The sequence below is a fragment of the Paenibacillus planticolens genome (assembly GCF_013141725.1).
GTDB lineage: Bacteria > Bacillota > Bacilli > Paenibacillales > NBRC-103111 > Paenibacillus_E > Paenibacillus_E planticolens.
The window spans coordinates 285899-343569 of sequence record NZ_WHNZ01000015.1 but is presented as its reverse complement, the minus strand read 5'-3'; the positions used below and the strand labels follow the sequence as shown (position 1 = coordinate 343569).

54 protein-coding genes and 1 riboswitch (1 of these 55 cut by a window edge) are annotated in these 57671 nt (G+C 47.0%); of the genes, 13 read left to right on the top strand and 41 right to left on the bottom strand.

Annotation, left to right across the window (positions count from 1 at the left end):
* Positions 1–139: 139 nt before the first annotated feature.
* The gene (locus GC097_RS07685) at positions 140–1741 is read right to left on the bottom strand and encodes a bifunctional metallophosphatase/5'-nucleotidase (RefSeq protein WP_281364252.1); all 1602 of its coding nucleotides are present in this window, start codon (positions 1739–1741) and stop codon (positions 140–142) included.
* A 152-nt stretch (positions 1742–1893) separates the two neighbouring features.
* Here GC097_RS07685 and GC097_RS07680 point away from each other — a divergent pair, with 152 nt between their 5' ends.
* Entirely contained in the window at positions 1894–2859 is a 966-nt protein-coding gene (locus GC097_RS07680) for a phosphate/phosphite/phosphonate ABC transporter substrate-binding protein (RefSeq protein ID WP_171682720.1), read from the top strand.
* 194 nt (positions 2860–3053) lie between these two features.
* Positions 3054–3305, top strand: coding sequence for a hypothetical protein (locus GC097_RS07675; RefSeq protein WP_171682719.1), 252 nt, complete (start codon positions 3054–3056; stop codon positions 3303–3305).
* A gap of 48 nt (positions 3306–3353) precedes the next feature.
* Here the strand turns inward: GC097_RS07675 and phnE are convergent, their stop codons facing one another.
* The 3 genes from phnE to GC097_RS07655 form a co-directional block, all read right to left on the bottom strand.
* Complete coding sequence (gene phnE / locus GC097_RS35225; RefSeq protein ID WP_376768369.1) at positions 3354–4928, bottom strand: phosphonate ABC transporter, permease protein PhnE; 1575 nt, start codon at positions 4926–4928, stop codon at positions 3354–3356.
* Entirely contained in the window at positions 4925–5698 is a 774-nt protein-coding gene (phnC, locus tag GC097_RS07660) for a phosphonate ABC transporter ATP-binding protein (protein ID WP_167062076.1), read from the bottom strand. Before phnC ends, phnE begins: the two co-directional genes overlap by 4 nt.
* Before the next feature lie 170 nt (positions 5699–5868).
* Positions 5869–6894 carry a HoxN/HupN/NixA family nickel/cobalt transporter gene (locus GC097_RS07655; RefSeq protein WP_171682718.1) on the bottom strand — a complete coding sequence of 342 codons (1026 nt, stop codon included), beginning with the start codon at positions 6892–6894 and terminating at the stop codon, positions 5869–5871.
* A gap of 170 nt (positions 6895–7064) precedes the next feature.
* On the opposite strand from GC097_RS07655, the gene GC097_RS07650 reads away from it, so the two are divergent.
* The 3 genes from GC097_RS07650 to GC097_RS07640 all read left to right on the top strand — a co-directional run bounded on the left by GC097_RS07650 (position 7065) and on the right by GC097_RS07640 (position 9294).
* Positions 7065–7910 (top strand): sensor histidine kinase, encoded by an 846-nt coding sequence (locus GC097_RS07650; protein WP_171682717.1) that lies wholly within the window; start codon positions 7065–7067, stop codon positions 7908–7910.
* 5 nt (positions 7911–7915) lie between these two features.
* Positions 7916–8578 carry a response regulator gene (locus GC097_RS07645; RefSeq protein WP_171682885.1) on the top strand — a complete coding sequence of 221 codons (663 nt, stop codon included), beginning with the start codon at positions 7916–7918 and terminating at the stop codon, positions 8576–8578.
* A 95-nt stretch (positions 8579–8673) separates the two neighbouring features.
* A complete protein-coding gene (locus tag GC097_RS07640; RefSeq protein WP_171682716.1) occupies positions 8674–9294 on the top strand; it encodes a YcnI family copper-binding membrane protein in 621 nt (206 codons plus the stop codon).
* 63 nt (positions 9295–9357) lie between these two features.
* Here GC097_RS07640 and GC097_RS07635 read toward each other — a convergent pair whose 3' ends face one another.
* On the bottom strand, positions 9358–9846 hold the full coding sequence (locus tag GC097_RS07635) for a dihydrofolate reductase (RefSeq protein ID WP_171682715.1): 489 nt from the start codon (positions 9844–9846) through the stop codon (positions 9358–9360).
* 28 nt (positions 9847–9874) lie between these two features.
* Positions 9875–10840 (bottom strand): thymidylate synthase, encoded by a 966-nt coding sequence (locus GC097_RS07630; protein ID WP_171682714.1) that lies wholly within the window; start codon positions 10838–10840, stop codon positions 9875–9877.
* Positions 10841–10970: 130 nt separating this feature from the next.
* Positions 10971–11014, top strand: a riboswitch (PreQ1 riboswitch).
* A 13-nt stretch (positions 11015–11027) separates the two neighbouring features.
* Between GC097_RS07630 and queF the strand changes: the two genes are divergently transcribed.
* Entirely contained in the window at positions 11028–11525 is a 498-nt protein-coding gene (queF, locus tag GC097_RS07625) for a preQ(1) synthase (RefSeq protein WP_171682713.1), read from the top strand.
* Here queF and GC097_RS07620 read toward each other — a convergent pair.
* The 5 genes from GC097_RS07620 to GC097_RS07600 all read right to left on the bottom strand — a co-directional run bounded on the left by GC097_RS07620 (position 11522) and on the right by GC097_RS07600 (position 17508).
* On the bottom strand, positions 11522–12769 hold the full coding sequence (locus GC097_RS07620; protein ID WP_171682712.1) for an ATP-binding protein: 1248 nt from the start codon (positions 12767–12769) through the stop codon (positions 11522–11524). The genes queF and GC097_RS07620 overlap by 4 nt on opposite strands.
* A 170-nt stretch (positions 12770–12939) precedes the next feature.
* A complete protein-coding gene (locus GC097_RS07615; protein ID WP_171682711.1) occupies positions 12940–13647 on the bottom strand; it encodes a DNA alkylation repair protein in 708 nt (235 codons plus the stop codon).
* Between the two features lie 384 nt (positions 13648–14031).
* Positions 14032–14274: a hypothetical protein gene (locus GC097_RS07610; RefSeq protein WP_171682710.1), complete on the bottom strand. Its 243-nt coding sequence runs from the start codon at positions 14272–14274 to the stop codon at positions 14032–14034.
* A gap of 111 nt (positions 14275–14385) precedes the next feature.
* Entirely contained in the window at positions 14386–16440 is a 2055-nt protein-coding gene (locus GC097_RS07605) for a molybdopterin-containing oxidoreductase family protein (RefSeq protein ID WP_171682709.1), read from the bottom strand.
* Positions 16441–16527: 87 nt separating this feature from the next.
* A complete protein-coding gene (locus GC097_RS07600; RefSeq protein WP_171682708.1) occupies positions 16528–17508 on the bottom strand; it encodes a helix-turn-helix domain-containing protein in 981 nt (326 codons plus the stop codon).
* Between the two features lie 163 nt (positions 17509–17671).
* Between GC097_RS07600 and GC097_RS07595 the strand changes: the two genes are divergently transcribed.
* Genes GC097_RS07595 through GC097_RS07575 form a run of 5 tightly spaced genes read left to right on the top strand, consistent with a single transcriptional unit; the run spans position 17672 to position 22772 of the window.
* The gene (locus tag GC097_RS07595; protein ID WP_376768368.1) at positions 17672–18709 is read left to right on the top strand and encodes an ABC transporter substrate-binding protein; all 1038 of its coding nucleotides are present in this window, start codon (positions 17672–17674) and stop codon (positions 18707–18709) included.
* A gap of 24 nt (positions 18710–18733) precedes the next feature.
* Positions 18734–19612 carry an ABC transporter ATP-binding protein gene (locus GC097_RS07590; RefSeq protein WP_171682706.1) on the top strand — a complete coding sequence of 293 codons (879 nt, stop codon included), beginning with the start codon at positions 18734–18736 and terminating at the stop codon, positions 19610–19612.
* Positions 19605–20441, top strand: a complete 837-nt coding sequence (locus tag GC097_RS07585) for an ABC transporter permease (protein WP_171682705.1) — start codon at positions 19605–19607, stop codon at positions 20439–20441. The genes GC097_RS07590 and GC097_RS07585 overlap by 8 nt, the downstream gene beginning before the upstream one ends.
* 29 nt (positions 20442–20470) lie before the next feature.
* A complete protein-coding gene (locus GC097_RS07580) occupies positions 20471–21820 on the top strand; it encodes an LLM class flavin-dependent oxidoreductase (protein WP_171682704.1) in 1350 nt (449 codons plus the stop codon).
* A gap of 19 nt (positions 21821–21839) precedes the next feature.
* Positions 21840–22772 carry a TauD/TfdA dioxygenase family protein gene (locus tag GC097_RS07575; RefSeq protein ID WP_171682703.1) on the top strand — a complete coding sequence of 311 codons (933 nt, stop codon included), beginning with the start codon at positions 21840–21842 and terminating at the stop codon, positions 22770–22772.
* Positions 22773–23753: 981 nt separating this feature from the next.
* Here GC097_RS07575 and GC097_RS07570 read toward each other — a convergent pair.
* The 5 genes from GC097_RS07570 to GC097_RS07550 form a co-directional block, all read right to left on the bottom strand.
* Positions 23754–24335 (bottom strand): hypothetical protein, encoded by a 582-nt coding sequence (locus GC097_RS07570; RefSeq protein WP_171682702.1) that lies wholly within the window; start codon positions 24333–24335, stop codon positions 23754–23756.
* Positions 24336–24551, bottom strand: a complete 216-nt coding sequence (locus GC097_RS07565; protein ID WP_171682701.1) for a hypothetical protein — start codon at positions 24549–24551, stop codon at positions 24336–24338.
* 768 nt (positions 24552–25319) lie between these two features.
* Positions 25320–26204, bottom strand: a complete 885-nt coding sequence (sdaAA, locus tag GC097_RS07560) for an L-serine ammonia-lyase, iron-sulfur-dependent, subunit alpha (RefSeq protein ID WP_171682700.1) — start codon at positions 26202–26204, stop codon at positions 25320–25322.
* A gap of 2 nt (positions 26205–26206) precedes the next feature.
* Positions 26207–26884 (bottom strand): L-serine ammonia-lyase, iron-sulfur-dependent subunit beta, encoded by a 678-nt coding sequence (sdaAB, locus tag GC097_RS07555; protein WP_171682699.1) that lies wholly within the window; start codon positions 26882–26884, stop codon positions 26207–26209.
* Between the two features lie 201 nt (positions 26885–27085).
* The gene (locus GC097_RS07550; protein WP_171682698.1) at positions 27086–27928 is read right to left on the bottom strand and encodes an ABC transporter ATP-binding protein; all 843 of its coding nucleotides are present in this window, start codon (positions 27926–27928) and stop codon (positions 27086–27088) included.
* Between the two features lie 867 nt (positions 27929–28795).
* Between GC097_RS07550 and GC097_RS07545 the strand changes: the two genes are divergently transcribed.
* Both GC097_RS07545 and GC097_RS07540 read left to right on the top strand, forming a co-directional pair.
* Complete coding sequence (locus tag GC097_RS07545) at positions 28796–29155, top strand: glutaredoxin family protein (protein ID WP_171682697.1); 360 nt, start codon at positions 28796–28798, stop codon at positions 29153–29155.
* On the top strand, positions 29156–29770 hold the full coding sequence (locus GC097_RS07540; RefSeq protein WP_171682696.1) for a hypothetical protein: 615 nt from the start codon (positions 29156–29158) through the stop codon (positions 29768–29770).
* Between the two features lie 31 nt (positions 29771–29801).
* Here GC097_RS07540 and GC097_RS07535 read toward each other — a convergent pair whose 3' ends face one another.
* From GC097_RS07535 to GC097_RS07415, 25 genes are all read right to left on the bottom strand, one after another.
* On the bottom strand, positions 29802–30425 hold the full coding sequence (locus GC097_RS07535) for a hypothetical protein (protein ID WP_171682695.1): 624 nt from the start codon (positions 30423–30425) through the stop codon (positions 29802–29804).
* A 1002-nt stretch (positions 30426–31427) separates the two neighbouring features.
* Positions 31428–32084, bottom strand: a complete 657-nt coding sequence (gene deoC / locus GC097_RS07530) for a deoxyribose-phosphate aldolase (RefSeq protein ID WP_312875632.1) — start codon at positions 32082–32084, stop codon at positions 31428–31430.
* 187 nt (positions 32085–32271) lie between these two features.
* Complete coding sequence (locus tag GC097_RS07525; protein ID WP_171682693.1) at positions 32272–32538, bottom strand: EutN/CcmL family microcompartment protein; 267 nt, start codon at positions 32536–32538, stop codon at positions 32272–32274.
* 3 nt (positions 32539–32541) lie between these two features.
* The gene (locus GC097_RS07520; protein ID WP_171682692.1) at positions 32542–32820 is read right to left on the bottom strand and encodes a BMC domain-containing protein; all 279 of its coding nucleotides are present in this window, start codon (positions 32818–32820) and stop codon (positions 32542–32544) included.
* Entirely contained in the window at positions 32817–33107 is a 291-nt protein-coding gene (locus GC097_RS07515; protein ID WP_171682691.1) for a EutN/CcmL family microcompartment protein, read from the bottom strand. Before GC097_RS07515 ends, GC097_RS07520 begins: the two co-directional genes overlap by 4 nt.
* Positions 33108–33117: 10 nt before the next feature.
* Positions 33118–33579: a ribose 5-phosphate isomerase B gene (gene rpiB, locus GC097_RS07510; protein WP_171682690.1), complete on the bottom strand. Its 462-nt coding sequence runs from the start codon at positions 33577–33579 to the stop codon at positions 33118–33120.
* A 14-nt stretch (positions 33580–33593) separates the two neighbouring features.
* Positions 33594–34433 (bottom strand): triose-phosphate isomerase, encoded by an 840-nt coding sequence (gene tpiA, locus GC097_RS07505; RefSeq protein WP_171682689.1) that lies wholly within the window; start codon positions 34431–34433, stop codon positions 33594–33596.
* 9 nt (positions 34434–34442) lie between these two features.
* Positions 34443–34724, bottom strand: a complete 282-nt coding sequence (locus GC097_RS07500; protein ID WP_171682688.1) for a BMC domain-containing protein — start codon at positions 34722–34724, stop codon at positions 34443–34445.
* 114 nt (positions 34725–34838) lie between these two features.
* The gene (locus GC097_RS07495; protein ID WP_446686394.1) at positions 34839–36269 is read right to left on the bottom strand and encodes an aldehyde dehydrogenase family protein; all 1431 of its coding nucleotides are present in this window, start codon (positions 36267–36269) and stop codon (positions 34839–34841) included.
* The gene (locus GC097_RS07490; RefSeq protein WP_171682686.1) at positions 36266–36568 is read right to left on the bottom strand and encodes a EutN/CcmL family microcompartment protein; all 303 of its coding nucleotides are present in this window, start codon (positions 36566–36568) and stop codon (positions 36266–36268) included. Before GC097_RS07490 ends, GC097_RS07495 begins: the two co-directional genes overlap by 4 nt.
* Positions 36565–37320, bottom strand: coding sequence for a hypothetical protein (locus tag GC097_RS07485; protein ID WP_171682685.1), 756 nt, complete (start codon positions 37318–37320; stop codon positions 36565–36567). The genes GC097_RS07490 and GC097_RS07485 overlap by 4 nt, the downstream gene beginning before the upstream one ends.
* 19 nt (positions 37321–37339) lie before the next feature.
* Positions 37340–37978 carry a phosphate propanoyltransferase gene (gene pduL / locus GC097_RS07480; protein WP_171682684.1) on the bottom strand — a complete coding sequence of 213 codons (639 nt, stop codon included), beginning with the start codon at positions 37976–37978 and terminating at the stop codon, positions 37340–37342.
* 14 nt (positions 37979–37992) lie between these two features.
* Positions 37993–38937: a DNA-binding transcriptional repressor DeoR gene (gene deoR / locus GC097_RS07475; RefSeq protein ID WP_171682683.1), complete on the bottom strand. Its 945-nt coding sequence runs from the start codon at positions 38935–38937 to the stop codon at positions 37993–37995.
* A gap of 98 nt (positions 38938–39035) precedes the next feature.
* A complete protein-coding gene (locus GC097_RS07470; protein ID WP_147950771.1) occupies positions 39036–39203 on the bottom strand; it encodes a XapX domain-containing protein in 168 nt (55 codons plus the stop codon).
* Between the two features lie 27 nt (positions 39204–39230).
* Positions 39231–39620: a cytidine deaminase gene (locus tag GC097_RS07465; protein WP_171682682.1), complete on the bottom strand. Its 390-nt coding sequence runs from the start codon at positions 39618–39620 to the stop codon at positions 39231–39233.
* Between the two features lie 8 nt (positions 39621–39628).
* Complete coding sequence (locus tag GC097_RS07460) at positions 39629–40594, bottom strand: ABC transporter permease (protein WP_171682681.1); 966 nt, start codon at positions 40592–40594, stop codon at positions 39629–39631.
* On the bottom strand, positions 40569–41666 hold the full coding sequence (locus tag GC097_RS07455) for an ABC transporter permease (RefSeq protein ID WP_171682680.1): 1098 nt from the start codon (positions 41664–41666) through the stop codon (positions 40569–40571). Before GC097_RS07455 ends, GC097_RS07460 begins: the two co-directional genes overlap by 26 nt.
* The gene (locus tag GC097_RS07450; protein WP_171682679.1) at positions 41663–43198 is read right to left on the bottom strand and encodes an ABC transporter ATP-binding protein; all 1536 of its coding nucleotides are present in this window, start codon (positions 43196–43198) and stop codon (positions 41663–41665) included. The genes GC097_RS07455 and GC097_RS07450 overlap by 4 nt, the downstream gene beginning before the upstream one ends.
* Before the next feature lie 91 nt (positions 43199–43289).
* Positions 43290–44357, bottom strand: coding sequence for a BMP family lipoprotein (locus tag GC097_RS07445; protein WP_171682884.1), 1068 nt, complete (start codon positions 44355–44357; stop codon positions 43290–43292).
* Positions 44358–45467: 1110 nt separating this feature from the next.
* Positions 45468–46346 (bottom strand): hypothetical protein, encoded by an 879-nt coding sequence (locus tag GC097_RS07440; protein WP_171682678.1) that lies wholly within the window; start codon positions 46344–46346, stop codon positions 45468–45470.
* A gap of 30 nt (positions 46347–46376) precedes the next feature.
* Positions 46377–47291: a TIGR03943 family putative permease subunit gene (locus GC097_RS07435; RefSeq protein ID WP_171682677.1), complete on the bottom strand. Its 915-nt coding sequence runs from the start codon at positions 47289–47291 to the stop codon at positions 46377–46379.
* Between the two features lie 41 nt (positions 47292–47332).
* Positions 47333–48436 carry a permease gene (locus tag GC097_RS07430; protein WP_246294033.1) on the bottom strand — a complete coding sequence of 368 codons (1104 nt, stop codon included), beginning with the start codon at positions 48434–48436 and terminating at the stop codon, positions 47333–47335.
* Between the two features lie 45 nt (positions 48437–48481).
* The gene (locus tag GC097_RS07425) at positions 48482–49666 is read right to left on the bottom strand and encodes a HupE/UreJ family protein (protein ID WP_171682676.1); all 1185 of its coding nucleotides are present in this window, start codon (positions 49664–49666) and stop codon (positions 48482–48484) included.
* Positions 49667–49757: 91 nt separating this feature from the next.
* Positions 49758–51407, bottom strand: a complete 1650-nt coding sequence (locus GC097_RS07420; RefSeq protein WP_171682675.1) for an S-layer homology domain-containing protein — start codon at positions 51405–51407, stop codon at positions 49758–49760.
* Between the two features lie 75 nt (positions 51408–51482).
* A protein-coding gene (locus GC097_RS07415; protein WP_171682674.1) for a DUF4073 domain-containing protein crosses the window boundary here: on the bottom strand, positions 51483–57671 show its 3' portion. It continues 1263 nt past the right edge of the window; only the last 6189 of its 7452 coding nucleotides appear in the window; the start codon falls outside the window, past its right edge; its stop codon occupies positions 51483–51485.

Genomic DNA, 57671 nt, shown 5'->3' with positions numbered 1-57671 from the left:
GCGATTAAAGAAAGCGACCGTAGACGCAAAAAGGCAAAGGAGTTAAGCAGATGCACGCATGCAAGCCGCTTAATTCCTTTGCCTGATTATTGGCTATGTCCATAGCCTATAGACATCCTCATTCTTTCATCATTTCAGCTTATTGTGAGTCCCAGATAACTTCCCAATTCCCATTCACGGTAGCTTCGATCGTGCCCCGCTCCATAATGTATCCGGCAAGAAGCTCCGCTACGTCTGTCGGAATATCCTTTATTACCGGCTTGTCCTGGAACATGGCGTAATTGCCGCCGCCCGCCGCCCGGTAATTGTTCATCACTACGTCGTAGGACGCGTTAAGGTCTAGCGGCTTCCCATCGTAGTCGAGTTGAACGACGCGTTCGCCGATCGGACGGGAGATGTTCAGTTTATACGTTATGCCTTCCCACATATCATAGTTGTAATGCTGTGGCTTCGGCTCGCTAAACTTGCTGCTGACCTGAACTTCGCCGTCAGGCGTAAGCTCAAAATATTCCGCAGACTGCTCCAACGCATCCTTGATGTCTTGTCCGGAAATGCGAATTACTTTGAGTGTATTCGGATAAATGTAGTTGGATACGATATCCCGCATCGTAATATCCGAAGGAAAGCCCGGCGATACGTTATCGAACAGCGCCGTATTCGAGATGGACGCTCCGGACAGATCCATTTGCACGCGGTTGATGAACTCAATGAGCGCACTGTCTTTTAGACGAGTCTGCATAGGGTCTTTCACCAGCATATCCCCGGTGAGCTTGCCGATAGGCTGATCCAGCCACTCTTGTGTTTTTGCTTCGTATGCACTGACAAGCTCTACGAGCTTCTTGTCCGCTTCCACTCCGGAAACCGGGAGCAGCTCCGATGTTTTAGCGTCTATTCGCCATTTGCCATCCAACATCGACAGCTCCAGCTTCACTTTCCCAAGGGTAACTCCTGCCGTTCCAGGCTGGACAACGGTGACGCCGTTAATGGCTTGGCCTGCAATGCTCCGGTGCTGATGCCCTGTAAGCAGCACATCCATCCCTTCGATTTCCATACAAAGCTGATAGCCTTGGTTTTCTCCCGTCAATGGTTCTGTCGGTTCGCCTGTCTCCAGATGTCTTTCGAAGCCGCCATGATAAGAGAGCACAACGACGTCCACCTGCTCCTCTTCCTTGAGCACTTTCACCCATTTCCGGGCTGTTTCCACGGCATCCATGAACTTCAAGCCTGCAATGTGAGCGGGACTCTCCCAATTCGGAATATAAGGCGTCGTCAATCCCAGAATGCCGATGCGTGCGCCTTCAGGGAGCTGTTTAACGATGTAAGGCTTCCCTAAGAACGGCTCTCCGGTCTCCTCATTGAGAATGCTTGCGCATAACCAAGGAAACTCGGATTCTTTGACGGCTTTACCGAGCACGTCAAGCCCATAATTGAATTCATGATTCCCGATAACCGCCGCATCGTAGCCGATATAGTTGAGACCAAGCACCATCGGATCCATCGGCTCGTTATCCAATCTGGCATGATGGTAGGCAAGCGGAGTGCCCTGAATGAGATCGCCGTTGTCGATCACAATGACATTGGCTTCCTTCTTCCGCTCTTCGGCAATCAATGCCGCCACTTTGGCTAAACCCACATCGTTTGGCTTATTATTCGCATAATGCAAAGGCAGCATATTACCATGCAAATCGCTTGTTTCCAGTATGACTACTGTACTTTTCTGAACCTTATCAGGTTGAGTCAAGTTCCCCACTCCGCAACATTTTATTTTGTAAAGCGATACATATCAATTGTCAGTTTAACAAATACTTCACACTATCTTCCATATCTTTTATGATAATGTTATATTACATCTTAGATAAATAGCAAATTAAATTAAACGGAGGTCAAAAAGAAATGAAAAAATTAACAGTTATCTCGTTGTCCATGGTTGTGGCGGCAAGCATGCTTGCAGGCTGCGCCAAAAAAGAAACTCCGGCTCCATCTGCTTCCGCTGGTGCAGCGGCGACTGCTACTCCAGCAGCAGCGGCAGGTTTTATTCCGAAAGAACTTAAAGTCCAGTTCGTTCCTTCCCAAAATGCTGAGACGCTTGAAGCGAAAGCAAAACCACTTGAAAAACTTCTCGGGGACAAGCTGGGTATCCCGGTTAAAGTTTCCGTTTCAACTGACTATAACGTTGTTATCGAAGCAATGGCTTCCAAACAAGTTGACGTAGGCTTCCTTCCTCCGAGCAACTACGTTGTTGCCCATGACAACCGCAAAGCCGCTGACCTGGTTGCTCAAGCAACACGTCTTGGCGTTGACGATGCAACAGGCCAACCAACGAAAGATCTCGTAAATTTCTATAAATCCGAAATCCTTGTTAAAGCAGACTCCCCAATCAAATCCGTTGCTGATTTGAAAGGCAAAAAAATGGGCTGGCAAGGTGTTACATCCGCAGCTGGTTATGTGTACCCAGGCCTCTTATTGAAAAAAGCTGGCGTTGATCCGGTGAAAGACGTAACAGGCGTACAATTCCAAGGGCATGACAAAGCGGTTATCGCGCTTCTGAACGGTCAGGTTGACGCTGTTGGCGTGTTCCAAGATATTCGTACGAACATGACCAAAGATTACCCGGACATCTTTAAACAAACCAAAGTTCTAGCTTTTTCCGATAAAATCCCTAACGATACAATCGCTGTCCGCTCCGATATGGATGCAGCTTGGAAAAAGAAAATCCAAGACGCTTTCATCGCGATTGGTAATGACCCTGAAGGTCAAAAAGTAATTTTTGAAGTTTACACACATAAAGGTTATGTTGTTGCCAATGATGCAGATTTCAATATCGTTCGCGACGCTAACAAAGAAATGGGCTTGAAATAAGCCATCGGGCTTCTCTTATCCAAACAAAAACCTCTACATGGACTCTTCCGGGATCATGTGGAGGTTTTTTTCAATTCTACGCCGTTTTACTCTTGCATACTATGAGTGTGGCACGTCCGTGCAAATTTTTTTTTACTTTTGCATGACAACTGTTTACCTGGACTTGTCCTATATCATAGTGGGGTGAAAATTGGATGTTCGAAAAGCTAATCAGCTGTAAAAATGAAGTCTCCATCCGGTGCGGCAAAGATGAGATTAAAGGAGTTATTACGAATTACTATTCAGCTTTTCGACTTGTGAAAATACGCAACGTTTTGATTCCAATTGAACTGATCGAACAAATTGAAGTTTTGGAACCGCCTAGCAGTTCATCGGGATTAGCACCCATTAGCCGCGGATCGCTTCGTTTGGTGGTGCACGAGAGGCTTTCCGGCCAGGTGAAATAGATAAACCTACATAACAAAACAGACGCCGCAGATGCGGCGTCTATTGCTTTAAACGATACGTTTGCGAAGCGACCCTGAGATGTAATCAATGATAGAGACGGTAATGATAATCCCGATGAGGATAATGCCCACACGAGGCCACTGCCTTGCATTGAGCGCGAAAATCAGCGGCGTACCAATCCCTCCGGCACCAATGATACCGAGCAGGGTAGCGGAACGAACATTAATTTCAAAACGATATAAGGTGTACGAAATGAAATCAGGGATGACTTGCGGCACTACGGCATAGGCCATCCGCTGCCATATGTTCGCACCGACGGCATTCATTGCTTCTGTAGGTCCCATATCCATGTTTTCGATAGCTTCCGCATACAGCTTTCCGAGCATCCCTACGGAGTGCAATCCTAGTGCCATTACCCCGGCATAAGCATTAGGTCCTACGGCTTTGATAAAGATTAAAGCCATAATAATTTCGGGTATCGTTCGAACAACGCTCAAAAAGAATTTCCCCGTACCCGAAACAGCACGGTACCGGCTCATATTTGCTGCAGCCCAGAAGGCAAACGGCAAACATACGACTGCCGAAACGAAGTTGCCTAAATAGGAAATCGACAACGTTTCAAGCAGGGAGCGAAGCAAATCTTCGCCTTCCGGAATATAGACATACGCCCAATCCGGGTGGAACAAGCCTGAAATCATTGCTTTTGTCAAAATCCAAGTCGTTGGCTGGAAGCCCGTTAGCTCCAAACCTGTCAACGACCAGATGAACAATGCGATAACCGCACCCCAGCCTACGATTTTGTACGTACGTGAGCGGGTCTCCGACATCGGCTTTGCGCTGCCTTTCAGCAGGTAAGAACGGAACCGTGTACTTACCAGATCGATGATGACAACAACCAGCAAGGTGTAAATAACAATCGCGCAGGACTGATCGTAGCGGAACAGATCCAGCGTGTTTTTGAGCAGCAAGCCGATACCGCCGGCTCCAACCAAACCGAGGATGGCGGACGCGCGGATACTAACTTCAAACGTGTACAGGAAATGAGCCAAATAGGTAGGCGCAACCTGTGGGAGAACACCGAAACGAATCAGCTTCAGCTTGTTGGCGCCAACAGCTGTCATCGCCTCCAGCGGACCCGGGTCGATCGCTTCCGTCGATTCATAGGAAAGCTTGGACAAAATACCGAACGTGAAGAAAACCAGGGCAAGCGTACCTGCTGTCGGGCCAAAGCCCACCAGCACCGCAAAAAGCGCAGCGTACAGCAAATCCGGAATCGTACGGAGCAAGTTCATGATCAGCCTCGCCGGATAGAATAGCCATGGCGATGTCGTTACGTTACGCGCTGCCAGCAGCGCAAAAGGATAAGCGAAGATCGCTCCAACGGTCGTACCAATAATGGACATTTGGAGAGTTTGCGCCATCGGCTTCCAAATGTCGGCGAAGAACGCCCAATCCGGGGGAAACATTTCCCCGATGAATTTGAAAATTTCCGGCGTGCCTGTAGCCAGCTTCGTGAGCGTCGCGTCTGTCTGGTAAATACTTCCGACCAGGAAAAGCACCATGATCAGAGCTGTGAGATAAAGCTTCGTACGAGGAGGTCTTTTGACGGTCGTCACACTCATCCCTCCTGCACCCCCAACAACTCATCTTTCTTAATGGCACGGCCATAAATTTCGGAAAACACTTCATCCGTCGCTTCAGCAACAGGCCCGTCATAGACGACTTTACCGGCGCGAAGTCCAATGATACGGGTTGCATACTCGCGTGCCAAATCAATAAAGTGAAGGTTAACAACCGTTGTGATGCCTAATTCTGTATTAATGCGTTTAAGATCATCCATAACCTGTCTCGTTGTTAACGGATCCAGGGAGGCTACCGGTTCATCCGCCAAAATAATTTTAGCTTCTTGGGCAAGCGCTCTGGCGATGGAAACACGTTGCTGTTGACCGCCGGACAATTCATCAGCGCGTGAATAAGCTTTCTCCCGAATATTCACTCTTTCCAGTGCTTTCAGAGAAAGCTCGATATCATGTTTTGGAAACAAGCCGAGAACAGTACGCAGTGTGGAGTGATAGCCTACACGGCCTGATAAAACGTTGCGCAGCACGGTCGAACGCTTAACTAAATTAAACGTTTGAAAAATCATGCCGATATCTCTGCGCATTCGACGCAATTCGGCACCATTCGCCTTGGTGATGGATTTGCCATCTATCAAAATTTCTCCGTCAGTCGTCTCATGCAAGCGATTGATGGAACGCAGCAAGGTCGACTTTCCAGCGCCTGAGAGACCAACGATTACAACGAACTCCCCCGGTTTAATTGTCAAATTAATGTCGTTAAGACCCACAGTTCCATTGGGATATACCTTGGAAATATGTTTAAACTCAATCATATAAATCCTACTTTCTATCGAATAATGTTATCAAATATCAGACCAACTAAATTCAACGAAATTCGGCAAATTCCTTCTTTCTAGCTTAACCTTAATAAAAAATTCATATTCCATTGTTCGCCAAAACAAAAGGTGGCCCAGAAACTAGTTCTAAGGCCACTCCCAATGACTTATACTTTTGCAGACCAGCGTTCCTCGATTTTCATCCCTTTCCAGACCGCAACGGAGACGATCCACGCGACGACGAACAGGGCAACGAGGATGAAGCCTAAGGTTCCGAAGTCGATGTCCTGCAGCCAAGTCCAGAAAGTTCCTTCCATGCCGAACTCCTCCGAGAGAACTTGACCAAGCTCAATGACGCCGATAATTAGAGCGGCAATAACAGCCAATGCGGTTACCGTCAAATTGTAGTACAGCTTCCGGACCGGCGTATGGAAAGCCCACTTGTACGCTTTGGTCATGAACATCCCGTCTGCTGTGTCAAACAGACTCATCCCCGCTGCAAATAGCAGCGGCAGTGAAATGACGCCGATGAACGGGATGGCGTCCTTGGCCGCATGGGCGGAAATCGCTAACAGCGCAATTTCGCTGGCGGTATCAAAGCCTAGGCCGAAGAGAAAACCTAACGGATACACATGCCAGCTTTTGCTGATAAAAGAGAAAAGCGGTTTGATCATACGAGCGATAAACCCGCGGGATTCCAGAAGTTCCTCAAACTCGTTGTCATCGTGCTTGCCGCCGCGAAATTTCACGAACATTTTATACAAGCTTATTAGAATGAGCAAGTTGATGATTCCGATGATCACAAGGAAAAGCCCGGATACCGAAGCGCCGATAACGCCTCCGAAACGCTGCATCCAAGGAAGTTCCCTCTCCGCCCATTGCACGGAAAAAGCAGTGACAATCGCCATCAGGAAAACGACGGAGGAATGTCCCAGGGAGAAATAAAAGCCGACGCCCAAAGGATTGCGCTTCTGCTGAACAAGCTTGCGCACCGTATTGTCAATGGCCGCAATATGATCGACGTCAAAAGCATGCCTCATGCCTAGCGTATAAGCAAGCAGCCCGATCCCCCAAAAGGCAGGTGACGATTTGGCTACCGTATAAAGTCCAATTAATCCCAATACGTGGAGAAGCAGGATAAAGCCGATGTATCCTCCCCAGCTTTTTCGCTGCTGCAACAATGATTTCCACATGCGGTAACCACACACCCTCTCATTCGTGCTACGATTCACTTACAATGTAGCACACGTGTGCATAACTTGAGAAGCCTTTTGTCCATATTTTTGTGAAGGTATCCAACATTTATTTGTTATAATAGTATCCGTTCCAAACTTTAAGTCTTCGTAAGGAGTGTACTAATCTCATGTCTCTGCGTATTTATAAGCTTTTTACTATTTTCGTACCTGTAATTATCATTGGCGGCTTTGAATATATACGCCATGAATTTCTGCTAAATTATTTAACGATGGAAGCCGGCAACTTCGCCATTACCGTCATTACGCTGCTGCTTTCCTATTTATTCGCTTCGTGGATGTTCCAGAGCATTGAACGCAGCAACGAGCAGCTTACGATCGGGGAAGCCCGCAGAGCTGTCTATGAAGAGCGGGAACGTCTGGCCAGAGAGCTGCATGACGACTTGGCTCAGACGCTTTTTTTCCTCAACGTCAAGCTGAAACAGGGCGATTTGGAGGAAGCCAAAGCCGCCGTTTCTGAAATCGACAACTCGCTCCGGCAGGCCATATTCAATCTTCGTACGCCGCCGGAGGAAGGAACCGGCCTCGATCAGCGTATCCATAAATTTCTACGGGAATGGCGTCTGGTGACCGGCATTGAGCTGCAGGAGAAGCTGACGATTGATGAGACCAGCTTCTCTCCTTCCGAGGAAGTTCAACTTTTCGGCATCGTACAAGAAGCTTTTACGAACATCCGCAAGCACTCCATGGCCACGGAGGCAGAGATCGTCCTGGAAGCTCAGCCCCATGCCTGGATGCTGAAAATTACCGACAACGGCCGGGGACTTCAGCACGCAGAAGCCAAAGGCAAGAAGTACGGCATCGAGCTGATGCATAAACGGGCTGCTGAGTTAGGCGCAGTTTTCGAGCTTCATGGAAGGGGCTCCGGCACGGCCGGAGCGGAAACCGAAGCCGAGGCGGCCGGAACCGGCACCGAGCTTACGGTACGAGCCGTAGATCGGAGGAACCGGCCATGACAAACATTCAACCGTACCGCGTTCTTATTGTCGATGACCATCCCTTGGCGAGAAAAGCGATTCGAAGCATGCTGGAGCCTATCGTCGACTTCGAAATTGTAGGCGAAGCCAGCAGCGGTGAAGAAGCCATCCTTCTTTGCGGCGAAGTCGCTCCGGATGTGGTGCTAATGGATATTCACATGTCGCCGATGGATGGGCTCGAAGCAACGCGCCGTATCAAACAAGCATATGGGACGATCCGAATCGTTATGCTTACGGTTTCCGACGATGTTGCCGACCTTTTCACCGCGCTGCAATTCGGAGCCCAAGGCTATTTGCTCAAAAATATGGATCCCGATGAATGGCTCACATATTTGCGCGCCCTACTCGATGACAACTCCGAGGTCGCCCGGGGGATGGCGGACAAGCTTTTTCAAAGGTTCCGCGCACCTGTAGGCGCCTATGCGGAAGGTCCGACACCAAGCATGTTAACCTCGCGCGAGCAAGAAATTACCGCCTATGTCGCCCAGGGAGACAACAATCGGCAGATTGCCGAGAAGCTGTTGATATCCGAGCATACGGTAAAAAATCATATGAAAAATATATTGGTCAAGCTCGGGCTTGAGAACCGTGTCCAGCTTACAGGATTCGCCATCAAACACGGACTGACACGAAAAGGACAAAACTAGTCGAAAAAATAGCCCACTCGAGTCATACTCAGCTGCTTATCAAACAGGTAACATGGACAACATGAGAAGAGTTGATTTGAGAGGGGAAAAGAAAGATGTTTAAAAAATTCATGTTAAATGCAGGTATTATGCTGATCGGTTCGATGCTGTTGGCGGGGGTTGCCAGCGCTCACGTAACGGTTTATCCAAAAGAAGCTACACAGGGCAGCTACGAGAAGTTCACCGTACGTGTTCCATCCGAGAAAGATATTCCTACGGTGAAAGTGGAAGTCAAATTCCCGATGGACTCCGTTGCCGTTTCCCGCTTTGAACCGAAAGCAGGCTGGACTTACGAGCTCGCCAAAGATTCCGCCGGTAAAATTACAGGGGTAACCTGGACAGCCAGTGGGGACGGACTTGGCAGCACCGAATTCGGTGAGTTCAACATGCAGGGCAAAGTAGCGGATGCAGCGACCCAAATTGTTTGGAAAGCTTATCAAACCTACAAAGACGGCAGCGTCGTGGAATGGGTCGGCGCAGAAGGCTCAGACAAGCCTGCTTCCGTAACGACGGTGAAAGCCAAATCCGGCGCTGTCACGGACAGCCACGGCAATGTCACAGCCGCTCAACCTGCCGCAGGCAGTTCAGAATCCAAAACGCCGCTTTACCTCTCCATTGCGGCCGTTGTGCTTGGGGCATTATCACTGCTCGTATCGCTAACCAGAAAACGCAGCTAACGCAGCGAAAAGAAAAAGGCCTTGAGTTCTCCGTCATGCATGACGTTGAGCTCAGGGCCTTTGTTATTCTTGCTTTCTTTGGTAAATCCGGAAGTAATACTCGTACGGATTTTTCTCGTTCCGCTCCCCTTGCTCGCTGGAGATCAAGGTCCAATCCGACAAGTCCAGCTCCGTCATGAACGTGTCCGCTTCAAACTCATGCTCGATGAACGTGATGTACATCCGATCGGCCTCATCTGCGAACAGCCGGAATATTTCCGCCCCGCCGATGACGAAAAGCTCCTGATCCCGGAACGCCTCGGCAGCTTCGTGAACCGAGTGAATGACTTCGCAGCCCTCCGCCTGAAATGCGGGATTTTGGGTAAGAACGACGTTGCGTCTGCCCGGCAGCGGCTTCCCGATGGATTCGTACGTCTTGCGTCCCATCAGAATCGGGTGCCCCATCGTCACGGATTTGAAAAACTTCAGGTCGCCCGGCAAGTGCCACGGCAGCTTATTGTTTACACCGATGGCACGGTTGCGGTCCATGGCAAAAATAAATGAAATACTCATGACTGTAGCCTCCCTTTCATCAATTCAACTATACAGCTACCGGCGCTTTAATGGTTGGATGGGGATTGTACCCGACCAATTCAATGTCGCTTACGTCGAAATCGAAAAGCGAAGCGACATTCTGATTCAACTTAAGCGTTGGCAGTTCTTTCGGTTCACGGCTTAGCAGCGTGTGAATCTGGTCGATATGATTCGTATAAATATGCGCATCCCCCAGCGTATGCACGAACTCTCCTACGCCTAACCCGCACTCCTGGGCGATCAAGTGAGTGAGCAGCGCGTAGCCTGCAATGTTAAAAGGCACGCCAAGGAACGTATCCGCACTGCGCTGATATAACTGGCAGGAGAGCTTGCCTTCCGCCACATAGAATTGAAACATGGTATGACAAGGCGGAAGCGCCATGCTCGGCACATCTTCCGGATTCCAGGCGGAGACGATGAGCCTGCGGGAATCCGGGTTCGTTTTGATCATATGAATAACTTCTTTGAGCTGATCGATAGCATCGCCCTGCGTCGTCGTCCAATCCCGCCACTGTTTCCCATATACATCCCCGAGCTCGCCGTACTGCTTCGCAAACGACTCGTCATTCAACACTTTCTCGACGAAAATCGCCATTTGCTCATCATATTGCAGTTTGAACGCTTCATCCTGCTGGGAGCGCAGACCAAAATTACGCATATCCGGTCCTGAATAATCTGTGCTTTCCACCCATTTTTTAAAAGCCCATTCGTTCCAAATATGGTTGTTATGCTGAAGCAGATACCGAATATTCGTATCTCCTTTAATAAACCAGAGCATTTCGCTGGCGATTAACCGAAAAGGCACCCTTTTCGTTGTCACTAACGGAAATCCCTCCGAAAGGTCAAAACGCATTTGCCTGCCGAATACGGACAGCGTCCCCGTTCCCGTTCGGTCTTCCTTCTTGATCCCATTTGTAAGAATATCCTGCAATAAATCCTGATAGGCTTTCAAACTAACGTACCTCCATTCCATGTTCGACAAATATTCATCTATTCTACCATTCCCATTCGTTCTATGGTATCTACAATCTGCCGACAATTTTCTCCACGAAATTCCATGACGGCAGTGATGCATTTTCGCGGCATATATGGTACATTTGCTTTTGGAAGAGGTTCGCAAACTCCCTCTATAAAAAACTATGAAATGAGGATTTTCAACTATGGCAGGTAGAAGCAACGAAGATTTACAAGAGATCACTCTACTCGGTAATCAAGGAACGAAGTACGTGTTTAACTATGATCCTTCGGTGTTGGAGGCGTTCGATAACAAGCATCCGAACAGGGATTATTTTGTGAAATTCAATTTCCCTGAATTCACAAGCTTGTGTCCCGTAACCGGACAACCGGATTTCGCGACCCTCTACATCTCCTATATTCCGAATATCAAAATGGTCGAGAGCAAATCCCTTAAACTGTATTTGTTCAGCTTCCGCAATCACGGCGATTTCCATGAAGACTGCGTCAACATTATTATGAATGATTTGATCAAGCTTATGGAGCCTCGTTACATCGAAGTTTGGGGTAAATTCACACCTCGCGGCGGCATTTCGATCGATCCTTACTGCAATTGGGGCCAGCCGGGCACAAAGTTCGAAGCGATGGCTGAACACCGATTGATGAACCATGATCTTTACCCGGAAAAAATCGATAATCGCTAATTTTGCATCAAAGGCAGGGTGAGGGTCACTGTCGTTCCGACACCCTCCTCGCTTTCGTAAATGATTTTGCCGTTCATCGATTCAATAATACGAATGGTTACAGCTGTCCCGAGTCCCGTCCCGACATCCTTCGTGGAATAAAACAGATGGCCGATGCGGGACAGCTGCTCTTTGCTCATTCCTTTGCCGTTATCGCTGATCATAATTTGAACCTCGCCAATCAACCTCTTCGAGCTCACCTTTACTTCGCCATTTGCCTGCGTAGCTTCAATCGCATTTTTAATAACATTCACCAGCGCTTGCTGCAATTGTCCCCTATCGGAATAAATATAAATGTTGTCTTCGAGTCGGCAAGTAAGTTCCACGGCATTTTTCATCGCCATCGGCGTTAGAAGAATCATAATATTCGTTAGCACGTCAGAAAACGAGAACGATTCCAGCTTCGTTAATTTAGGCTTGGAGAAATTTAAGTAATCGCTAATGATCGTCTCTGCCCGCTCCAGCTCTTCCATGGCAATCGTCAGGTACTGTTGATTTTTGCCCTGCTCGCTCGGACGCATGAGTTGAAGAAATCCTTTCACAACGGTTAGCGGATTGCGAACTTCATGGGCGATCGAAGCGGCGAGTTCGCCTAACGTTTTCATTTTTTCCGCTTTTTGAATTTGCACTTTCATTTTGGCATGTTCTTCATTAATCTCTTGCAGCATGGCGGAAAACCAAGTTCCCAGAACGAGGAGAATGCAGAATGCAATAACGGCTGGAATTAAATTTAGATGGAGCGGCTCGTCCGCATAGATTGAGTAACTCAATAATATCGCAAGCATAACGAGCAGCGGGCCTAAGGAAACTACAACCGTTGCTTTTATTCGCGCGTTTCCTGTCAACGTTTTGATTTTATACGAAGCAAGAAATGGAATTAGAAATGAGAGCGTCATGCTGAGATATCCGAACCAAAGCGTATTTCCGCCAAGATAAGTACGCGTCAAAATAATCATAACAAAATTAATGATCACTGCGGTTGGCCCCACATAAATGGCTGAGATGACCGTAGGAACATAGCGTAAATCCCAATATAAATTAAAATCTTTATAGGAAAATAACAGACAAAGAGTTGAAGTGAAACCATACAGCAAGCCCATGGCAACAGGGGACTTCGCATAACGCCAGCGCTCTCCAAATACACTTTGCAGTAAAACGGGAGCGAGGACGATAAGGAGGTTCAGAAATAATTTTTCCAGCAACATAGCTCCTATTATCGCCCTCTCTTTCAAAAAATTAACTTCTTGTATCTTTTCTGCAAATAATAGATTTTTCCTTTATTTGACCAATGGATTTATCTGACATGCACGTAAACAAAAAAAACTATGGCGGAACCACCTCTCTCGAAGTCATCCAGTCATAGTCTCATCATCATTTAACAAATACACGTCTTCTTCTTAGTCCCTATCCGCCCCATCGCTTCCACTTTATGAATATAGTCCGTGGCAAGCGGTACTTTGCACGCCGTTTGGCCCACGTCGACATGCACCTTGCCAATCTCCTTCGCCACATCCACGGCTGTATCAAATAACGGGTGGCAGTATGTTCCGACAGTCAGGACAAAGGTGTTCATCGTATACTTAACGCGATTGCGCTCCTCATGAATCGTTGTTCTTACTTGTTCCAGCAGCCCGGCAATCTCCTGCAGATCGAGCTTCTCGTCCGGGGTAATGCTGATATAATTCGCATACGTGCTCCATCCGCAAGCCGTCAGCATCTCATCAGGGGAATGCAGCCATACCCGCGCCATCTCAAGGGCAAAACCGCTCTCAGCAGCCACTCCCGCCACCGTATACTCGGCCAGCATGTACCAATAAGCCTTCTGCGCCCAGTTCTGAAGCTCTTCTTTCGTCATCGTTTTGGGATTGATCGAAAGACCCGCCAAGTACATAGCATCCGTGTTCCCTGAATCATAAAGTGCAAGCGCCAAGTCGCGGTCTTTCTTAACATTTTTGACCAGCTTCTTCAGATCCCCGACTTTCACGCCGAAAAATGGCTCTTGAGCGCCATGACGAAGAAACGTTTTCTTCGTTTGCTCGCTCCCCAGCTCCTCCAAATGTCCCATTACCTCATCAAAAGTCATCGTTTCACCAACTTGGCCTCATTTTTCCGTATTGTAACATACTGTGAACGGGATGCGAAGCTGATCTTGTGCAAGCCCGGATTAAGTGCCTCCTTATCAGGGGGGGGGACCACTCCCTTTGCGGCTTACGCCCACTATAGTCCGCTATTTTGGTGAAAAACGTAAATGTTGGGGCTGGAGGGGAACTACAGGGTCTTATTTACCTTGGTATAGCATCTTTTTAGCCAATAGTGACTGAATAACGGATCGTAGTTCCCTCTCTTTTACTCAAAGGTCTTTTTCCGGGAAAATAGCGGCCTGTAGTTCCCCTCTAAACGTATAAACACTATAACAACCAAAAAACCGACCCACTGGGGATCGGCTTTCTTCACCTATATCAATTACTTAATACAACGGTTTCGTTTGGTACAGCGCCTGCGGCTGCGGGCAGTGTGGAAACGGGAGAATGTCCCGTATTTGGCTGAACGCATAATGTTTTGTGGCAAATTGAGTATGGTATAAGTATTCGATCACATAAATCGACCCGCCTTGTATACTGCACAGAATTCCCGAAGCACCGGTGCCGTCCAATAGGGATACACCTACCGGACTGCCGATCAGAGCATACGCTTTATGCTGTAAGGACATCGGCCATCACCTCCTGCATTACTTTATGCGGGGAAGCGCCCATGGGTTCAGTGCAGCTCAACTCAGTTTTGCTCAGTTTGCTCAGATCAGATCAGTGCAGCTCAACTCCGCTCAGTAAACGTCGCTTTTCTCCAGCTTTCCCACCCTTACACGGCCGGAAAAGAAAGTCGCGCCTCCGCCCATATCCGCTACACGATCCGGCGTAAGCGCGTTGACCAAAGCTCTGCTCCCGTTCTTCGGCAAATCCGCCCACAGTCCTTGGCTCACAACGACGCCCGGCAGCACGTCCGAACCCGTCGCCGCGGTTAATTCACACTCGCCGCGGTCATTCCACACGCGAACCAATTCCCCATTCGCTATCCCTAATGCTGCTGCATCCGCCTCGTTCATGTGCAGCTTCGGCATTTTCTCCATGCGGGCATGCTTCTCATTATGAGCAAACGTCGAATTCAGGAAATTATGATTCGGCGCGGGAATGAAGAGGAAAGGCAGGTCTCCTTCCTCTTGGAGCGGTACGTAGGTCGGCAGAGCCGGATAACCTTTCTCCTCCATCTCACGGGAGAACAGCTCGATTTTGCCGCTCGGCGTCCGCAATTTCCCCGGAAATAGCGGCTGCACCTCCGCCTTCAGGAACTGATTCTCCAGCAAGCTTTCGTAAGTGATGTTCGCCAACGCCGGATTGCCGGGATGATTCAAGGCTTGGCGCACCAGATCTTCGTCGGTATCCTGCAAAGCTTCATCCTCATAGCCCATCCCCGACGCAAGCAGGCGGAACACATCGACATTCGCTTTGCTTACACCGTGAGGCCGGACGACAGGAAGCTGAATCTGCACGTACCGATGCCAATAGGAGCGGTAGAAGTCCGTATTTTCAAAAGAAGACGTAGCCGGAAGCACGATATCCGCATACTTCGCTGTCTCCGTCAGAAACAGATCATGCACAACCGTGAACAAATCCTCCCGCTGAAGCCCTTCCCTCACTTTATTCGCATGGGGAGCGACTAACGCCGGGTTGGAATTGTATACGTACAGCGAACGAATAGGCGGGTCCAGCTCCAGCAATGCGCTGCCGAGCAAGTTCATATTGATCTGCCGCGCTTCCTTCGTACGTAGATCAGGCCGCTGCAAGGCCGGGATGTTATGCTCCAAATAGCCGCCATTCCCTTTGATGGCGCCGCCTCCACGCTGCAGCCACTGCCCCGTCAAGCCCGGCAGGCAAGCAATTGTCCGCACGCACATTCCGCCGTTATCGTGATGCTGAATCCCGTTTCCGATTCGAATGAACGAAGGCGAAGTTTGGCCGTACAGTCGAGCTAATCGGTAGAGGTCCTCGGCCGGAACTCCTGTTATTGCAGATACCACAGAAGGTTCATACTGCCGGACATGCTCCCTCAGCTCCTCATGGCCAACCGTATATTGCTGCAGGAAAGCTTCGTCCACCATATTTTCGGCGAATAAAATATGCATAATGCCCAGCGCCAAAGCGGCATCCGTTCCAGGCATAATCGGAATGAACCAGTCCGCCCAGCGGCCGGTTTGGTTCTTATGGGCATCAATGACGACGATTTGCGCTCCGTTCTTGCGTGCCTTCTCAGCCAACATCACCTGATGCATATTCGTGCTGACGGCATTGATGCCCCACATGATGATGAGCTTCGCATGCACCGTATCCTCCGGATCGGTTCCAAAGCTGCCGCCCATCGTATACTTGTAGCCTTCGGTTCCTGCCGCCTCGCAAATCGAATACAGCAGCCGGCTTGCGCCCATCCGGTTAAAAAAGCGACGATCCATCCCTTCCGTCCCAATCCGCCCCATATTGCCATAGAAGCTGTATGGCAGAATCGATTCAGCGCCTTCCTCGGCAATCAGCTTTTTCCAACGACTTGTGATGGTTGCGATCGCTTCCTCCCAGGAAATTCGTTCAAATCTGCTGCCCTCTCCTTTCGGACCTATGCGCTTCATCGGGTACTGCAGCCTTTTCTCATCATAAAGACGTGCCGTCATGTTGCGGACTTTATTGCAAATCGCCCCTTGTGTCACCGGGTGGTTGGGGTCTCCCTCTATTTTAACGATCTTGCCGGCTTCTTTATGAAGCAGCAGACCACATTGATCCGGACAATCCAGTGAGCATACTGCAGGGAAAATGCCGTTTTCTTTTTCGATCATAGATGTTTGCATCTGTTATAGCTCCCCTTCCATCACTTCAACTCCTTTACTATATACCGAATTGCAGCCAAGGGAAACATTTTCGCGTTAGTACAACTGCTCATCTGCCCATTCTCCTTCTAATAAATCACTGCTCAAACGAGGCAGCTTTAGCGCCTTAACCGCTTCTTGTAAATAATGGCTCTCATAAAGGACTTCATTGGAAAAAGGGGGTGCTGTCACAGTCGCGTTTGCATACTTATTCCCCTGTTCCAGCAGTTGTAAAGCTCTCATATCCTTCTCATAAAATGCTGCATCCCATCTGATTTCAGCGAGGATACGAGCCGTTATTTCTGTGGGAATTCCTTTGGCACGAGCAATGCGTTCAGCAGCAGCTAAAGGATGATTCCGCATATACGCATGCACCCGCACATGTGCTTTTAAATAAGCCACCGTATCCTCTTGATGCCGTTTCACCCAGTTCTCTTCAGCCATAATGCCGGTTAAATCATCCTCCCCCATTCCCTTTTGAAAATACACTTGACCAGTTTCCTGGCTGCAGACCGATGCTTTACCGTCAAATGCTAGCAGTATAGGGCGAAACGCCGGCAGCATCCGCCTAAGCGATTGACTTAGTACGATCGGATACTCGCCTAAGGAAGCAATTTGGATGCTTCCCCCGACCAAGCCCTGCAGAAGTACAGTGCCGCTCGCGGCATCGAACCAGTCGACACGAACGGTGCGCCCAGGCATCGAAGAAGCAAGTTCATCTTCAAACCAACCGAGCTCCTTCATGAGGAGCGATGTCCACATGTGAGCCGTCCCGCTCTGATAGCCGACGGTGATTGCCTGGTGGTCCTGCGGTGCGCGAATCGATGCCGTATCTGCTGCGAATGCCGCTTTCTTCGAGCCTGATGCGTGATCGCGAACCCATTTTTCCAGCTCAGCCTTATCAATCAAGATTTCTTTTCCTATTTTCACATAAGGAAGCTGCTTCAATTTCCGCCATCTATCGAAGGTTGAGCGGCTTATACCGAGTAAATCGACCGCTTCATGCAAAGAAATGAGATTGAATCGCTGTAAGGACATGTTTTCGCGCCTCCTGCCTAGATACGATATGGTCATACATTGTCATTCATGTTCATGTGTTTCCAATTTATTGACAGTTTTCCGGGCCGAGATTATATTTCATTATAGAAACATATTCATACTAAGTCTATAGGAATTATGCGATTATCGAGGGGGAATGAAGATGACCTTATCAAGGCAAAAAAGTTTTGCAGCAACCATCGCACTACTCGTCGCTTGCGCACTCTTATTAACAGCTTGCGGCAGCAAACAGAAGACCGTTTCCGCCAGCGGCAGCGCACCGGAAGTCACCGAGCTTCGTTATCAAGGCGGAGTGGGCTCCGTCACTTTCCCGGAGTTAGCGGAGGATTTGGGATACCTGGCGCCCTTGAAGCTGAAGTATATCGGGAACACCATCAGCGGTCCTCAAGATATTCAGTCGGTTGTAACCGGCGATACCGATTTTGGCGGTGCTTTTAATGGAGCGATTGTGAAATTGATATCAGCCAAAGCGCCAATTAAACCCGTCATTGCTTACTACGGCGTCGATGATAACACGTGGACGGGATATTACGTTTTGGATGGCAGTTCAATTAAAACTGCGAAAGATTTAATCGGTAAAAAGATTGCTGTGAATACGCTCGGCGCACATCACGAATTCGTCATTAAAGAATATCTGCACAGAGCCGGTTTAACGGCGGAGGAAATTAAGCAGGTGACGCTTGTCGTCGTCCCTCCAGTAACAACCGAGCAAACGCTGCGCGCTGAGCAGATCGATGTAGCTGCGCTTGGCGGTGTACTGCGAGACAAAGCGCTGGAGCGCGGCGGTATTCATCCTTTGTTTAAGGATTCCGACTTGTTCGGGATTTTTAGCGCCGGCAGCTATGTGTTGACCGACAAATTTATCAAAGCCAATCCTAATGCGACGCACAAATTTGTGGAAGCCACCGCCAAAGCGATTGAATGGGCGCGCACCACGCCGCGTGAGGAAGTTGTCGCCCGTTTTGAGAAGATTATTAATGATCGCGGTAGAAAGGAAGATACTTCCACCGTGAAGTTTTGGAAGAGCACGGGCGTTGCCGGTAAGGGTGGACTCATTTCCGACAAAGAGTTCGGTACCTGGATTCAATGGCTTGTTGATGAAGGTGTCATCAAGGACGGACAGTTGAAGCTCCAAGGCTTGTACACGAATGAATTTAACCCGTATGCCAATGAGAAATAAGGAGTCCGATAAGGAGGCAGTTCAATGACGACCAAAATCAGCATTCAGCATGTGCAGAAAACTTTTCGAATTCAAAGAAATTTAGGGCATCTGAAAGAAGATTTACAGCCCATATCTGCTCTGCAGGATATTAATTTGGAGGTGAAGCAAGGAGAGTTCATGGTCATCGTGGGACCAAGCGGCTGCGGCAAATCAACTTTGCTGGACTTGCTCGCGGGCTTGACGAAGCCTAGCAGCGGTCAGATTTTATTAGATGGCAAAGCCATTACAGGACCTAATCTGGATCGAGGCATCGTGTTTCAGCAGTACGCACTCTTTCCTTGGAAAACCACGCTAGCCAACGTAGAGTTCGGCTTGGAAGCCAAAGGCGTCCCTCGCAAAGAACGCCGTGAAAAGGCCTTGTCTTTTATCAACCTGGTCGGGCTCAGTGGTTTTGAAAACCGATATCCTCACGAGATTTCCGGAGGCATGAAGCAGCGGGTCGCTATCGCAAGAAGCTTGGCCTATGATCCCGAGGTACTGCTGATGGATGAACCATTTGCAGCTTTGGATGCCCAAACCCGTGAAACCCTGCAAAGCGAGCTGCTGCGCATTTGGGAGGCTACGAAAAAAACGATCATTTTTATAACTCACGGCATTGAAGAAGCCGTTTATTTGGGCCAGAGGGTCGCCGTGATGACTTCCCGTCCGGGAAGAATTAAGAAGGTTCTTGATATCCCTTTTCAAGCGCGAAGAAATGAAGACGATCTGCGATCCAACCCGGAGTTCGTCAAGCTGCGCCATGAAGTGTGGGAGCTGCTGAAAGATGAAGTATCGAAAGCTCAAGAGCAGGAAAAAGCCAAAACGCTGGATAGTTTCGATCCCAGTAAATCATCGATTAAAGGGGGAGTTGTAAATGGCTAGCGCTAATGCCGGGAAAGCTTTGGTTCTGCGGGAAAAAAGCAGTATTCATGCCTTCAGTTGGTCCTTAACGAAACTGAGAAAATTGTTCAAGAATACCGTTGTCATCCTCGCTTTGTTATTCGTTTGGGAAGTCGCACCGCGCCTTGGGCTTGTTGACATTACGTTCTTCCCTCCGATCTCCGAAATTGCGGCCGCATGGTGGCAGCTGCTTCTTTCGGGTGATCTGGCCGAGCATACGCTCGCCAGCCTTTCGCGTTCTCTGGGCGGTTTTGCGCTGGCGATCCTTATCAGCATCCCGCTCGGCCTTGCGATCGGTTGGTGGAAGCCGGTATCCGAATACCTCAACCCGCTCCTCGAACTGCTGCGAAATACAGCTGCTCTTGCCATACTTCCTGTTTTTATCCTATTGCTCGGTCTTGGCGAAACCTCAAAGATTGCCATCGTGCTGTATGCTTGCGCCTTCCCGCTTCTGCTGAACACCATCAGCGGCGTGAAGAATGTCGATCCCCTTTTAATCAAATCCGCACGGTCTATGGGCTTATCGCCTGTTAGCCTGTTTCGCAAAGTCATTATCCCTGCGGCTATTCCTACAATTTTCGTAGGCATTCGCCAGGCTGGCGCAAGCTCCATCCTCGTTCTGGTAGCTGCTGAAATGGTGGGTGCAAAATCAGGCCTTGGCTATTTAATTCAATACGCGCAGTTTAGTTTTCAAATTACGAATATGTATGCCGGCATCATTTCCATATCCGTCATCGGCTTAATCATTAACTATTTGCTTGTCACACTGGAGAAACGGTTAACTGGCTGGAAGCAAACGTACAGTGAATAACAAATTGAATAAAGGTGTGTGAGTTCCACATGGGCGAATCCAAAAGACAGCTGCATTTGAATGTATTTATTATGAATACCGGACATCATGAAGCATCTTGGCGGCACAAGCATACGGAACCGGAAAATATTACGGATATCCGGTACTTTCAACGAATCGCGCGAATTGCGGAGCAGGCGAAGTTCGACTCCCTCTTTTTGGCGGATGGGCTGGCGGTTAGTCAGAACATTCAACATGGCGCTTTTGTGGGACTGGAGCCTTTTACTTTATTATCGGCACTTGCCTCCGTTACGGAGCATATCGGACTTATCGGCACCGTCTCCACGACGTATAACGAACCCTTTCATGTCGCCCGAAAGTTTGCGTCTCTGGACCATATCAGCAAAGGGCGCGCCGGCTGGAATATTGTGACATCCGGGAGTTCTTTTGAAGCTCACAATTTTAGCAAAGAGGCCCATCTGGAGCACAGCAAGCGCTATGAACGAGCCAAGGAGTTCCTAGACGTGACAACCCGTCTATGGGACAGTTGGGAAGACGAAGCGTTAGTTATTGATCGGGCGTCTGGTATTTTCGCCGATAGGAGCAAGGTTCGGGAAATCAATCATAGCAGCCATACGTTTAAAGTGCGCGGCCCTTTGAACATCCCCAGATCTCCGCAGGGTTATCCCGTGCTTGTGCAGGCCGGTTCTTCCGAGGATGGCAAGGAATTCGCCGCACAGTATGCCGAAGCGATATTTACAGCCCAGCAAACACTGACGGAAGCACAGCAGTTTTATACCGATGTCAAAGGCAGGCTGGACGCATATGGCCGTTCCCCCGACCAGTTGAAAATATTGCCCGGCATCTGCCCGATCATCGGCAAAACCGAATCGGAAGCCAAAGAAAAGGAGCAGGAATTAAACGAATTAACCGTTCCTGAATATGGTTTAAATCAGTTATCCAATATGTTAAACGTCGATTTATTCTCTTATCCTTTGGATGGGCCTCTGCCTGAACTGCCCAGCTTGTCCGACATCAATGGCAATAAAAGCCGCTTCCAGCTTGTCGTTGATTTAGCCAATCGCGAGAATTTGACAATCCGCGGGCTGCTTCACCGCCTGGCTGGCGGTCGCGGCCATCGCACCTTTGCCGGTACGCCCGTCCAAATTGCCGATCAGCTCGAAGAGTGGTTCCTGCACGGAGGCAGTGACGGCTTTAATGTCATGCCGCCCTATTTGCCAGCCGGATTAGAAGAATTTGCCGAGTTCGTCATCCCGGAGCTGCAGCGCAGAGGCTTGTTTAGAACCGAATATTCAGGTTCTACGCTACGCGGGCATCTGGGTTTGCCAAGACCAGTTAATCAGTATGCGACTGCTGCCGTTAGCGGCGCATTCCAATAAAATTGAGGAGGTTTTCGTTATGAGTACACATGAACAAATTGGGGCAGTTCCCGGTCAGATCGAGGTTCTTCCGGTTGCAGGCAGAATCGGCGCGGAAGTTAGAGGCGTGAGCCTGCAAGCTGATCTTGATGCGCAGACGCTCGCGGACATCCGTGCAGCCCTACTCAAGCACAAGGTCCTCTTCTTTCGCGAGCAGCATCAGTTAGATGACGCGGGGCAGGAAGCTTTCGCCCGCTTGCTAGGTGATCCAATCGCTCATCCGACGGTCCCGATTAAGTCAGGCACTGCGTATGTGCTCGAGCTTGATTCCGCGCATGGCGGGCGCGCCGATTCCTGGCACACGGACGTAACCTTCGTGGATGCCTACCCGCAGGCTTCCATTCTCCGTGCCGTTGTCGTCCCCGCTTCAGGCGGCGATACCGTCTGGGCGAATACAGCCGCTGCGTATGAGCACTTGCCAGCTGAGCTGCGCACTCTGGTGGATCAGCTATGGGCGCTGCACAGCAACGATTACGACTATGCCGCGCAGCGGTCCCAGGTATCTGCCGAGAAGGAACGCCACCATCGGGAAGTGTTCGCCTCCACGGTGTACGAGACAGAGCATCCGATCGTTCGCGTACATCCTGAAACCGGTGAGCGCACCTTGCTGCTCGGTCATTTCGCGAAAAAAATCTTAGGGCTCTCCTCCGTGGATTCCGCCCAACTGCTGGCTTTGTTGCAGAGTCATATTACAAAGCTTGAGAACACGGTTCGCTGGCGCTGGTCTGCCGGTGATGTCGTAATCTGGGATAATCGGGCCACGCAGCATTATGCCATCAACGATTACGGCGATCAGCATCGGATCGTGCGCCGCGTCACGGTAGACGGCGATATTCCCGTCGGCATCGACGGTCGGCAAAGCGTCACCCGCAGGAAGCAGCCTAACGATTCATTAGCCCAAACTGGATCATAATAAAAGAAATGACCCACTACTTGGCTTAAGTGCCATTGTGGGTCATTTTTTTGTTCCAGTTTGACTTCTGAAAAGGCCGGTAGTTTGGGGGCAAGGAGTAGCAGCATTAAAATGGGGTCCGGGGGCGTATGGGACATTATGTCCCTATGTTGTATTTTATACAACATTATAGATGATTTTTGCAGCAATGACTCCCTACATTGTACAAAATGCAATGAAATGGCCTGGTTTGTGCTGAATCGGTCGTTTTCGAGTGCAAATGGTTGTATAAAGTACAATGTAGCTGACTCGAGGCTCGGGATTCTGGCTAAATGATTGTATAAAATACAACCAAGAAGGGTTGGGACACGTGAGAAGTAGAGACTTGGGTTCGGAGTCGTCGATCCTGTTGATCTCGTCATGAAATTAAGATGGCTTACGATTAATGAAGAAGAAGCACATCAACTATATGAACTATAAGCTTTCACGAAAAAATAAAACTAGTTTAGCCGACTACGGGTTGAGCTTTACGTTGATAAGACAACTGGCCAAACATGCACTCGGAAGCATTGGTAATGTTAAAATACGTCATTGACTGGTTGAAATTGAATAAGACATCTCAAGTGCTGGCGCTCACGGCCTTCTGAAGTCATGCTCCAAACTATCTAGCCTAATACCGTTTAATCCTTTTTTCTTTTTAATTTAATGAAGTATAATGTAAATGATTGTGGATTTAGGCTGGGTTCTCAAGGTTCGAGTCCTTGGATTGTCTGTGCTGGCGTTATTCTTGTATTGCTCCCACTGGTTCGTTTCTTTAGTCTCAAAGTTCTTACAAAAACTGAGGGGGATGCGAATATGAATAGCAAAAAAATGATTTTCTCCGCTTTACTCGAAACAATTTGGACAGTATCATCCAGCATAACAGCGGGTGCAATTGCTCAGGGTTCAGCCTAAGTTCATAATCAGTAATAACCCCCATCTCAAGGAGGTGGGGTTGTTTGTTTAAATGAATTGATCATGATGCTGAGATAAATACAGCTGCAAATAGTCGGTGAAATTAATTTCCGTCAGTTCCCTTGTTAGTGTCCACTCAAATAACCTGGTACTCTCCATAAATGAAATGAATTCGGAATCCTTTAGCAGCTCCACGATCAAAGTATTTTTTGCATGCAGCGCTTTCGATTTGCTGTTTGGCTCATTCAAGATTATGGTCCTGATGAAACCGAGAAGTAAGTCTGTGAGTTCGATGCCAATTTCCTGTCCTTTTGGTATCAGCGAACTGCTACTAACAATAAACTGCTCCCCGCGATAAAGGGACTGAACATTGAGTTGCTCCTTCAGATTTTCATTAAGTTCCAGGTCCCGATATTCTTGCGCATCCTCAATACAAATTTGTGCGTCTATATAAGCATTTTTCCCATAGCGCCTAAGAAGCCCGTAAATCAACCGCTCGGGAAACTTTGAATAAATGACACGATCGGCTATGTAAGAAGTCGTACCGGCCCTGTTGCTCAAAATGGAGTGATCATAATTGATTACGTTAAACTTGAGCATTTTCCGATGTTTGCCGAGTAGTTGCATCAATTATTTTATGTCTTCTCGTAATGGAGCAAAACCGTTATATCCTGTCCAGTGGAAATTAATTTCCCCATCCCGTAAGCGTAGACTCCATAATTGGAACTTTTCCGATTCGTAAACAATAGCTGGAATAGAAAGTCCACCCATTAAATTGGGCTTGTTCTTTCTTTTTCCACTTTCATCGAAGAAAATCTTTATTACTTCCGTTTTTACTGGATCCACAGTATAACACCTCTTAGAATTGACGAATAATATATTATCAGGTAATATGTGAATATAAACTTATCTCTCTTTCCGAGGGATTGCGGGATGGTTTAGAACAGAGAGTAGTTCGCTCCGGGGGAGCGCGCGAAATCTTTCATTACTTTAAAGTAAACTACCAATGAGGTAGTTTTTTTGTTTTACATGAGATTTTATTATAGCACACATGGGCAGTCTGTTTGCTGAAATTCATCTAATTCGGACATAAGAAAAACCGTCAGGGGAAAACATCCTGACGGTCCTTTTGCGTGTAAACCCATACTTTTGTCCGTGGGAGGGATGGATGTGGGGTTCCAACCGCTGTTGATTTTATTATGCGGTATATACACGATTTCAAAGGCGGCCCACAGCAAAGCGCATTTCCACCCTCACACCCGTCCCTCTTCTGTTCTACTTTGAGCTGCCTTCCACTTCTTTGTTTTCTAACCTGTCTGAGATCTGGTATTCGTAAAGTTTCCAACTACGCTAAGAGGTATGTTTTCCGCTTCCCCGCAGTTCAAACAAATATACTTGATCATCTATTTGGCTAACATGTGCTTGCTTATGCTTTGCGGTATCTTCTTTTTCTTCCCTACTTTTCGTTTCTTGACGCCGGTGAGATCGTTAATCATCCTTTCAATTACATTTTTTGCTATGTGGCATAAGGCATACTTCACCTTTCGTACACCGTCTTCCAGACTACTTCTCCCTTGTATTCATAGTAGCGTTCAAACTTCCTTCAACTTACCTCTATCGCTTCTTGCCCAAATTGAGCTCTTTCATAATTTGCCGGCCCGTTGGTGTCTGGGCTAACCCGCCTTTGGCAGTTTCCCTGTGTTTTTCCGGCATCGCGGTGCCTACCTCGTACATCACCTGTACGACTTCGTCGGATGGAATGACGGAACGAACACCGGCCAGCGCCATATCGGCTGCGGCCATTGCGTTCACCGCTCCGAAGCCATTGCGAACAATGCAGGGAATTTCGACCAACCCGCCGACCGGGTCGCAAATGAGCCCTAGCGTGTTCTTCAGCGCAAGTCCTACCGCATGCATCGCCTGCTCCGGGGTGCCGCCGCGAAGCTCCACGAGCGCTCCCGCCGCCATCCCGATGGCGGAGCCGACTTCCGCTTGGCAGCCGCCCTCCGCGCCGGAGACGAAAGAATTATTAGCGATGACGTAGCCGATGGCACCGGCGCTTAGTAAGCCTCTCACCATGTGATCGTCATCCCAGCCGAAGCGCTGCTGACTGCTGATGAACACTCCGGGAATAATGCCGCAGGAACCCGCGGTCGGCGTGGCAATAATACGCCCCATGGAAGCGTTCACTTCGGATACGGCAAGCGCATAGGCCATCGCTTTACAAGCTTCCTCCCCTAAGGAAGCTTCTGTCGTCGTCATATAGCTGGCTACGCGCTGAGCGTCCTTCCCTGTCAGCCCGCTGCGGGAGGTGGTATCTTCCGTCAGTCCTTTCGCCACGGCTTCTTTCATAATTTGATAGTAAGCCCGCATTTTTTCAAACACGTATTCGGGCGACTTGCCCGATTCTTGGCTTTGATCCGCCAGCATGACTTCCGCAATGGTCATTCCCTCTGCGGCGCATACCTCTGTTAGTTGTTTTAATGTCCGGAATCTCATTTCTATTCGCCTCTTTCTGTGAGATCCACTCTTTTAATATCCGATATCATGCTTAAAGCGTTAAGCTCCCCCAAAAGCGCATCCGGAATGGGAACGTCCGTTTCAATGACGGTCATCGCATCCCGGTCCCGGCCTTTCCGGTCCAAATCCATAAAGCCGATATTGATTTCATTTCGTCCAAGCAGGGTTGTGATGTCAGCAATCATCCCCGGACGGTCATGATGGGAAATAATTAGAGTAGGATACACAGCCGTAAATTTTACATCAAAATGATTCACATTTACAATCTCAACGTTGCCTCCACCGATGGAAGCCCCGGTCATTGTCACTTCTTTTGAGCCTGAAGAAAGATGGAATTTAACGGTATTCGGATGATCCGCCTTATCTTTACTCGTAAGAAACGCTATCTCCACCCCGCGAGTTTGGGCCTCTTCGGCTGCATCCGGAATCCGCGGATCATCCGTTTCAAAATCGAGCAAGCCGCCAATGAGCGCCAAGTCGGTGCCATGTCCCCGGTATGTATCCGCAAATGAACCGTATAACGTAATTTCGGCTTTCGCCGGCTGCTCGCCGAGCAGTTGTCTGACAACGCGTCCCAAACGGACGGCTCCTGCCGTATGCGAGCTGGACGGACCTATCATGGAAGGTCCGATGATGGAAAACACATCTTTAAAGCGCATTCTGAAGTTCCCCAATCTTATGAAGTTATTGCAGTATACTTCTATTGTATGAGGCGCTTTCGTTAATGACAAGGTCTTTTGTCTTGTCCTTATTTTCCCAAGAGTACAGCTCTCTCATTCAAGTGCGCCATCGATCCGCAAAATAAAAACCCCCACATACGCTTAAAGCGTACATAGAGGATATTGGCTGCTTGTAAAATCTTAGACAAGTACTGCAGCAGCTTCTACGCTGCCGTAGGCTTGCTTCTGTTGGCTAACCTTCCTGCCTTTGCCGAAAGGGATACAAAGCGGAGTCCCGAACAGCGGATCTTGAATAATTTGGCAGTCCATTTGAAATACGGTTTGAATCGTCTCCTCGGTGATGATATCTTCCGGCTTCCCTTGGATGGCGATCTTCTTGTTATGAATAGCCACAATGTGATGCGCATAACGACAAGCAAGGTTGATGTCATGAAGGACCATTACGATACTTCGCTGCTGCTTGGCATTCAACTCAAACAATAAATCCAGCACTTCAATTTGGTGGGACATATCCAGATAGGTTGTCGGTTCGTCCAGCAGAATCGTATCCGTCCCCTGTGCCAACGTCATGGCAATCCATGCGCGCTGTCTCTGTCCCCCGGATAAAGAGTCGACGGAACGATCCGCATATTGCTGCATATTCGTCGCTTTCAGCGCTTTCGTTACCATCTCTTCATCTTCGGCGGACCACTGTTGAAGCCAGCTCTGATACGGATATCTGCCTTGTTTGACAAGCTGGAGCACAGTCAATCCTTCCGGAGCTACAGGACCTTGAGGCAGAATGGACAACCGCTTCGCAATTTCCTTCGTCGGAAGCTTGGCGATTTCTTGTCCGTCTAACAAGATGCTGCCATTCGTGGGCTTCAGCAGTCTGGCCAGCGAACGAAGCAGCGTTGATTTACCGCAGCCGTTGCTGCCGATAAACACCGTGATCTTCCCTTTCGGGATGGCGATATCCAAATCTTCATAGATGCTGGTATCTCCGTAAGTTAACGTTAAATGCTGAGCCTCGATGGCGTGCATCGGTCATCAATCCTTCCTCGCTATATAATGAACGAAATCTCTTAGTGGTTAAGTGATATACAATCCAAACATGATTTCTTTTAGTGTATAGTCGATGAAAAGCATTGTCAATGATTTTGAGAATCATTTTCAATAAAATTAATACGCAAGCTCCAATTTCATCCATTCCGGGCTATTTTCTTCCCTAATTACCGCATTGAGGCTCTGCACCATGTGAGGGAACCTCATTCCTTATTTACAAGAAAGGTGGAGATTCAGGTGTTGGCGGGGAACTACAGGACCTTATTTCAACTCAATCGTCCAAATAGACGTCCAGAATGGGGAATAGCGGACTCTAGTTTCCCCTTTCTCGCTCAAATGACTATTTTGGGCAAAATAGCTACCTGTAGTTCCCTACCTCCCCCCAATGGCTTTGAAACCGGGCCGGCGCCGCAAAAAAACTATCGGTAAGCTTCGCCCACTATATAAAAAAAAGGGAACCGACACAAATGTCAGCTCCTACAGGTTAAATGCGCTCAAGAAAGGGAATCGCCATCGCTGAAATTCGCTTAAAACCTTCTTCATTCGGATGCAGCCTGTCACTGCTCAGGAAACTCAGCTTGAAGCTGTTGAAGCCGCAAAGGTTGATTGGCTATTTCGAACACAATCTCGCAAATAGGCTCAACCAAAAAACGTGAATCTCATCTCAAATAAAGAGTTATCTAATTTTTAACAAGCGATATTTGAGGTTGATTTTTAAAGTCAGAAAAGCACTTTTAGAGTGTAGGTTATACTTAAGGCTTCACGGTGGTTCAGGGGATGAATCCACTTGGGGCTTTCATCCCCTAAGTAACCTACCCATTATATAACATTAGGAGAGCCTTATAGATGACGTCCTCCTGGAATGGGTACCTAGTAGAGATCTTTAAAGATGATCTCTCCCCAATTGCAAATCAGGCACTTTCTCTCTTTGTAGACTTTGCCGTACCTCACGTTGTAAGAAATATTGTTCATGATCCTGAAGCGCGGCGAGAATTCAAACTCTTCAAACTTACCGTCGTTCCCGCATTCGTCATAGGTGGACATATTATTGAGGGGTACAATCCGAAGGAAATCGGGGAGGTAGTCGAAAAATACTACGGTATTAAAATCCCCGATGAACGACTAATAGTTGACATACGCAAGCCTTGGGTTTTTGATGACCCAAAAAAAATGATAAGTTTACCTACTAATTGGAGGGGATTATAAATGAGTTGGAGTTGCTCTGGCGTAAAACCGAATTACGATAATTTTTGGAATAATTACCTGTATTATGCGAACATTTGCGTGCCGGCCCTTGAGGTATCGAGGTCGTTCCTGCTTGGGGTATGGTATCAGGAGTGGGGAATCCCCTATAATAATCCAGGCAATCTCATTGGTACTGAAGGATACACTCCGGCAGGATATTGTGGGAATTTTCCTGCCTTTGATACATTGGAAGATGGGGCTCAAGCTTTTGTGACTCTCTTTAACCGTCGTTACAATGGTGAAAGTACGTCCTACAGTAATATCTTCGGACAACTTAATAATGTCAAAAATGCATACAACAATGGTTTTACCGGAGGTTTAACTGCTTCTTCTGTAAAAACCGACGATGGTGACTATATCAATGTAACAAGTGTAGCATTTGGTGGTAAATCTCAATCTGGTGGAACAATCTTAACAGCAACATATGCCGCAAATGAAATGTTTGGCTCCACAGCATGGAATGCAGGTCACTATATTAGAAACAGATCGCCTTACAATGATTACTATCCGGGTCAGCGGTTGAATGCAGTTCTTAACAGCTCCGGCTGGGCTGCCAAAGAAGCACTTCTCCCATAAGGTAGAAGGAGGGGACTAATCCCCTCCTTTTTTATTTGGTTTTATCTGGGTTTATTAAATAATTTGAAAATTCAATATCTTGGATTACATTTTTTTCATCAACTCGAAACATCAGGAATGGATGATACACACTTTCTGTATACGTACTGCCTGTTACCCAGTAGCTTGTGGGCTTATTTTTATCATCTTCTGTCTCTACTTTCTCATAAATTTGAAGCAATTTATCTACCGAGTCCCCGATACCGACGTTCTTATTTGTTTTAATAGTTGAAGGGTTGTGCACTATGATACTTTCAACCCCGCCTAGCGGTTCCTTCTCACCTGTACGATAAAAACGTACTCCCATATTCTCCTTTTCATAAAACCATTCAACTTCGGGTGTCGAATGGACCTGGCTAACTTTGCTCGGTTCCCCAAGAAACGACTTTACCTTTTCCTGTGTATCTCCAATATGGATGCCTGCAATGGATGTATTCTCTTTGGTTAATGGCCCCGGACCTCGCTCAATGGGCTTCGTTTTTGTTTCTTCAACTTTTCCATTAGTTGTCGAATTAACAGGGGGTGGTTGCTCCACTTTGCTCGTCTTTGCAGAGCTGCAACCGCTCAATATTACACATGCAGCAATAAAAGATAGTACGCCACTTTGAATTTTCATTTTGTCCTCCTGACCGGTATGATGATTTGACGGTAAGCAAAACCTAATCAAAAGGTATCTGCCGACTTGGGCCTCCACAAGCAACAAGCAGTCTAGGACCCAAATGATTTCATAGTCATCCCCCTCGCATAAAATTTGAACTTTATACTATATTTGACTGATATTCCAAGAAATAAGTTGCTACTTATGTGTAATTTCTTAGAGATAGATTAAATGGAAACTAAACAAGCGAAAACCCACCGCTTAAGGTTGGCTCCCTAGCATAGACGGTTGGTCTCGTATAAATAGGTATTTCGGGTTTGGAATTATCGAGCTAATCCTCTATTGAGGGCTCCATGATGCCTCCACCTAGATTGCGAAGCGCATTCTCGAGGGATTCAATAGTTGGTTCAGGAACCCAAAGATCGACTGAGGCCCTTTGCCAAGTAGTTGATGCGAACAAGATGCGATCCGGGTGATTGCCAATTCCTATCCTCGAACATCAGCGCGGTTCTCTCAAGCTCAAGTCTCTCCTTCAATCCGATCGGCAAGTTCAATCAAATCCTGAAAACATGATCATCGCTCCTTAAAAAGAATATGGGTTGTGAAGAATGCTCAAAACAAAAAAACACTTTTCCAAGACCTCGATCACTTTATAGGCGAATTTCAACCTAAAGCTGATCGAACAATAGGAAAAGTGCTTTTGTAAAAATGGGTTTTTGGCGAATGCCTAAACCGGATGACGAGTGAAAAATATATCCTTATCCTACCACACTATAATAAGCGTTCTCTCAATCTATACGAACAAATGAAGTCAAACTAGTACTCCCTGGCTATCTAGTAAATTGAAAAAGATAACTAGTTCAGCTTATAATACAGTCTATGATTTTCACATGATAAAAAGATTAAAATTAACTAATATTTCTCAATACAATGTTTTGCTGGACGACTTCTCTCTAAGCTGTACAAAAAAAAGAGATTATCCTCAATGGATAATCCCCATGCTATCAGTGCTTGTTGCAATTAGTAACCTTCGGTTTTGCCGCCTGTGACTAAAGCGACACTGGAGCTTGCGCCAATGCGGGTAGCGCCGGCAGCAATAATTTTACGAGCCGTATCAATATCTCTGACGCCACCGGATGCTTTCACACCCATCTCCGGGCCTACGGTATTTCTCATCAAAGCGATGTCTTCAACCGTTGCTCCCCCGTGGCCGAAACCAGTCGAAGTTTTTACGAAGTCGGCTCCAGCCATTTTACAAATGGAGCATGCCTTCACCTTTTCTTCATCCGATAACAGGCCGGTTTCCAAAATGACTTTAACGATAGCCTGTCCGTTAGCGGCTAGAACGACACCTTCAATATCCTTCTTCACCGTGTTCAGATCGCCTGATTTGAGGGCGCCGATGTTCATAACCATGTCAATTTCCGTTGCTCCGTTTGCAATTGCATCCCGGGTTTCGGCCATTTTGGAGAAGGTTGTTGTCGCTCCCAATGGGAAACCGACAACTGTCGTAATACCGACTTTAGATCCAGCCAGTTCCTTCGCTGCGAGCGGCACCCAATAAGGATTGATACATACGGTTGCAAAATTATATTGCTTAGCTTCGCTGCACACCTTAATAATTTCATCTTTTGTCGCATCTGGTTTCAACAAAGTATGGTCAATTTTACGGGCAATTTCAGGCCCTGTAATGAATGGCGCTTTTTGTGAAAAAGAAGATCCGGACCGCGTACCTTCAGCAACTTTAACGCCGACCGTTTCCTTCGTGATTTGCTGATTGCTAACTTGTGCAAGCACTTTTTGTGTAATTTGTTCTATAAGCTTCTCCACTTCCACAATCGTTCTCCTCCGCTTCATTTTTTCTCTATTTATTTAGATCGTCGATAATCCCTACGATAACCGCATCTACAGCCCCTTCAGGCCGCTTCATGACTTCGCGCGCGGAACCGCCCTCCTCTACGACCAAAACGATGTCGCCAACTCCGGCTTGCGCGCAATCCACAGCGATAAACGGATCAGAGTAAGGTTCACCTCTTTCATCTACGGATTGGACAACCATAAGTTTCAATCCGTGATGACTTTTTGTTTTGATCGTAGCGACGATGTTGCCGAGCACTTTGCACATTTTCATGAATTACTCGCCCGATTTCGGTAAAAGTTTCTCCACATCGCTATGAGGTCTTGGAATGACATGAACGGAAAGCAGTTCCCCAACGCGTTGAGCCGCTTCTGCTCCTGCATCCGTTGCCGCTTTAACTGCTCCAACGTCTCCTCTTACCAATACAGTGACAATGCCGCCGCCAACCAGTACTTTGCCCACTACCGATACATTTGCCGCCTTAACCATTGCATCCAAAGCTTCGATAGAACCTACGATACCTTTTGTTTCGATCATTCCCAATGCACTACTCATGAATGAGCACCTCCATGTTTAATCACGTTATAGTTTTCAACAATCCCCATAATCCCTGCATCTGTCGCGACCAAATCCAAACCAAGCGGTAAGGATGAGTCTCTGCTTTTTGCCAAATAAACCAGATCATCATAACCGGCTGCTCCATGGGTATCGATAACAACCATTGCTTTTCCCGTCTTCGTATGCTCATCCTTCATAGGCTGGACGATCAACAGCTTGAGTCCGGTCAGACTCTCATCTTTTTGCGTGCAAACAACGGTACCGATTACTTTTCCCAAGAACATTGATAATCCCCTACCTGAATCTTTTTAGGAAGCGACTCTCGACTTCCATGATTTTGGTCACCCGTTTGTCATGCCTTCCGCCTGAAAACGGGGTATCGAGCCATGTTTTAACCATCTGTCTGGCCAGCCCTTTACCGATAAACTGACCGCCGATAGCGAGCATATTTGCATTATTGTGATCACGACTGTTGATAACCGTTGATAAATCCCAGCATAGCGCACAGCGGATGCCAGGCACTTTGTTCGCGGTCATCGTACTGCCGATCCCAACTCCGTCGATCATAATACCAACGTAATTGTCGTTAGTTGCCGTAGCTTCCGCTACGAGAAAGGCAACATCCGGATAATCAACCGCCTGTTTATCGTAGCAGCCAAAATCTATGATCGGGTACCCGAGCTCTGTCAGGTACGCTTTGATATCTTCCTTTAATTCCAAACCACCATGGTCACAACCGATAGCGACTGTTTTCATCTATGTTCGACTCCTTACCTAAGCGCCTTCAGAATGGCTTCAAAAGAGTGTGCTTGCAGACTGGCTCCTCCAACGAGAGCCCCGTCAATATCTTCTCTGGCACAAAGCTCCTGGATGTTGCTCGCACTTACCGAACCACCGTACAAGATCGGAACCCTGTTTGCAAAACCAATACTTTTTTTCTCGGCAAGCATCTGTCTGATTTCTCGATGAATGTCCTGAGCATCCGAAGGTTGAGCCGTTTTACCGGTCCCAATCGCCCATACAGGCTCATATGCAATGATGAAGGGACTGCGCTCCTCCGTCACTCCGGCGAGCGCAGATTCAACTTGCGTGCGAATGACTTCTTTTGTCAGACCAAGCTCGCGCTGGAGCTGCGTTTCGCCAACACACACAATGGGAATCATGGAATTCCCAATGGCTTGATGCACCTTCGCAGCTACCTGCTCATCCGTTTCTCCGGCTGCTCTGCGCTCGGAATGGCCTATGATAACATGACTGCAGCCTAATTCGAACAACAATTCACCATGCACTTCTCCCGTGTGAGCCCCTTTGGGCTTCTCATGGAGATTTTGTGCACCTAAGGAAATCCCGGCTTGCTGCATGAGCTCCTTAAGCGGATAAAGCAGCGGGGCAGGCGGACAGATGACAGCTTCACAATGCTCGTAAGGAGCATCTGTCAGCCCACTGAAAAACTCTCTTGCTTCCTGCAAGGTCATGTTCATTTTCCAGTTGGCAACGATTAATGGCTTGCTGCGTCCAATGGACGGCTGCTCCTCGATATCTGTCAGCTGAAGGGAGGATAGGACCTGCTGCACAACTTGTCTTATATGCTTCTCTAGGGCGCTATCCATGGATTACGACTACTCCGACTTGGATTGCGGCAGAACGATTTCCACATCGTTGTGCGGTCTAGGAATTACGTGTACGGAAACAACTTCCCCTACTCTGCGTGCAGCTTCGGAGCCTGCTTCTGTAGCTGCTTTAACTGCTCCTACGTCGCCGCGTACCATAACTGCAACAAGTCCTCCGCCTGTAAGTGTTTTACCGATCAGCGTTACGTTTGCAGCTTTCACCATAGCGTCCGCAGCTTCAATTGCCCCTACAAGTCCTTTAGTTTCGATCATGCCTAATGCTTCTTTCATATTCGTTATTCCTCCTGTATGTTGGTTTTGTTGGTTTATGGGTTGTGCTGGATTACTTACGGCACTTACGGCACTTTGGATAGTTCTTCGAGATGTTACGGCTCTTGCCATCCTCTATGTCTCCTTAGCCACTTGCACAGATCTGCGTTTTCTAGTGAACGTGCGTGCGGAGGTTAATCCTTCGCCAGTAGGACCGGCGATCGTTAATGTCGTAAACCCTTCGCCGCCGAAGCCGAGACCGGCATAAGACGGACCGTTTTTGACAAAAATCGTAGCCTGAAGCGCCTTCGCCATTTTCGACAAATTCGTGATATTCTGCGAATGCATGATCGCCGTATGACGATTTCCCTTTTCAGCTTTGACAGCGTATTGTATCGCCGTATCCACATTGGGAACACGTACAATCGGCAGAACCGGCATTAGCATTTCGGTATACACAAGCGGATGATTCTCCGGTGTCTCAGCGATAATGAGTTTGATAGATGCATCTGCTTGAATACCAATAGCTTGCAAAATGTGGCTGGCGTCTTTCCCTACATAGTCTTTGTTGGGGAAATATTTCTCCTTTTCAGGATGTTTCGTCAAAATAACGTCGAGCAGCTTCGTTAACTGGTATCCTTTTAACTCATAGGCACCGTTCTTGAGCATCTCCGCTTTTAGACCGTTTGCCACGGATTCAACGACGAAAACTTCCTTCTCCGCTGTACATAGAACATTATTATCGAAGCTGGCTCCCAGCACGATATCTCTGCCTGCTTGGCTTAAATCTGCGCTTTCGTCGACGACAACTGGGGGATTCCCCGGACCCGCCGCGATCACCTTCTTGCCAGAAGTAAGCGCTGCTTTCACGACAGCTCCGCCGCCGGTTACGACCAACGCCTGAATGTTCGGATGCTTCATCAATTGTTCGCTCGTATCGAGCGTAGGCAGCAGAACGCTGGTGAGCATGTTCTCCGGACCGCCTGCGTCAACAATCGCTTGGTTTAACAGCTGCATGGCCTTGATGGAAACTTTCTTGGCACTTGGATGCGGGTTGTACACGACTGCATTGCCTGCCGTTACCATCGAGATACTATTGTTAATAATCGTCGCGGCAGGATTAGTTGTCGGTGTAATTGAGCCTATAACGCCGAATGGCGAGCATTCGAGCAAGGTCAAACCATTGTCACCGCTGAATGATTGTGTAAATAAATCTTCGATGCCAGGCGTCTTTTCCGCGGCAAGCTTGTTTTTGGCAAGCTTATCTTGCACTCTTCCGAGACCGGTTTCCTTGACTGCCATCTCCGCCAATTCCGCTGCATGAGCAAGACTGGTTTCCCGCATTTTGCGGATAATGGTTTCCCTCTGAGCAAGGGATAGCATGGCGAATTTCCTGAACGCAAGGCTTGCAGCATCGACTGCTTCATCGACTGTTGCGAACACTCCGTGCTCATAAGCGGCATGAGCGGCTTCTGGAGCCGGAGCGGCCGTTTCATTCTGCAGATTACTGATAACTTGCGCAATGATCGCCCTAATATCTGCTTCAGAAATACTCAATTCATTCACCTCATTTCATTTTTACTGAATGTGATCTCGCCGTGCAGCTCAACGGTATCGACAATGGCGATGATCGTAGCATCTACCGGCACGCCTTGCGTAATTTTCGTTTGTCTGGCCGAACTTCCGCTTACCGTCATGACAATTTCGCCTTTGCCCGCATGCACAGTATCGATAGCGACAAAAGGCTTGCCATCCGTCGCTTGCGTAACCATATCGACCGGCTCAACAATCAACAGCTTCTTGCCGACAAGTTTTTCATCTTTGGTTGTGGAAACTACCGTGCCAATAACCCGGCAAATGTTCATTTATTCCCCTCCTGACTTTGACGCCATGTAAGTCCGAGCAATTTCGCCTCTTCTTTCGCGAGCGGCGTCATAAGCACATTAGCAGAAAGGGAGATTTCCGTTTCACCTTCATTTACCCAGTCTCTCACATGCTTCGCATGAATGAGCGGCCTTTTGGCGCTGCGCGGCGTTAGACTGAGCTTCGTCACCTTGACAGCCAAATGCTTCATATACACAACATGAACCCCGTACTTGCTAAGGAGCTGCAAATGATCGGAAACAGCGTCTTGGATAGCTGGTGGAACAGACAGTTTATCGCCCCCTGTCGGGAGCACGTAACTGCTGGATACAACAGCTTCTTTGCCGCTGACCAGGGCATTCACAATAACGCCGGACGACGGTTCATCATCGATTAATGAAGCAATTTTGACGAGCGTACCGATCGAAAGGACGGGAAGCACCACGATGTCCGCTTGCTGGACAGCTTCGGACCAACGCGATCTGTCGCTTCCGGTTAATACAATTTGCTCATAGTTAGAATCGGGTGCCGATTCATATACGGGTAGCGGCGCATCCCCGCAGTAAGCAACGATAACCCGGGCGCTTGCCGAAATGTCAGAGATCAACTGCTTCACTTCCGCAGCATGGCGTTCGTCCGCGACAACGATCATAACGGAATTGCGAACGGCCGCAGCAGCAGGCTTTTCTTTCTTTAGAAGAAGCTCAGTCACGACTTCGCGAACGATTCTGGAAACCGTTTCCTCTAAGCTCATGGTTTCTCTCCTTCACAACTTACTTGAGTAGTATACCGGTTTGGCCATTTTTTATATGGCCCGCATTCGCCTCGTCAAGATCGATATGCATTTCCAAACGGTATTTCTCGGATACCCGGATCAGAACATTGTCCAAGATCATACCGCGTGGACCCTCAATCTGGATCTTGACGCGATCTCCATTGCTCACTCCGAACAGAGCAGCATCGGAAGTATGCATATGGATATGACGAGCGGCGGCAATGACTCCTTTGCTTATCGTCAGCTGTCCTCTGGGTCCCTGAATGACGATGCCGGGCGTACCCTCGATATCCCCCGAATCGCGAATCGGCGGGTTTACTCCCAAGGTGAAGCCATCAAACAGCGAGATTTCGACCTGGGTTTCACCCCGTGCCGGACCAAGAATGCGAACGCGTTCAATCGTACCTTTCGGTCCTATTAATGTGACCGTTTCGTTGCATGCGAATTGTCCAGGTTGAGACAATTCTTTCATTTGCGTCAATGCATCCTTGGAACCGAACAGCCGCTCGACGGCTTCCGGCGATAAGTGAATATGCCGATTGGATACACCGATAGGAATACGGGGTTGCGAATTCATTTGTTCCAAGGTATCTTTCACCATCTGACCGATCATCTCGGCCAATTCTTCTTCCGTCATGATACTTTCTCCAATCAGGCCTTATATTCAAGCAAGTACTTGGCCGTAAATTGATCGGTAATCAGCGTATTGGTATATTTCCCACGAATAGCGCCGTAAATCGCATCCACTTTCTTCACGCCACCGGCGACGAGGACTGACCTTTCCTTCTTTCTCAACTCAACCAAATCGATGCCGATCGTGCGGCGGTCCAACTCTTCGCTGCAAATTCCGCCCTCCAGATCAATGAATCTGGAACATATATCTCCAACGCCCTTCTCATGAATAACTTCCAAATCCGAAGTGGAGAAATAATTAGCTTTCATCAAAACAGAGTCTTCCGTGGGAACCCCCACCGTGAACACCGCAATATTGGCTCGCTTGCCCATATCAAGAATTTTACGAATATGCCGGTCAGCCTCTATAGCCTGCTTAACAACGGTATGATCGACTATAGCCGGCAGCGGCAAGAGATGTGGATTTGTGTTATACGCCCCGCCGAAAAGATGAATAATCTCTGAAGCGTACGTATTATACTCCGAATAGCTGACACCGCCGTTCAGCTGAACAACAGCCACATCTTTCACATGCTTGTTCTGCAGTCTAACGGCTACTTCATATAGTGTTGTTCCCCAAGAAGTCGCAATGGTATCTCCGTCTTTCACGACTTCATACAAAAATTCCGCCGCAGCCTCGCCCAAATATTTCTTGACGATGGACTCCTCGTACTGAGGAACCGACACAACAATGACCTTCTGCAGCTTAAATTGTTCTTCTAATTGAGATGCTAGATTCTCATTGTTTTCCGTGGGGTCCATAATCTTGATTTGGACAATGCCATCCGCTTTTGCTTGCTGCAAAAACCTCGAGACTGTGGGGCGAGATACCCCTAGATGCTTGGCAATGTCCTGTTGGCTATAATCCAACTGATAGTACATTCTGGCTGCATCAATGATTTTATCCAGTTTTTCTCCACCCATAGGTCTCCGCCCTTACAATTATACTGAAATATTGCTCATCACTATTTAACATAATTTCAATATAATTATAAGGAGAATTTGTATAAAAGACAATCATTTTACGAAATAACCCGATGCAGCCATTCTACCAGCTTGCCTCCGACATATACGCCCATTACACCCATCACAGCTGAAAACACGGGCGGGGCAGGCAACGGAAGACGAACATACTTAAATACAACACCTACAAATGCTCCCGCTGCAAACGCGAGAATAACTTCTTTCATGATAATCCCCTGCTATTCTTATGAGATTTATTCTTGCTGCATTTTGAATCCGAATGGAAGCAGTCCATCCACTGTCGTTTCATATCTGTCATCTTTTAAATTGGTTAAAACAACAGGCATCGAACCTTCACACAACTCCAACATCACTTGGCGGCACGCTCCGCAAGGGGAGACAGGACCCTCGGAATCTGCAATAACGGCCATAGCTTCGAAATCCGTTACACCCTCCGAATACGCTTTGAAGAGTGTCGTTCTCTCCGCACAGTTGCATAATCCATAGGACGCATTTTCCACATTGCAGCCAGAGATGATCGTGCCGCTCTTTGTCCTAATCGCCGCTCCCACTTTAAAACCCGAGTACGGTGTATAGGCTTTTAATCTTGCTTCCCTTGCCGCTTCGATTAACTCATCGTACATAAGCTCATTCACCTCTGTCCTTTTTCATATGGTTTCCCAAGGGCTGCCGGAGCAACCGCTCGACCGACGAATCCTGCAAGGATTAGAATCGTTAACGCATAAGGGAAAATATAAATGAAATCGACAGGAATGTAGTCTGTAATCCCATATACTTGGAAAACGGATTTGAGTGCGGAAGCAACCCCGAAGAACAAGGCGGCGAACAATCCGGATATTGGTCTCCATTTTCCAAAAATCAATGCTGCCAGTGCAATATAACCTTGACCGGATATGGTATTGTGCGAGAAATTGCTCGTCGTTGTCAGTGTAACTACCGCACCGCCCATCGCGGCTAGCGCTCCGCTCGCCATAACGGCCATGTAACGCATTCTGGATACATTGATCGCAAGCGAGTCAGCTGCTTTGGGATGCTCGCCTACGGCACGAAGCCGCAAACCGAATGGCGTTTTATAAAGAACGAAGGCTGCAATTGCGATGAGAATAAAAGCCAGGTAGCTGGTTGGATAAGCGCTAAAGAGCGCATGGCCCAGATATGGAATCTTAGAGAACCAAGGAATATCCCACTTAGAGAAAACATGCTTTAGCGTAGGCGTTTGCGCAGAACCATTCAGCAGCACCTTGCACAGGTAGATCGTGAGCCCTATAGCCAAGAAGTTGAGCGCTACGCCGCTGACGACTTGCTCCGCTTTGAAGGTTACGGAAGCAACCGCATGAGGCAGAGAGAACAGCGTTCCTACAATAATGGCAGCCAGAAAGCCAATCCATGGCGACAATGCTCCGCCGCCCCACTGCGTTTCTGCAAAATAAGTTACGATAGCTGCGGTGAACGCCCCCACCGTCATCATACCTTCCAAAGCGATATTCACGACGCCTGCTCTTTCGGAAAACAAGCCTCCGAGGGAAGCAAAAATCAGTGCAGTCGCAAAGACGATGGTTGTGTGCGTCAATTCACTTGCTAATTGTAGGATTTGCACGGTTACTCACTTCCTTATTTCTTTTTGCAAATAACTTCAACAGCCACTTTACGATGCCGCTGGCAGCAACGAAGAATATAATGAGCGCGATGACAATGTTCACCAATTCTTCCGGTACGCCTGCGCCGAACTTCATGCCCGATGCTCCAAAGGTTAGAACCCCTAAGAGAACTGCACCCAGAATAGCGCCTAGCGGTGTATTTCTTCCGATTAATGCAACAGCGATCCCCATCATGCCGTATCCCGGGAATGCCGTGTTGACCGATTGATAATGGAATACGCCCAATACTTCACACACACCGCCGACTCCCGCAAAAATACCACTGATAAACATCGCTTTTATGATATTTTTGTTGACGCTGATACCGGCGTATTGCGATGCTTCTGGATTAAATCCTACGGCCCGCAACTCGAACCCTTGTTTTGTCTTCCATAGAAGGATATAAAACAAAACGGCCAATGTAAGGGCAATGACAATGCCATAATGAATTCTTGAATTTCCGAACATTTCCGACAAACCTTGCGAAGAGAGCCAAGCACTTTTATCGACAAATTTCGATCTCATTTGCCCTTTTTCCAGCAAGAACGTTTTCACGAAGAAATTAGATAAATAAAGAGCAATCCAGTTCAGCATGATTGTCGTTATTACTTCGTGTACGCCGCGTACCGCTTTTAGATAACCAGCGATAGATCCCCATAAGCCTCCGAGCAATCCTCCCGCGATGATCGCTAAAGGAATATGCAAGTACCACGGCAGGTGCAGCTGAATGCCGACAAAACTTGCAGCAAGCGCGCCCATGATGAATTGTCCTTCAGCCCCGATGTTGAAAAGACCTGTACGGAAAGCAAAGGCTACCGACAATCCGGTAAAGATCAGCGGTGTGATTTGACGAATGACTTCGCCGATACTGTTTAAGTCTCCGAATGACTTATTGAATAAGGCTCCATACGCTTGTATAGGATTGTAATTTCCAATGAGCATAATGACCGCTCCGAAAAGTAACCCTAGGAAAATGGAGATAAGAGAAATTAACGAGGATTCTTTAAACAACCATTTGATGACCCTGCTCATGCGCTCTCCTCTCCTCCCGATTTGCTGCCTGACATCATTAAACCGATCTCCTGCTCGCTTGTCTTTTTCGGATCGACAATACCAACAATGCGCCCCTCGTACATAACAGCGATTCGATCCGACAAATTCATAATTTCATCCAGCTCCAGCGAGTACAGCAGTACCGCTTTCCCTTTATCCCTTTGCTCAATCAGCTTTTTATGAATGAACTCGATAGCTCCCACATCAAGCCCCCGAGTTGGTTGCGTAGCTATTAATAAATCGGGATCGCTATCGACTTCCCGAGCTATAATCACTTTTTGCTGATTACCTCCTGAAAGCGCTCTTGCTGGCGTTGTTTCACTAGGTGTGCGCACATCATACTCGGAGATCAGATCTACTGCATGATGATTGATTTTGTCATAGTTAAGAAACAGGTTTTTATTGTATTCAGGGTAAAAATAGTTTTTGAGCACCATGTTTTCACTTACCGTAAAATCAAGCACAAGACCCGTTTTGTGACGATCTTCTGGGATGTAGCCAACCTTCGATTCCGAAATTTGACGCGGCTTTAAGTTATGAATCGGCTTGTCTTTAATTAGAATTTCTCCGGATTCCACACGTCTTAATCCGGTTATGACTTCAATTAATTCTCTCTGTCCATTGCCTTCTACGCCGGCAATCCCCAGAATTTCTCCCTTTTTAAGCTCAAAGGATAAGTTTTTTAAGGCCAAAATTCCCCGGTTATCCAAGGCTTGGACATTCGATAACTTCAAGAATGAATCGCTTGGATTCGCATCCTGTTTCTCAACGGAAAAGCTTACTTTCCGTCCTACCATTTTTGCAGCCAACTCATCTGGCGTTGTGTCCTTCACCGTTACACTGTCGATGACTTTCCCTCGACGAATGATGGTCACTCCACTGCAGACAGCCATAATTTCTTTCAGCTTATGTGTGATAAGAATGATCGTCTTGCCCTCATTCACCAAGCTGCGCATGATTTCCATCAATTCTTTGATTTCTTGAGGGGTTAATACCGCTGTCGGTTCATCGAAAATCAAAATGTCAGCACCGCGATAAAGCGTTTTCAATATTTCCACACGCTGCTGCATGCCCACTGAAATATCTTTGATCAGCTGATGCGGTTCTACTTGCAAACCATACTTGGCTGACAATTCCTCGACTTTGCGAACAGCCTGGGCATAGTCGATCGTAACGCCTTTGGTAGGCTCCGTGCCAAGAATGATATTCTGAACGACGCTATAGGGTTCAACGAGCATGAAATGCTGATGAATCATGCCGATTCCCAGTTCAATCGCTTTTTTCGGATCTTTAATATCTACTTTCTGCTCATTAATCAAGATCTCGCCTTCATCAGGCTCATAGAGCCCGAAAAGGATGTTCATCAAGGTTGACTTTCCTGCACCGTTCTCGCCAAGCAGTGCATGAATTTCCCCCTTTTTCACTTGGAAACTGATAGAGTCGTTGGCTACAATGCCGGGAAATCTCTTCGTTATACCGCGCATCTCAACAACAGTTTGATCTTTCCGCATATGAATATCACCCATTTCATTTGCTTACTTTATTGTGAGTGACAAGGCTAGTTTAGGAATACAACTAGCCTTGTCAGGAGATAAGAACTGATTATTTTGCCGTAGGGACTGTAATTTCTTTGTTAACGATTTTCACTTCATACTCATGAACTTTCTTCAAAATATCCGCAGGGATATTCGGATTTTTCTCTGGCAGGCCAACACCATTTTCAGCAAGACCTAGATCTTGAACTTTACCGCCTTGGAAATTGTTTTTATCCAGATCCGTAGATACTCGAATGACCGCTTCATTCACTCGTTTCATCATGGATGTCAATGTTACATCATTACCAAACGTTGTGGATTGATCTTTGTCTACGCCGATAACCCAGATGTCTTTATTCTTTTTCTTACGCTCGATAGCTTCGTTAAACACGCCATCGCCTGTAGATCCGGCAGCATGGAAAATGATGTCCGCGCCATCGTTGTAGATCGTTGCAGCAGCCGCTTTACCTTGGTCAGGTGCATTGAATGCGCCTGTGTAGTTAATAACAACCTTCGCATTCGGATTAACCGCTTTCACACCAGCAACAAAACCTAGTTCAAAGCGTTTGATAACCGGAATTTCCGCACCGCCGACGAATCCGATTTTGTTCGTTTTCGTCATTAAGCCGGCAACAACCCCTACCAGGTAAGATCCTTCATTTTCTTTAAACGTTACGGATTCAACGTTTGGCGCATCTACTACGGCATCAATAATAGCGAATTTCGAATCTTTATTAGCATCTGCTACCTGCTTCATCGCATCACCCATCATGAAGCCGATACCCCAGATCAAACTGCGTTTGTTCTTAACGAACTGATTCAAGTTTGTTACATAATCAGCATCGCTTTGGCTTTGCAGGTAATCAACCTTGCCGCCTGATTGGCTTTCGAATGATTTAAGTCCTTCCCAAGCACTTTGGTTAAAGGAGTTGTCGTTAACGCCACCGATATCGGTTACCATTCCGACGGTTAAACTGCTTTTTTTGCCCGCTGCTGCCGGTGTTGCCGCTGATTTGTCTGCTGCCGGTGCCGCAGTTGAAGCCGTATTGCTAGTTGTATTGCCTCCACATGCTGTCACAAACAATGAAATCATAACAACGCTCGCCATAGACATAACCCAGCTTTTTTTCTTCATACTCATTTCGTTAATGCCCCTCTCTATTTGTCAGTTAAATCCGTCATGCAAAACCTTGAAGCTTTCATAAATTACAGCGCTTACAATTCCTAGTTATTAGCTCCTCCTTATTAGATTGTTGAAATAAAGAAAAATTAATAATTAACATTGTTTCACAAACTCATTATATGACACCTCTGAACATATGTAAATACTAAATATTACAATATTTTATTAAAAGATATCGCTTACAACTAATTTTAGGACAGTTATTCTGACTAACCCGAATTACATCGGCTGTTTTTCTGAAATTTCGTCATGTTATTAATTTTACATTTGAGCAAATGCAAAAAAAAGGACCTAGCTTGCGGCTAGGTCCTTGTCTAAACTCGTACGCTGGAGCGTGGGGTAGGTCATGGGGAATAGGGTTCCGACCGTTTCAAATACGGACGCGGTCGCTTCTCTATCCCCTACCCTTCCCCTTATTGTTCTACTTTTCGCCGCCTTCGACTTCTCTTCCCAGGTGATGGAGTCCTATGTCTCATCACGTTCCGGACATGGCGGCCGTTATATTTGCGAAAAACGTCGTGCCTCTCTGCTAACGGACACCCTAATCCTTATTTGCCGATATTGGGGCGAAATCAGCCCCCAAGTTAGCAAATAACAGCGCTGGTGTCCATTACATGTCCGAAGAGGTCCTTTCCCATCGAAAAAGAACCTCTCTGTCCGTAAACATCGCTCATGTCCGAACTCCAATACGTATACATTGGGAACCCCGCTTCCGGGTCCCCATCGTCACACATAGGGAACTACAGGGCTCTATTCCGGCGAGAAGCGAGATTTCGGGCGCCCGAGGGTAACTACAGGGTCTTATTTCACCAAAACGCAATAACTATCTGCTCAAATGGCAAAATAGCAGACTCTAGTTCCCTCTCCTTCACGCAAAGGGGTCTTTTCAGCAAAATAGCGCCCTGTTGTTCCCCTCCCAGCGAGTCATAGGGACTGGGGCCGTCCCTGCATGAACGAAGTGGCAAGCATCGCTACCCCCATGCCTTAAATTCTCCAATAACCAAAAAGGGCCATTCGCTATGGAACGCCCTTCTTGATACACTATTTTATTGCATTACGTTCTTATTTCACAGTGAAAGTACCTTTAAACCCGCCGGGTTCCACGGTGTACTCGTAGGTACCAGGCTGCGGATTATTCATCAGGAATACATTGTCGCCCGGATTTAAACTAGCATCAATGCCCAGGATAGGCGACTTGAGTTTCAAGCCTGTTCCCGCGTTCGCATTCACATTGACGATCGCTTTGATCATCTGCTTCGGCTTGAATTCCGTATTTTTCGGACTTATGCCCGAACGGTTAACCTGAATGTTGGCAATTTGAAGATCATTTTTTTCATCGACAACAGCAACCTGAGTTTGAGGTTGGCCAATGGCGCCAATTTGAATATGGTTTTTTTGCAGCAGAATGCCCACCCCGAAGACAACGAGGACCGCCGCAAGGATAATGGTGCCTTTGTAGGATGCGGCTGCAGGCTTGGCTTTATTTTTACTACCTTTGGTCGGCTTGGCCTTTTGCTCAACACGGTTCGACTGCCATTCCATCCATTTCTGTGTAAGAAACATAAAGATGAGAAACACCGTATCGGCTGCAACAATAACTTTATTCGAAACGATTAGCATAACGCCTAACAGCACTCCTGCCATGGCGCCTAGACATCCAATCAAAACACTGTTGATGGCGGATTGCAAGCCATTCGGTCTACCTGAGATAAAGCCCGATATGACGGCAAACAGAGCCGCTAATGCGATCGAAAGCAAAATATTCGCTTGATAAGCTTGCGCCGATACCAAACCAAAAGCCGCGCTTGCTACGAACGCAATCATCATGGCGAATAAGGACCCCATCGTCCCCTTCAGCTTATCTCTCATTCGAAATAAATAGAAAATATTATAACCTGTATACAGCGCGATAATCACTAAGCTTCCAACATTCAACAGCATCCAATCACCCCTTGAGCCCAAAAATTAACCTTACAATTTAGCAGCGAAATCCCAATCCGGGTAGACGTAAGGCACACTCGGCGCTGTCGCTTTATCAATTTTATCGATCATAATTTTCATGACCTTTTGCCCGTGATACGTGGTTTGATCGATAGTTCCGGTCACCGTAATCCAAGAATCATTGGCATACTGACCTGCTTGAGCCGTTTCCGCGATAATGCCGTACGGCGAAATATCCGCAATACAATGCGTCATACCTAATCTTCCGATAATGAACTGCGAATCAGGCATGCCATCTTCACGATAAACGAACCCTGTAATTTTGATTGGCTTGCTTTGGAAATTGTCTACAAACGTATTCAGCGCCTGCAATTTTTCGATATACCATTGGTCTTTCATCTCAACTTGATCCTGCTGATAAAGCAGCATGCCGAGCTTCGCATAGTCGCGGTTATAGATAGAAGTCTTAAACTTTTCTTTCAATGCGGGATCTTCATTGCCATCCAGTTCAACCAAATCGGCGGGAGCGGTACTTTGATTAAGTGAAACGCCTCCCAGATTCATCCCTTTCTTCTGAGCCAAGGAACCAGCAAGCGCGGTATTCGGCAGCACAGCCCCAAACACCAGAGGAAGGAGAAATAAACTGTATATAATGACGTTTTTCCCTAATGAGGTTGGAAGTTCGTGACTGTGTCCGTGATCGTGATCGTGATTGCAATCGCATACGATGACCGGTCTTTTCAAGGAAACGATCGAGATGTACAGCTGAAAACCGCCAACAATAAGAAGCCCTCCTGCGGCGATGTCTAAATAGATCGTGAGTTTCGGCGTTACATACAGCAGGATCTCTCCCGATACCTCTAAATACACAATTAAAGCCGCGAAACCAAGCAATATAAACGCTCTTAGAAAGTTGTGTATGACGGCGGCATTCATTTTTATCATAGGATAGCTCATCCTCCAGGCCAAGATCGTGAAGATAGGAATTATTTCAAAATAAATCCTTCCAGGAGCAGTGTGCCCCCATATACAAAAATAATGACAAGTACGCTAAGCAAAACAATAAATTTTTTCTTGAAAACAGCGGACATCATCAAAAGCCCTTTTAAATTCAACATCGGTCCGAAAACCATGAAAGCAACAAGCGAGCCTTTTGAGAAGGTCGTCAGGAAAGATTGTGCGACAAAAGCATCGGAAGTAGAGCATAGAGAGAGTATAAATCCAAGGCCCATCATTAATATATTGGCGCTTCCCTGCCCATGTCCGAGCGCAACGAGACTATCTCTGGATACAAACGTCTGAAGCAGACCCACCAGCAGCGCACCAAACAGTAAAAATTTGCCCATATCGAAAAACTCGAGCACGGTGTGGCCCATCATTTCAACCAATTTATTCGTTTTCGGTTGATGATGGTGATGGTGGCGATGGCCATGATGATGATGATGATCATGATCATGGTCATGATTGTGAGCCCCATGATTGTTTAACGTTTTTAGCGTCTTCTTAACCGGCTTCGGCTCTGCGGACTCTTTCACTTTCAGCTGATCCGGGTTCACGAATTTATACACGATCAATCCAACGATCAAAGCTACGACGAATGCTAATCCCATACGCGAATACGTAATTTCGGGATGGGAACGGAAGGCAACAAAAGTAGACCAGAAAACAATCGGGTTTAAAATCGGTCCAACCAGAATGAACGTTGTGGCTACATACAAAGGCATGCCTTTTTCAATCAGCTTTCGAATAGCAGGAACCATGCCGCATTCGCAAATCGGGAAAATAATTCCTAATATACTGGCGGTAATGATCCCCAAAATCGGATTTTTGGGAATGATTCTTTGGATCGCCTGATCAGAGACAAACACTTGAAGCACGGCTGAAATGATCACGCCGATCAAAATAAACGGCATGGCTTCCAAAATGATGCTGATAAACATCGTTTTGAAAATTTGCAGCTTCGGATTGTTTAAGACTGATCCTGGCGCCGTGGTAGAGAAGAAGTATAATAGCGCAATAAAAGCCAGACAAAGGCCGGCGAGCATATTGCTGTTCCACATGGTTTTTTTCTGCACTATCGTATTCTGCAAGGAACTTCCCCCTACTCTTATTCTTGATATGAATCATGTTTATAATTACGCGACAAGCCTTTCTACCAGCCAAATACCGCCTAGCACAAGCACGACGCCGGACGCCGCGATAACGGCCCGTCTCGATAGTTTCCAACGATGGAAGTAATACAGAAGCGGCAATAGTATAGCGACAATTGAAATTTGCACAGCTTCGATCCCCAGATTAAAGCTGATTAAATCAACAGCTAATTCGTTTTTCGGGATGACCATTTCCTTCATAATATCGGCGAAGCCCATACCATGAATCAAGCCAAATAAGAAAGTCAACACCCAGCGGTGGCTGACATTTTTACGGATCATGTTATCCAAGGCAACATAGCAAATGCTAAGCGCAATGGCAGGCTCTACAATGTAAGCAGGCACATTAATGATTCCCAATACCGTTAAAGTTAATGTTAAGCTGTGAGCAACCGTAAAAGCCGTAATCATCGTTGCATACTGTTTAAATGACTGTCTGGCAATGAGGAGCGAAAATAAGAAAAGCAGATGATCGTATCCAGATAAAATATGATGCATCCCAAGCTTGAAAAACGACAACCATCCTGAGCTCACTTGCGAATTCGCAGCTGCATCTTGCGGTTGCGCATGATTATTTGCAGCACTTTCCGCTTGCGCAATATCTTGATAGAAAGTTGAGTATTCATCAGCCGTCATCAGCATAAGCCAACTGCGGTCTTTACCGGATAATGCAGCGGTACTCTTTTGAGGTCCGTATACAATAGCTAACAAGTTGACATAATTCGTTTTTGCATCATTAACATACTGCACGTCTGTCAAAGAAATGGAATCCGTTTCGGACACAGGAGGATACAACACCTTGAGTATCACTTTCGTTGCGTCACCTTTGCGATCAAGAACAAAGCTTTCCACTTTCGTCCATTCTTTAGGCTGATCGTTAATTTTCAAAGTGACACTGTTCTTAACCATCGCTTCGATCTTATCTTTCATCGCATCGAATTCTTCCTGCTCAATCATATGGTTATTGTTGGTGTCGCCTCCAACCAACTCGATTACAGATAACTCATCTAACGCATAAGTCATCTCCGTTTGCGTTTTCGTTAGCGTAAGTGTCGTATAAGCAGCGCTATACGCATGGGCTTCAACCATTTGCTTGAAGGGTAGAGCGAACAGAAACAATGCAAGCAGCAACGACAAGGCTAGACGAAGTGAAGGTTTAGACCGGAACATGATATTCCTCCATTAAATAATTGATTTGTAAGCATGAGAATGCCATTCTTGCGAATGGCATTCTGTCTGTTTCTATTCTTGAAATGAGCTTTTAGTTCGATAAAACGTTGTAAATGACCTGAGCTGCTTCGGCACGTGTTGTAATGCCTTTCGGATCGAATACACCCGCGGAGCGCCCTTGCACCAAATGAAGCGCAGCCGCTTGATTCACAAACTGGACGGCCCAAGCCGAAACGTCCTCTTCATCGGTGAACGATGTACCAGCCGCCGCTTGGCTGCCATGGACAGTGGCGTATGCGCGCATCATCATCGTAACCATTTCCTCACGCGTTATTTGCGCGTTCGGATCAAAGATAGTTTCGCTCTTGCCATTCACTACACCTGCTTTTACCGCGCTAGCAATTGTTTCCGCATACCAATCGGTTGCTTGCACATCCGTGAATGAAAGCTGTCCGGATCCGGTAATCTTCAAGGCTCTGACTAGCAACGATGTAAACTCTGCACGCGTTACGCTGCGTCCTGGCTCAAACGTTGTTGCGCTTGTTCCGTTTACAATTTGTTTTGCCGCAAGTTCCTTGATGACGTCAGCAGCCCAATGTCCGTTCGGAACATCCGTGAATGCTTTCGTCACTTCCAGTACGGCGTACTTGCTGAAGTGACTGATTTGCGCAGTCATTTCTCCGTTGCTGTATTTTCCGCCGATAAATTCGAGCTTGCCGTCATCGGCAATATAGTAAATTCCGGCTAATTTCGGATTAATCGAAGCGTCCACTTTCAAATGGATCGTAATAGGCTCGTTGAATTTCGACAAACTCGCGATTGTTGAACCATCTGACTTCGTGAGAGATAGCGAGAAGTCATAAACATCGCCGGCAAGCTTAATATCCGCTTGGGATTCAGCTTGTCCTTTCGCGATAGCGTCCTTCGCGGCAGCAGCCGATAACGGCTCGAACTTCAAAGAGATCGTACTGTCTTTCAATGCATCCGCTGACAGTCCATCCGTCAACTGCTTAATTAAGGCAACAGGTATATCTAAGGTTAATTTATCCGATTGAATCTCAAGCTGGTTTAGACCGAGCAGTTGGGCGCTATTAGAAGGCAGCGCAACCTGCTTCACGTCTGCCGATACGGAAACGATCACTTTGCCGTTTACTGCCGGCTTGCCCATTTCTTCAACCGTTATGACATGTTTACCATCTACATCTGGATTTGATTGGCCTACAGGACCACCACCACCACCACCGCCGCCGCCAGTTGGCTTACTAGCGATCTCAACTGACTTACTAATGTTTACCGTGTGTGATGTCTCCTGATCCTTATTATTGGATATATCGACACTTGTTAGTTGAACCGAAGCCGTTCCTTTATTCAAAGCTTTAAAGGTCAATGTACCTAAAGACAAAGTTTCACTTTTTTCGGCATTATCAAAATATTCTGTATGCACCAATGTAATTCGACCTTGTGCTTCAGAGACGTCCGTAAAGCCTGAATCATTCACTTTCGAGCCACCTTCAAACTTCAAAAGGCTAGGATCATAGTCAACATTTACTTCGTAAGCATGCACATCAAGAAGATTGCTGCCTTTAATTTCAACAGTTATTCGATCATCTACAGTAGGTTTGTCATTTGAGACATTAAGGGTAAAAGATGCATCATTAGCCGCGAAAGCGAATTGCGGAAGCAGCAAAAATACGAGAAGCGTTACTACTGTACTGCATGAAAGAAGTTTACGTATATGCATCATAGTAAGGCATTCCTTTCTTTAAAGGCTTTGGAGGAAGGCATATCCGCCCTCCCCCAAAGTCCGGAATTTAACTTATTTGCTGGAAACAATTTTTCTAGCAATGATTGCAAGATCCTGAATATCTACTTTTCCGTCATTGTTTATATCTGCTTTTTTGTAGGTGTTCCAGTTTGGATCAGCAGATGTTTTACCATAGTACCTCGCTGCGATACCTAAGTCTGCTATGCTGATTCTACCGTCTCCATTCAAATCTCCTGGCTCAGCGATATTGATCGATGACGTAAATGTAAGCAATGCCGAATTCAGCGCGGCAACAGCTTGGTCGATCACAGACTGCGCAGCGGATTGATTGTCTGAAACAGCTTGAGCGCTGTTAATCGCTGTAAGCAGGGCATCCTTCGTACCTGCCGGATATTGACCGACTTTGGTTCCTTCTTCAGCAGCGGCAAGCTTAGTCTGAGCGTCTGCGATTAATGCGTTCAGTACAGCCTTATCGATGATGGCCGATATTTGTACGCTGTGGGAAACGCCCGCCACTTTGGTTTCTCCGAAATCTCCTTCAGTAAGAACCAGATTGGAGAGAGTTATTATTGCTGTCGTATCTTGCGTGATCGACGGCTTCACTTTCCAGCGCAGCTGCATCAAATCGCCATTCCTTACATTGGCTGCGCCTACGATGGCAGCAATGAAACGAATTTGCCCTGGTTTCACTTGTTGACTTACAATCTCGAATTCATTATTCATCGCGCTGGCAGATACGAATTCAACTTGTGTCGGATCATAAGTGAATGTTATATCCTGGGCATAAACATTGCTTGTTACATTCGATAAGCCATAAGCCAGATCGATTGTACCGCCAACTAGAACACGGTTGGATCCAGTTAAGGTCGGATTGATGGCATCCAATCTGCTAGACACTGTTACATCACTTGTTGCTGTTTTGCCGCCGTCTACGGTCGTTACCGTAATGGTTGCTGTTCCGGCACCTACCGCCGTTACTTGACCACTGTCATCAACATCGGCTACGTTCGGATTATTTGACTTCCATGTTACCGCAGGATTGGTCGCATTCATCGGAGCTACCGTTGTAGTTAGAGTTTGAGTGTCTCCAACCATAAGAGCAAAAGTACTTGGTGCCAAGGTCACTCCTGTTACAGCAATCGTATTCTCCGTAAACGTAAGAACCGTAGATTGACCCGCTGGTATTGCTCCATTGGCTTTCACACGTACTTCCACGATATGATTGCCGCTTAAGTTTGGAGCCCCTGCCGCGTTGTATGTTGTCCACGCTCCGCCGTCAATGCTGTATTCCATCGTCGCGTCAATGCCAATTATCTTGTTGTTCACATCGTCGGCCGTTACGTTAGGAGCTGCAGGCGCTTGCGCATTTCCTGTAAAGGTCAACGTTTTGCTAAGCCCTGGCATGACATCTCCAACCGCACTCACACGAACCTGAACCGTGAAATTACCATCCAGCATAGGCGGAGTTGCCGAGTTGTAAGCTACCCAACCTGAGTTGTTGATATTGTACTCCATGGTTGAATCAATACCCGTTATGACCTTATTCGTATCATCTGCGTTCACAGCAGGAGCCGGCCGCAGCTGAATACCGGTAACGATAACGTCATCAAGTCTGCTCGTACCGCCAGTTGCAATAGTCGCCCCGGCGTTAATCGCATTATTTGATGCTAGAAGCCACCTTACATACAAAGCAGATTGGTTATTAGCTGCGGGTGGCAGCGTCGCGTTGTCCAAGGTGACAAAAGTGCTCGCTGTTGTTATTGTAATCGCAGCATTAGGAACGTTGGACCATGTCGTACCATCCAAACTATATTGCAGCTTAAATTCCTTCGGTCCGGTTCCTGAACTGGTTTGTTTCGAAGTCACTTGGATATAGGAATATCCAGAAGCATCGAATGATGCCAACCAGTACTTATCTCCAGCTGCATCCCATCCGGAAGTACTTACTGCTTTACTTCCACTAGTAGTCGGATAACTAAACGCTCCTGTCGGTCCTACAACAGATATTGGCTTGGCCGTAGCTTTTTTCAGCCCACTTGAAGCATTAGTCGTACTGTCCTCAAAATCCCATTTCACCAGGGTCGGCGGAGTAACAAGGTTGCCGCTCGCTACCGAGACATCGGCCCATCCGGTAATTTTATTTGATCCGTCAACAGATACAATGAAGATATGCTGGCCTGGACTAGCGAAAATATCCGTATTAACGACTAACGGTTTCGTGTAGTCAGAAGCTATTTCTCCAATTGCAGGTTGGTACAAGGCATTCGCTGCACCCACCGCATATTTCAACGTACCTGTTGGAACTGCTGTAGCTTTAGTTCCCAATGTACTGCCTGCCGTCCAAGCAAAACCGGTTAACGCAGGAGCAGCTGTACTGAAATACAAATTCTTGATTTGACCTGCAAGCACACTGCCAGTCGCCTTAACACGGACCTGAACATTATGCTCGCCGCTAAGATTAGGAGGTGAGGATGCCACATAAGGATTCCAGCCCAATCCATCGATATTGTATTCCATAGTCGAATCGATACCGACAATCACTTTCGCGCCAATATCGGCTCTAACGTTCGGTTTCACCGGTATGACATTGATCACGGCCGATGCCTTAAAACCTCCATCGAGCGACTCAGCACTAATCGTTGCCGTTCCAAGACCTACGATAGAAACGACGCCGTTGTTTACCTTGGCAATAGCCTCATTGCTCGAACTCCAAATAACAGTCTTAATCGTTGCATTTGCCGGCAATACACTAGCTATAAGCGTAATATCCGGATCGCCTGGCGATACTGTCGCTGAATTTTTGTCCAGTTGAACGCCCGTTACCGGGATGAGAGCATCAGTTTTAATCAATTCTCTAGTATCGCGTACCCGAATCCTTGTACCTTCGGAGAATGCTCCGGATAGACCGATCGCCGAGAGCTTGTCCCCAATCTTAAGTTTCGGTATCGGCACTCCGCTTTGGCTTGCAATATAGCCGTCTACGAATACAAGCACACCGCCTGAACCGTCATCTAAGACGTAGGAGCTGTCATCCGGAATCGCTGTAACTTGCCCGAAGACTTTGACCAATTGTCCCATATTTTCATCTAAAGTCGCATTTTTCGTAGATAAAGATTTGGGTTGAATTGGCGAACCCGAACTTATTTTAACAATGCTGTTAGCAAATTTATCAAACTCAAGCTCAAAGTTGTTCTCAAAAATTTTGATATGACCATAAGCTCTTATCGTGTCTCCGACTTTCAAAGATCCTTCCGGAATTTCACTGAAAGCCATGATTCCGCCAGTATCATCTTGTACATAAACGGCATCATAGAACACTCCGGCACCGGAAGTTACTTTACCTTGAACAACGACTTCCGTATCGGGAGCAAGTTTGCGCGCATCGCCGATCGAAGTAACTTTGGTATCCAGGTGACCTAACCATTTCATCGCGTTAAGGGCAAAGTCCCCGTTATCATTAGGGTCCGTACTCACTTTCAATTGATTATCATTAAAGATATTCATACCCGCAATGAAAAGTCTGCCGCTGCCGATCTGCTCAGCCGCCACTAGAGGAATTTGCGAACCTCCTGAGCTTCCTGACCCCACCTTATAGGAAAAGCCTCCTGATGGCGCACTCTGTTGGAACGTTGCTTCGTTACCACGAACCAATATGGAAACATTGTTCGTATCCACAAGTGCCGCTCTTGCTCCAGCGTTATTACGAGCAAGACTCGTACCACTGTAAAAATCCATTACTGAAACAAAATCAGTTAAATAATTGTTCAGAGGAACCGGATGTGCTCTTACCGCGTATTCATTTCCTGTAATTGTAGCCCAGAAATTACCCGCTCTTGAATCATCATAAATCGTGTCACCATTGAATAAAACAGTGGACCCTACACCTGATAATAAATTATTGAGTGCCGTCCCATTGCTTTTTTCTGATACGAAAACAGATCCGCCGCCAGTTATAAAGTCTTTGATTGCGTTAATCTCTGTCGTTGAATACGAAGTAGCTGGATGGGTTAGCATAAGAATCTTAGTGCCTGTTAATGCCGCAGAAGTTATGGCTGTCGTATTCTCAGCTATTGTATAGCCTTCTTTGCGCATCATTGAAGTAAATGTCGTCAAATTATTCGCATATTTACCTGTATCTGTCGATGTATTCTCATTTTGATGCGTGGAATCAATCAGTACCTTGATTCCCAGTGGAGGCTTGATTGTAAAGGCTTGTTCAAATTTATTTTCTCCGATATTATTTCCGTCCCCTGCTGTAAGCACGACAATGATCTTGTGATTCCCTGCAATCGGGTTAGCCCAAGTCACTTGTGCCGTAGCGGACTTATTCGTCTGAAGCTCGCTAATAACGGCTTCACCGATTTTATTTCCGATATCTACCGTATCATAGTAAAAACTTGCGTTTAGGTTACTGACATTGATAACACCAAGATTGCTGATGCTAGCCGTTAGCGTAGTTGGAACTGCTCCGGTAATCGATCCTTCCGACGCAGTCACGCTGCTAACCTTAACATACAGATCATCTGTTGGAGACCAAATTGGGGCAGAATAAATGCGATCCCCGTCTTTTTGCGTAACACGTACAACAAACCATTGTTGGCCGCCAACGACATTCACTGTGGGTTTCCAATTTAATGACGTTTTTGATCCAGACGGACTAATGGTATCCACAACTCTGCCGCCATTGCTGACGATTTCAATTTTATCAATGTTATCGTTAGACGCTGTCTTCAAATAGCTGTATTTCGGATCACTGCTATTTTCCGAAACAGGGTCGCTAACATTGATATCGAATTGCAATGTTTTTGTGTCAGTAATGGAACCCATATACCAACCGCTTGCCGAAACATCCAATTGCGCATTTGGATCTTCACTGAAATAAACGCGCATTTTACGCATAGAGTCAAGTAAAGACTCTTGTGTTAGATCTTTGGACACGATCACTGTACGTTTTTTCGTTTGTCCCCAAGTGGCGTCATGATTGTCTTCGCCATAAGTCGGCGCCACATGCCATCCTAAGTCAAGCGCACTGAACAGTTTATCTTCCGCATTCGCATATCCGTAGTGACCGGAGCCATTTCCTACTTCAAGCATGGTGAAGAGTTTATCGACTTTTTTATCGTAAGGAATAAAATTATCGAAAGCATTGGCTGACATCGCCGGATGATTAAACTGGGCAACGATGTTATCGTAAGTCAGAACCCATGCATAGTAATTTTGCAAGTTCTGATATTTGCCCCCGTCTTGCATACGATCGATAAAGTCAGTCGTACCGAAAACGTTGGAATGTCCCCAAGTTGTTGAAGTCATTTCAAACGCCGGGAACACGACAAATTCACCGTCTTGCGTATATTTCTTCGCTAAATCTTTGGTTAATTGCCAATCCGAACCGCCTGAACGCTCTGGCATGCCCTTGTGATCAACGGTATCCTTATTGACCAGAGAAGAATCGATATCGTGTGAATGGTCAGAGAAAGCAAAAAAGTCATAGTTATAATTCTGAGAAGCTTTCAATGCATCTTCCGGACTACCGGAAGCATCATGTGAAATATTCGTATGGTTGTGCGTTGTCCCGCGATAATGATTCCCGCCTGTAAATCTTTGGGCAACCGTGAATGTCCAAGAATACGTTGATTTATTGCCAACCTTATCTTTAGCTTCAACTGTTACGGTGTTAGGACCTTCCGGTAAATCATCCGCTGTTGTCAAGTTAAGTCTGATTTGATCTTCTTTTTTAATCGCTTGATTCGTGAAATCTTTGCTGCCGATTGTGATTTTGGCGGTTAATGCATCTACGCCGCTCAAATCAAACATAGAAACAGAGATTTCAGGATGTTTGGTTTCTATTGTATCTCCGTTAGCAGGAAGCGCATTGGAGAATGTCGGGCCTTCGGTATCTGCGCCTACTTCAACTGTGTAGGGACCGACAGATACGGTTTTATCCCCTTTTGCCTCAATATAATAAACGAATGTTGGAATAGGAACACTCGCTGCCGGGATCGAGCCATTGTAATTCACAGCGTCTGCTGAATTCATAGCAATCGATTTATAGGACGCATCCCCGACAGCTTTGTAATACAAGGTTACGGTGTCCGCATTTTTGACAATCGCCGAGAAAGGAAGATCGACATCCGGAATTCCTTTGGCGAGCGGGGTGTGCGTTACACTGACTTCCCCTCTAATATCAGAGATGTTTCTAATCATCAAATAATAGCCGGTTGTGTACGGAGAAGTAACTTG

Excerpts from the sequence above, each read along its gene's own strand:
- GC097_RS07680 (WP_171682720.1), top strand. The coding sequence starts at position 1,894 with ATGAAAAAATTAACAGTTATCTCGTTGTCCATGGTTGTGGCGGCAAGC.
- GC097_RS07675 (WP_171682719.1), top strand. The coding sequence starts at position 3,054 with ATGTTCGAAAAGCTAATCAGCTGTAAAAATGAAGTCTCCATCCGGTGC.
- phnE (WP_376768369.1), bottom strand. The coding sequence starts at position 4,928 with ATGAGTGTGACGACCGTCAAAAGACCTCCTCGTACGAAGCTTTATCTC.
- phnC (WP_167062076.1), bottom strand. The coding sequence starts at position 5,698 with ATGATTGAGTTTAAACATATTTCCAAGGTATATCCCAATGGAACTGTG.
- GC097_RS07655 (WP_171682718.1), bottom strand. The coding sequence starts at position 6,894 with ATGTGGAAATCATTGTTGCAGCAGCGAAAAAGCTGGGGAGGATACATC.
- GC097_RS07650 (WP_171682717.1), top strand. The coding sequence starts at position 7,065 with ATGTCTCTGCGTATTTATAAGCTTTTTACTATTTTCGTACCTGTAATT.
- GC097_RS07640 (WP_171682716.1), top strand. The coding sequence starts at position 8,674 with ATGTTTAAAAAATTCATGTTAAATGCAGGTATTATGCTGATCGGTTCG.
- GC097_RS07635 (WP_171682715.1), bottom strand. The coding sequence starts at position 9,846 with ATGAGTATTTCATTTATTTTTGCCATGGACCGCAACCGTGCCATCGGT.
- GC097_RS07630 (WP_171682714.1), bottom strand. The coding sequence starts at position 10,840 with ATGGAATGGAGGTACGTTAGTTTGAAAGCCTATCAGGATTTATTGCAG.
- queF (WP_171682713.1), top strand. The coding sequence starts at position 11,028 with ATGGCAGGTAGAAGCAACGAAGATTTACAAGAGATCACTCTACTCGGT.
- GC097_RS07620 (WP_171682712.1), bottom strand. The coding sequence starts at position 12,769 with ATGTTGCTGGAAAAATTATTTCTGAACCTCCTTATCGTCCTCGCTCCC.
- GC097_RS07615 (WP_171682711.1), bottom strand. The coding sequence starts at position 13,647 with ATGACTTTTGATGAGGTAATGGGACATTTGGAGGAGCTGGGGAGCGAG.
- GC097_RS07610 (WP_171682710.1), bottom strand. The coding sequence starts at position 14,274 with ATGTCCTTACAGCATAAAGCGTATGCTCTGATCGGCAGTCCGGTAGGT.
- GC097_RS07605 (WP_171682709.1), bottom strand. The coding sequence starts at position 16,440 with ATGATCGAAAAAGAAAACGGCATTTTCCCTGCAGTATGCTCACTGGAT.
- GC097_RS07600 (WP_171682708.1), bottom strand. The coding sequence starts at position 17,508 with ATGTCCTTACAGCGATTCAATCTCATTTCTTTGCATGAAGCGGTCGAT.
- GC097_RS07595 (WP_376768368.1), top strand. The coding sequence starts at position 17,672 with ATGACCTTATCAAGGCAAAAAAGTTTTGCAGCAACCATCGCACTACTC.
- GC097_RS07590 (WP_171682706.1), top strand. The coding sequence starts at position 18,734 with ATGACGACCAAAATCAGCATTCAGCATGTGCAGAAAACTTTTCGAATT.
- GC097_RS07585 (WP_171682705.1), top strand. The coding sequence starts at position 19,605 with ATGGCTAGCGCTAATGCCGGGAAAGCTTTGGTTCTGCGGGAAAAAAGC.
- GC097_RS07580 (WP_171682704.1), top strand. The coding sequence starts at position 20,471 with ATGGGCGAATCCAAAAGACAGCTGCATTTGAATGTATTTATTATGAAT.
- GC097_RS07575 (WP_171682703.1), top strand. The coding sequence starts at position 21,840 with ATGAGTACACATGAACAAATTGGGGCAGTTCCCGGTCAGATCGAGGTT.
- sdaAA (WP_171682700.1), bottom strand. The coding sequence starts at position 26,204 with ATGAGATTCCGGACATTAAAACAACTAACAGAGGTATGCGCCGCAGAG.
- sdaAB (WP_171682699.1), bottom strand. The coding sequence starts at position 26,884 with ATGCGCTTTAAAGATGTGTTTTCCATCATCGGACCTTCCATGATAGGT.
- GC097_RS07550 (WP_171682698.1), bottom strand. The coding sequence starts at position 27,928 with ATGCACGCCATCGAGGCTCAGCATTTAACGTTAACTTACGGAGATACC.
- GC097_RS07545 (WP_171682697.1), top strand. The coding sequence starts at position 28,796 with ATGACGTCCTCCTGGAATGGGTACCTAGTAGAGATCTTTAAAGATGAT.
- GC097_RS07540 (WP_171682696.1), top strand. The coding sequence starts at position 29,156 with ATGAGTTGGAGTTGCTCTGGCGTAAAACCGAATTACGATAATTTTTGG.
- GC097_RS07535 (WP_171682695.1), bottom strand. The coding sequence starts at position 30,425 with ATGAAAATTCAAAGTGGCGTACTATCTTTTATTGCTGCATGTGTAATA.
- GC097_RS07525 (WP_171682693.1), bottom strand. The coding sequence starts at position 32,538 with ATGAAAATGTGCAAAGTGCTCGGCAACATCGTCGCTACGATCAAAACA.
- GC097_RS07520 (WP_171682692.1), bottom strand. The coding sequence starts at position 32,820 with ATGAGTAGTGCATTGGGAATGATCGAAACAAAAGGTATCGTAGGTTCT.
- GC097_RS07515 (WP_171682691.1), bottom strand. The coding sequence starts at position 33,107 with ATGTTCTTGGGAAAAGTAATCGGTACCGTTGTTTGCACGCAAAAAGAT.
- rpiB (WP_171682690.1), bottom strand. The coding sequence starts at position 33,579 with ATGAAAACAGTCGCTATCGGTTGTGACCATGGTGGTTTGGAATTAAAG.
- tpiA (WP_171682689.1), bottom strand. The coding sequence starts at position 34,433 with ATGGATAGCGCCCTAGAGAAGCATATAAGACAAGTTGTGCAGCAGGTC.
- GC097_RS07500 (WP_171682688.1), bottom strand. The coding sequence starts at position 34,724 with ATGAAAGAAGCATTAGGCATGATCGAAACTAAAGGACTTGTAGGGGCA.
- GC097_RS07490 (WP_171682686.1), bottom strand. The coding sequence starts at position 36,568 with ATGAACATTTGCCGGGTTATTGGCACGGTAGTTTCCACAACCAAAGAT.
- GC097_RS07485 (WP_171682685.1), bottom strand. The coding sequence starts at position 37,320 with ATGAGCTTAGAGGAAACGGTTTCCAGAATCGTTCGCGAAGTCGTGACT.
- pduL (WP_171682684.1), bottom strand. The coding sequence starts at position 37,978 with ATGACGGAAGAAGAATTGGCCGAGATGATCGGTCAGATGGTGAAAGAT.
- deoR (WP_171682683.1), bottom strand. The coding sequence starts at position 38,937 with ATGGGTGGAGAAAAACTGGATAAAATCATTGATGCAGCCAGAATGTAC.
- GC097_RS07470 (WP_147950771.1), bottom strand. The coding sequence starts at position 39,203 with ATGAAAGAAGTTATTCTCGCGTTTGCAGCGGGAGCATTTGTAGGTGTT.
- GC097_RS07465 (WP_171682682.1), bottom strand. The coding sequence starts at position 39,620 with ATGTACGATGAGTTAATCGAAGCGGCAAGGGAAGCAAGATTAAAAGCC.
- GC097_RS07455 (WP_171682680.1), bottom strand. The coding sequence starts at position 41,666 with ATGAGCAGGGTCATCAAATGGTTGTTTAAAGAATCCTCGTTAATTTCT.
- GC097_RS07450 (WP_171682679.1), bottom strand. The coding sequence starts at position 43,198 with ATGCGGAAAGATCAAACTGTTGTTGAGATGCGCGGTATAACGAAGAGA.
- GC097_RS07445 (WP_171682884.1), bottom strand. The coding sequence starts at position 44,357 with ATGAAGAAAAAAAGCTGGGTTATGTCTATGGCGAGCGTTGTTATGATT.
- GC097_RS07440 (WP_171682678.1), bottom strand. The coding sequence starts at position 46,346 with ATGCTGTTGAATGTTGGAAGCTTAGTGATTATCGCGCTGTATACAGGT.
- GC097_RS07435 (WP_171682677.1), bottom strand. The coding sequence starts at position 47,291 with ATGATAAAAATGAATGCCGCCGTCATACACAACTTTCTAAGAGCGTTT.
- GC097_RS07425 (WP_171682676.1), bottom strand. The coding sequence starts at position 49,666 with ATGTTCCGGTCTAAACCTTCACTTCGTCTAGCCTTGTCGTTGCTGCTT.
- GC097_RS07420 (WP_171682675.1), bottom strand. The coding sequence starts at position 51,407 with ATGCATATACGTAAACTTCTTTCATGCAGTACAGTAGTAACGCTTCTC.